The sequence below is a fragment of the Klebsiella sp. X13 genome, from assembly GCF_003323835.1.
Lineage (GTDB): Bacteria > Pseudomonadota > Gammaproteobacteria > Enterobacterales > Enterobacteriaceae > Klebsiella > Klebsiella ornithinolytica.
Genome location: NZ_CP030874.1, coordinates 910,244 through 966,099 on the forward strand (window position 1 = coordinate 910,244; position 55,856 = coordinate 966,099).

General features: G+C 54.6%; 57 protein-coding genes (2 of these 57 running past the window's edge). 21 read left to right on the plus strand and 36 right to left on the minus strand.

Features of this window, described 5'->3' with window-relative positions; all coding sequences use genetic code 11:
- The 6 genes from DSD31_RS04495 to DSD31_RS04525 form a co-directional block, all read right to left on the minus strand.
- On the minus strand, positions 1–558 hold the 5' portion of the coding sequence (locus DSD31_RS04495; RefSeq protein WP_103073061.1) for a fimbria/pilus periplasmic chaperone. 183 nt of this gene lie to the left of the window's left edge; the window shows 558 of its 741 coding nt (coding positions 1–558); it begins with the start codon at positions 556–558; its stop codon lies off the left edge, out of view.
- Between the two features lie 20 nt (positions 559–578).
- The gene (gene fimI / locus DSD31_RS04500; protein WP_032718216.1) at positions 579–1,118 is read right to left on the minus strand and encodes a type 1 fimbrial minor subunit FimI; all 540 of its coding nucleotides are present in this window, start codon (positions 1,116–1,118) and stop codon (positions 579–581) included.
- Between the two features lie 72 nt (positions 1,119–1,190).
- A complete protein-coding gene (gene fimA / locus DSD31_RS04505; RefSeq protein WP_004867288.1) occupies positions 1,191–1,739 on the minus strand; it encodes a type 1 fimbrial major subunit FimA in 549 nt (182 codons plus the stop codon).
- 495 nt (positions 1,740–2,234) lie between these two features.
- On the minus strand, positions 2,235–2,831 hold the full coding sequence (gene fimE / locus DSD31_RS04510) for a type 1 fimbria switch DNA invertase FimE (RefSeq protein ID WP_004867283.1): 597 nt from the start codon (positions 2,829–2,831) through the stop codon (positions 2,235–2,237).
- Between the two features lie 538 nt (positions 2,832–3,369).
- On the minus strand, positions 3,370–3,975 hold the full coding sequence (locus tag DSD31_RS04515) for a tyrosine-type DNA invertase (protein ID WP_015585808.1): 606 nt from the start codon (positions 3,973–3,975) through the stop codon (positions 3,370–3,372).
- A 1,063-nt stretch (positions 3,976–5,038) separates the two neighbouring features.
- Positions 5,039–5,650, minus strand: coding sequence for a LysE family translocator (locus DSD31_RS04525; protein ID WP_032690846.1), 612 nt, complete (start codon positions 5,648–5,650; stop codon positions 5,039–5,041).
- 151 nt (positions 5,651–5,801) lie between these two features.
- Between DSD31_RS04525 and DSD31_RS04530 the strand changes: the two genes are divergently transcribed.
- Positions 5,802–6,275, plus strand: a complete 474-nt coding sequence (locus tag DSD31_RS04530; protein ID WP_004867276.1) for an Lrp/AsnC family transcriptional regulator — start codon at positions 5,802–5,804, stop codon at positions 6,273–6,275.
- A 110-nt stretch (positions 6,276–6,385) separates the two neighbouring features.
- Here DSD31_RS04530 and DSD31_RS04535 read toward each other — a convergent pair whose 3' ends face one another.
- The 12 genes from DSD31_RS04535 to DSD31_RS04590 form a co-directional block, all read right to left on the minus strand.
- The gene (locus DSD31_RS04535; RefSeq protein WP_004867273.1) at positions 6,386–6,631 is read right to left on the minus strand and encodes a hypothetical protein; all 246 of its coding nucleotides are present in this window, start codon (positions 6,629–6,631) and stop codon (positions 6,386–6,388) included.
- Positions 6,632–6,849: 218 nt separating this feature from the next.
- A complete protein-coding gene (locus DSD31_RS04540) occupies positions 6,850–8,124 on the minus strand; it encodes an MFS transporter (protein ID WP_015585811.1) in 1,275 nt (424 codons plus the stop codon).
- A gap of 159 nt (positions 8,125–8,283) precedes the next feature.
- Entirely contained in the window at positions 8,284–8,778 is a 495-nt protein-coding gene (locus DSD31_RS04545; protein ID WP_032690848.1) for a flavin reductase, read from the minus strand.
- A gap of 11 nt (positions 8,779–8,789) precedes the next feature.
- Entirely contained in the window at positions 8,790–9,758 is a 969-nt protein-coding gene (locus tag DSD31_RS04550; protein ID WP_064359182.1) for a PDR/VanB family oxidoreductase, read from the minus strand.
- A gap of 24 nt (positions 9,759–9,782) precedes the next feature.
- Positions 9,783–10,523: an SDR family NAD(P)-dependent oxidoreductase gene (locus DSD31_RS04555; RefSeq protein ID WP_004867264.1), complete on the minus strand. Its 741-nt coding sequence runs from the start codon at positions 10,521–10,523 to the stop codon at positions 9,783–9,785.
- A 7-nt stretch (positions 10,524–10,530) separates the two neighbouring features.
- The gene (locus tag DSD31_RS04560) at positions 10,531–11,010 is read right to left on the minus strand and encodes an aromatic-ring-hydroxylating dioxygenase subunit beta (protein WP_004867261.1); all 480 of its coding nucleotides are present in this window, start codon (positions 11,008–11,010) and stop codon (positions 10,531–10,533) included.
- Positions 11,007–12,314: an aromatic ring-hydroxylating oxygenase subunit alpha gene (locus tag DSD31_RS04565; protein WP_113990852.1), complete on the minus strand. Its 1,308-nt coding sequence runs from the start codon at positions 12,312–12,314 to the stop codon at positions 11,007–11,009. The genes DSD31_RS04560 and DSD31_RS04565 overlap by 4 nt, the downstream gene beginning before the upstream one ends.
- A gap of 61 nt (positions 12,315–12,375) precedes the next feature.
- Positions 12,376–12,903 carry a nuclear transport factor 2 family protein gene (locus DSD31_RS04570; protein WP_004867256.1) on the minus strand — a complete coding sequence of 176 codons (528 nt, stop codon included), beginning with the start codon at positions 12,901–12,903 and terminating at the stop codon, positions 12,376–12,378.
- 3 nt (positions 12,904–12,906) lie between these two features.
- Entirely contained in the window at positions 12,907–13,251 is a 345-nt protein-coding gene (locus tag DSD31_RS04575) for a hypothetical protein (RefSeq protein WP_004867255.1), read from the minus strand.
- Positions 13,252–13,270: 19 nt separating this feature from the next.
- Positions 13,271–14,437 (minus strand): acyl-CoA dehydrogenase family protein, encoded by a 1,167-nt coding sequence (locus DSD31_RS04580; protein WP_004867253.1) that lies wholly within the window; start codon positions 14,435–14,437, stop codon positions 13,271–13,273.
- A 141-nt stretch (positions 14,438–14,578) separates the two neighbouring features.
- Positions 14,579–15,751 carry an amidase gene (locus DSD31_RS04585; RefSeq protein WP_113990853.1) on the minus strand — a complete coding sequence of 391 codons (1,173 nt, stop codon included), beginning with the start codon at positions 15,749–15,751 and terminating at the stop codon, positions 14,579–14,581.
- A gap of 360 nt (positions 15,752–16,111) precedes the next feature.
- Positions 16,112–16,582, minus strand: a complete 471-nt coding sequence (locus DSD31_RS04590) for a MarR family winged helix-turn-helix transcriptional regulator (RefSeq protein ID WP_015585819.1) — start codon at positions 16,580–16,582, stop codon at positions 16,112–16,114.
- 154 nt (positions 16,583–16,736) lie between these two features.
- On the opposite strand from DSD31_RS04590, the gene DSD31_RS04595 reads away from it, so the two are divergent.
- Complete coding sequence (locus tag DSD31_RS04595; RefSeq protein WP_113991378.1) at positions 16,737–17,690, plus strand: nickel/cobalt transporter; 954 nt, start codon at positions 16,737–16,739, stop codon at positions 17,688–17,690.
- On the opposite strand, the gene DSD31_RS04600 is transcribed toward DSD31_RS04595, so the two are convergent.
- The gene (locus DSD31_RS04600) at positions 17,687–18,193 is read right to left on the minus strand and encodes a MarR family winged helix-turn-helix transcriptional regulator (protein WP_004867242.1); all 507 of its coding nucleotides are present in this window, start codon (positions 18,191–18,193) and stop codon (positions 17,687–17,689) included. The two genes, DSD31_RS04595 and DSD31_RS04600, sit on opposite strands and share 4 nt — an antisense overlap.
- Positions 18,194–18,274: 81 nt before the next feature.
- Between DSD31_RS04600 and DSD31_RS04605 the strand changes: the two genes are divergently transcribed.
- Positions 18,275–19,147, plus strand: a complete 873-nt coding sequence (locus tag DSD31_RS04605) for an EamA family transporter (RefSeq protein WP_032718199.1) — start codon at positions 18,275–18,277, stop codon at positions 19,145–19,147.
- Between the two features lie 95 nt (positions 19,148–19,242).
- Here DSD31_RS04605 and DSD31_RS04610 read toward each other — a convergent pair whose 3' ends face one another.
- The gene (locus tag DSD31_RS04610) at positions 19,243–19,455 is read right to left on the minus strand and encodes a YdgH/BhsA/McbA-like domain containing protein (RefSeq protein ID WP_015585822.1); all 213 of its coding nucleotides are present in this window, start codon (positions 19,453–19,455) and stop codon (positions 19,243–19,245) included.
- Between the two features lie 384 nt (positions 19,456–19,839).
- Between DSD31_RS04610 and DSD31_RS04615 the strand changes: the two genes are divergently transcribed.
- From DSD31_RS04615 to DSD31_RS04650, 8 genes are all read left to right on the plus strand, one after another.
- Positions 19,840–20,166, plus strand: coding sequence for an antibiotic biosynthesis monooxygenase family protein (locus DSD31_RS04615; protein WP_015585823.1), 327 nt, complete (start codon positions 19,840–19,842; stop codon positions 20,164–20,166).
- The gene (locus DSD31_RS04620; RefSeq protein ID WP_113990854.1) at positions 20,159–20,548 is read left to right on the plus strand and encodes an amino acid-binding protein; all 390 of its coding nucleotides are present in this window, start codon (positions 20,159–20,161) and stop codon (positions 20,546–20,548) included. The genes DSD31_RS04615 and DSD31_RS04620 overlap by 8 nt, the downstream gene beginning before the upstream one ends.
- 6 nt (positions 20,549–20,554) lie before the next feature.
- A complete protein-coding gene (locus DSD31_RS04625) occupies positions 20,555–21,256 on the plus strand; it encodes an ArsR/SmtB family transcription factor (protein WP_004867232.1) in 702 nt (233 codons plus the stop codon).
- 487 nt (positions 21,257–21,743) lie between these two features.
- Positions 21,744–22,352 (plus strand): fimbrial protein, encoded by a 609-nt coding sequence (locus tag DSD31_RS04630; protein WP_004867230.1) that lies wholly within the window; start codon positions 21,744–21,746, stop codon positions 22,350–22,352.
- A 95-nt stretch (positions 22,353–22,447) separates the two neighbouring features.
- Positions 22,448–23,149 carry a fimbrial biogenesis chaperone gene (locus DSD31_RS04635; RefSeq protein WP_004867227.1) on the plus strand — a complete coding sequence of 234 codons (702 nt, stop codon included), beginning with the start codon at positions 22,448–22,450 and terminating at the stop codon, positions 23,147–23,149.
- 11 nt (positions 23,150–23,160) lie between these two features.
- A complete protein-coding gene (locus DSD31_RS04640) occupies positions 23,161–25,647 on the plus strand; it encodes a fimbria/pilus outer membrane usher protein (RefSeq protein ID WP_113990855.1) in 2,487 nt (828 codons plus the stop codon).
- A complete protein-coding gene (locus DSD31_RS04645) occupies positions 25,638–26,633 on the plus strand; it encodes a fimbrial protein (RefSeq protein ID WP_113990856.1) in 996 nt (331 codons plus the stop codon). Before DSD31_RS04640 ends, DSD31_RS04645 begins: the two co-directional genes overlap by 10 nt.
- 77 nt (positions 26,634–26,710) lie before the next feature.
- Positions 26,711–27,298 (plus strand): fimbrial protein, encoded by a 588-nt coding sequence (locus tag DSD31_RS04650; RefSeq protein ID WP_077266776.1) that lies wholly within the window; start codon positions 26,711–26,713, stop codon positions 27,296–27,298.
- A gap of 46 nt (positions 27,299–27,344) precedes the next feature.
- Here DSD31_RS04650 and mrkJ read toward each other — a convergent pair whose 3' ends face one another.
- From mrkJ to DSD31_RS04680, 6 genes are all read right to left on the minus strand, one after another.
- Entirely contained in the window at positions 27,345–28,061 is a 717-nt protein-coding gene (gene mrkJ / locus DSD31_RS04655; protein ID WP_015585827.1) for a cyclic-di-GMP phosphodiesterase MrkJ, read from the minus strand.
- A gap of 136 nt (positions 28,062–28,197) precedes the next feature.
- Positions 28,198–28,773: a response regulator transcription factor gene (locus tag DSD31_RS04660; RefSeq protein ID WP_004867209.1), complete on the minus strand. Its 576-nt coding sequence runs from the start codon at positions 28,771–28,773 to the stop codon at positions 28,198–28,200.
- Between the two features lie 4 nt (positions 28,774–28,777).
- A complete protein-coding gene (locus tag DSD31_RS04665) occupies positions 28,778–29,473 on the minus strand; it encodes a flagellar brake protein (RefSeq protein ID WP_004867206.1) in 696 nt (231 codons plus the stop codon).
- 414 nt (positions 29,474–29,887) lie between these two features.
- Positions 29,888–30,754: an aldo/keto reductase family oxidoreductase gene (locus DSD31_RS04670; RefSeq protein ID WP_015585828.1), complete on the minus strand. Its 867-nt coding sequence runs from the start codon at positions 30,752–30,754 to the stop codon at positions 29,888–29,890.
- Between the two features lie 116 nt (positions 30,755–30,870).
- The gene (locus tag DSD31_RS04675) at positions 30,871–32,100 is read right to left on the minus strand and encodes an amino acid permease (protein WP_004867200.1); all 1,230 of its coding nucleotides are present in this window, start codon (positions 32,098–32,100) and stop codon (positions 30,871–30,873) included.
- 133 nt (positions 32,101–32,233) lie between these two features.
- Positions 32,234–32,695, minus strand: coding sequence for a multidrug/biocide efflux PACE transporter (locus DSD31_RS04680; protein WP_004867197.1), 462 nt, complete (start codon positions 32,693–32,695; stop codon positions 32,234–32,236).
- Between the two features lie 140 nt (positions 32,696–32,835).
- Here DSD31_RS04680 and DSD31_RS04685 point away from each other — a divergent pair, with 140 nt between their 5' ends.
- From DSD31_RS04685 to DSD31_RS04695, 3 genes are all read left to right on the plus strand, one after another.
- Positions 32,836–33,717, plus strand: a complete 882-nt coding sequence (locus DSD31_RS04685; RefSeq protein WP_004867195.1) for a LysR family transcriptional regulator — start codon at positions 32,836–32,838, stop codon at positions 33,715–33,717.
- A 105-nt stretch (positions 33,718–33,822) separates the two neighbouring features.
- Positions 33,823–35,001, plus strand: coding sequence for an acetyl-CoA C-acetyltransferase (locus DSD31_RS04690; RefSeq protein WP_113990857.1), 1,179 nt, complete (start codon positions 33,823–33,825; stop codon positions 34,999–35,001).
- Positions 35,002–35,254: 253 nt separating this feature from the next.
- Positions 35,255–35,950 carry a porin gene (locus DSD31_RS04695; RefSeq protein ID WP_004867190.1) on the plus strand — a complete coding sequence of 232 codons (696 nt, stop codon included), beginning with the start codon at positions 35,255–35,257 and terminating at the stop codon, positions 35,948–35,950.
- Between the two features lie 284 nt (positions 35,951–36,234).
- Here DSD31_RS04695 and DSD31_RS04700 read toward each other — a convergent pair whose 3' ends face one another.
- Positions 36,235–37,410: an oligogalacturonate lyase family protein gene (locus DSD31_RS04700; RefSeq protein WP_004867187.1), complete on the minus strand. Its 1,176-nt coding sequence runs from the start codon at positions 37,408–37,410 to the stop codon at positions 36,235–36,237.
- Between the two features lie 536 nt (positions 37,411–37,946).
- Between DSD31_RS04700 and kduD the strand changes: the two genes are divergently transcribed.
- Positions 37,947–38,708 (plus strand): 2-dehydro-3-deoxy-D-gluconate 5-dehydrogenase KduD, encoded by a 762-nt coding sequence (gene kduD / locus DSD31_RS04710; RefSeq protein WP_004867185.1) that lies wholly within the window; start codon positions 37,947–37,949, stop codon positions 38,706–38,708.
- Positions 38,709–39,084: 376 nt separating this feature from the next.
- A complete protein-coding gene (gene araE / locus DSD31_RS04715) occupies positions 39,085–40,503 on the plus strand; it encodes an arabinose-proton symporter AraE (RefSeq protein ID WP_004867182.1) in 1,419 nt (472 codons plus the stop codon).
- Here araE and DSD31_RS04720 read toward each other — a convergent pair whose 3' ends face one another.
- Positions 40,504–41,499 carry a LacI family DNA-binding transcriptional regulator gene (locus tag DSD31_RS04720; protein WP_004867180.1) on the minus strand — a complete coding sequence of 332 codons (996 nt, stop codon included), beginning with the start codon at positions 41,497–41,499 and terminating at the stop codon, positions 40,504–40,506. It abuts the gene before it with no gap.
- A gap of 245 nt (positions 41,500–41,744) precedes the next feature.
- Here DSD31_RS04720 and DSD31_RS04725 point away from each other — a divergent pair, with 245 nt between their 5' ends.
- From DSD31_RS04725 to DSD31_RS04735, 3 genes are all read left to right on the plus strand, one after another.
- Positions 41,745–42,986, plus strand: coding sequence for an MFS transporter (locus DSD31_RS04725; RefSeq protein ID WP_004867177.1), 1,242 nt, complete (start codon positions 41,745–41,747; stop codon positions 42,984–42,986).
- Between the two features lie 18 nt (positions 42,987–43,004).
- The gene (locus DSD31_RS04730; RefSeq protein ID WP_004867174.1) at positions 43,005–44,438 is read left to right on the plus strand and encodes a glycoside hydrolase family 32 protein; all 1,434 of its coding nucleotides are present in this window, start codon (positions 43,005–43,007) and stop codon (positions 44,436–44,438) included.
- 238 nt (positions 44,439–44,676) lie between these two features.
- The gene (locus DSD31_RS04735) at positions 44,677–46,020 is read left to right on the plus strand and encodes a carbohydrate porin (protein WP_054829046.1); all 1,344 of its coding nucleotides are present in this window, start codon (positions 44,677–44,679) and stop codon (positions 46,018–46,020) included.
- A 112-nt stretch (positions 46,021–46,132) separates the two neighbouring features.
- Here DSD31_RS04735 and DSD31_RS04740 read toward each other — a convergent pair whose 3' ends face one another.
- The 6 genes from DSD31_RS04740 to DSD31_RS04765 form a co-directional block, all read right to left on the minus strand.
- Positions 46,133–47,260: an oligogalacturonate lyase family protein gene (locus tag DSD31_RS04740; protein ID WP_113990859.1), complete on the minus strand. Its 1,128-nt coding sequence runs from the start codon at positions 47,258–47,260 to the stop codon at positions 46,133–46,135.
- Between the two features lie 64 nt (positions 47,261–47,324).
- Positions 47,325–48,611: an ABC transporter substrate-binding protein gene (locus DSD31_RS04745; RefSeq protein ID WP_015585833.1), complete on the minus strand. Its 1,287-nt coding sequence runs from the start codon at positions 48,609–48,611 to the stop codon at positions 47,325–47,327.
- A gap of 16 nt (positions 48,612–48,627) precedes the next feature.
- Positions 48,628–49,755, minus strand: coding sequence for an ABC transporter ATP-binding protein (locus DSD31_RS04750; RefSeq protein ID WP_015585834.1), 1,128 nt, complete (start codon positions 49,753–49,755; stop codon positions 48,628–48,630).
- A 12-nt stretch (positions 49,756–49,767) separates the two neighbouring features.
- Positions 49,768–50,670 (minus strand): carbohydrate ABC transporter permease, encoded by a 903-nt coding sequence (locus DSD31_RS04755; RefSeq protein WP_004867156.1) that lies wholly within the window; start codon positions 50,668–50,670, stop codon positions 49,768–49,770.
- Positions 50,663–51,553, minus strand: a complete 891-nt coding sequence (locus tag DSD31_RS04760; RefSeq protein WP_004115132.1) for a carbohydrate ABC transporter permease — start codon at positions 51,551–51,553, stop codon at positions 50,663–50,665. Before DSD31_RS04760 ends, DSD31_RS04755 begins: the two co-directional genes overlap by 8 nt.
- Before the next feature lie 496 nt (positions 51,554–52,049).
- Complete coding sequence (locus DSD31_RS04765) at positions 52,050–52,370, minus strand: cupin domain-containing protein (protein WP_004867153.1); 321 nt, start codon at positions 52,368–52,370, stop codon at positions 52,050–52,052.
- Positions 52,371–52,509: 139 nt separating this feature from the next.
- Here DSD31_RS04765 and DSD31_RS04770 point away from each other — a divergent pair, with 139 nt between their 5' ends.
- Complete coding sequence (locus tag DSD31_RS04770) at positions 52,510–53,202, plus strand: aspartate/glutamate racemase (protein WP_004867150.1); 693 nt, start codon at positions 52,510–52,512, stop codon at positions 53,200–53,202.
- Here the strand turns inward: DSD31_RS04770 and DSD31_RS04775 are convergent.
- Entirely contained in the window at positions 53,189–54,115 is a 927-nt protein-coding gene (locus DSD31_RS04775) for a LysR family transcriptional regulator (protein ID WP_004867147.1), read from the minus strand. The genes DSD31_RS04770 and DSD31_RS04775 overlap by 14 nt on opposite strands.
- A gap of 134 nt (positions 54,116–54,249) precedes the next feature.
- On the opposite strand from DSD31_RS04775, the gene lysA reads away from it, so the two are divergent.
- Entirely contained in the window at positions 54,250–55,512 is a 1,263-nt protein-coding gene (gene lysA, locus DSD31_RS04780) for a diaminopimelate decarboxylase (RefSeq protein WP_004867144.1), read from the plus strand.
- On the opposite strand, the gene DSD31_RS04785 is transcribed toward lysA, so the two are convergent.
- On the minus strand, positions 55,509–55,856 hold the end of the coding sequence (locus DSD31_RS04785; RefSeq protein ID WP_160873358.1) for a LacI family DNA-binding transcriptional regulator. It continues 651 nt past the right edge of the window; the window shows 348 of its 999 coding nt (coding positions 652–999); the start codon falls outside the window, past its right edge; it ends in the stop codon at positions 55,509–55,511. The two genes, lysA and DSD31_RS04785, sit on opposite strands and share 4 nt — an antisense overlap.

The following is a 55,856-nucleotide window of genomic DNA, read 5'->3' on the forward strand; positions in this document are numbered from 1 at the left end:
GGGATTGATCAGCGTCAACGTGTTGGCGCTACGGCGAAATGTCAGCTTCTCTGCCGCCTGATCCGGCGACAGCGCGAGTTTCCCCGGGCGGTAATAGAGCTTGATGCGGCTGATAATCGCCAGCTGCAGCGTGTTATCGCTAAGCTTTGATTTATCCATGGAGGGGATGGCTTTCACGTTCATCCAGAACAAACTTTCCCGATCCTGCGGCAGCTTGTCGTTGGTCGCATCGATTATGCGCAGCGTATTCTCTTTTTTGCCCTGCATAGCGAACAGCGGTGGGGTGATCACAAAGCGCCCGTCTTTTTGTCCGTCGGCGTTTTCGACCCACGACTGAATCAGATAGGTGCTGTTGTCGTCATTGTTGGTCACCGCCAGCTGAACCTGCTTTTGTCCGGCGGGATAAATAACGCGGGTGGCTCCCAGCGCCACGCCCGCTTCGGAACGCGCAGCAAAACCGGCGGTCGCTATCATCAATAAGCCCGCCAGTAAGCAGCGTGTCATCCCCAGTGTTTTTCTCACGTTTTCCCCTTTTATACTCGCCGTTATGTCCTGCATCCGGTATGCCTGCTGGTTAATTACTGATAGGTCAGAGAGAACCAGGCCTGAGCATTTGCGGCTCCGCCGGTAACCTGATGTCCGGTCGCCCGATATTTAGCGACAAAATGGAGCGTGGTGGGGCCGGTATACAGTCGTGACCAGGCGCCCGGTGGGCTGTTGAGCGGAATCAGGCGATCTTCTTTGTCGAACAGCGCGACGCCGATACCGGTTGCGATGCCGGGGCCTTCGCCAACCGAGAGCACGTCCGGATTTTTGCCATCAGCGACGCCATGAAAGGCGACACCAACCCGTTGACTGACGGCGGTGCTGCAATCCTGGAGATGAATATCGAAAGGAACAGGGTCAGTATCTTCCCCTGGCGAATGAAACCGATTGCTGCTGATCTGTCCCATGTTGACCGTCAACTGCTGGTCTCCTGCTTCAACGCGGCAGGATTCGGCAATAATGACGCCCTGAAAGCGCATATTTCCGCCGGGTAACGTCACATTCCACTGGTTTCCGGCCAGCGCGAGCGGCGACAGTAAAAAAAACAGCAGGCCAGATTTCATTCCTTGCATCGTTATCACCCCAGTCCTGTTGTGGATAACGGGCCATCCTGGCCCGAGCAGCGTCCTTGCGTGATGAGTGAATTATTCGTACTGCACTTTGAAGGTTGCGTCGGCGTTAGCAGTACCTGCGGTTGCCGCGCCAGTCGCGTAGTAGCGAGCCTGGAAAGGAATGATGTTGGTGCCGTCGTTCAGCGTGGTTGCTGCACCGAAGGTTGCGCCGTCCAGCGCCAGCGGAGTACCGGTGCTGTCGAGGATCTGTACGCCAACGTTCGTCGCGCCACCGGCTGCAGAGTTCTGCAGTGCCAGAACGGTGGTGTTGCTGCTGTCTACGGCAGTACCGGAGAATGCAACGGAAGCTTTGGTTGCGACGGTAGTATCGCAATCATCCAGCTGGATGTTAAAACCGACCGCAGAGCTGGTGCTGCCTGCAGTAGCGAGTTTGGCTGAACGAACCTGGCCCAGTTGAACGGTCTGATCGATAGAGCCAGCATCAACGGCACAGGCCGCGTTGACCACTTCCCCTTTAAAATGCACTGTGCCGCCATTAACCGTGGTGGTGTCAGCCAGGGCCGCCGCGGAACTCAGAGACAGGGCTGACAGAACAACGATAGCCAGTGTTTTGATTTTCATGCTGTTTTCCTTTAAACAATGTCGATATTACGAACCGAAATTGGCAGTCGTCGTGCCTTCCAGGCATTCCATGTATCAGCCGAATGGTTCGACTGCCGGCTCTGCGCAGTTTTCGCCCAACTGATGAGTCAATTGGGGCCATTTTGACTCATTGAGATAAACGCCTTGTTTTTTGGTTTTTTTAGATTGTTGTTAGGTTATTATTCTTTTTATTTATTGTTTATTGGTTTTATTTTCTGTTTTTTTGTTTTGAAGAAGGTCGGTCATCGGGCGAGGTCAGGGCGGATGAGATGACGGGTAAGCGGAAAGGATGAAGAGATAAGTAAAGTTTCTTAAGGGTAAAATATGATAGTAATCAATCGGATGAATTTAATTCGTGAGAATATATGTACTTGCCAGTTGCAAAAGATTGCAAAACATTTTTATGATATAAACAGTTTGGCCCCAATTGACTTGTTCATTTTTAAATTTATCCTTATTTATCAAATGAATAAATCATTTCTTCGAACCATGAGAATTTTCTTCAAGCAGATTATTTCTTTCCCATAATCCTGCGAAACGCGCGGCATTGCTGGCGGTATAACGCACTGTATGTCGAATATTGCGATGACCCAGATAATCCTGAATTAAACGGGTATCTGTCCCTCTTTCCGCAAGTTCATAGCCGCAGGCATGGCGCAGCATATGCGGGTGAGTGTGGGTAGCGGTTCCGGCCTCTTCGCCGGCGCTACGAATAATCCGATAGGCCTGCTGGCGGGAAAGCTGAGTGCCGCGGCGGGAAATAAAAATCGCATTGGTTTTTTGTGCCGCTTTCCAGCCGGCGCGAACCTGGGTCCAGCGCGCAATAGCTTCCAGCTCGTCGAATCGCAGCGGGTGGATGGTCGAAAATCCATTCTTCAACCGACGGACGTTGATGCGGCCCTCATTGAGGTCAAGATCGCGATAGTGCAGATCGAGCAGTTCGCTGATGCGCATCCCGTGACGAAAGGCCAGCAGGATAAGGCAATAATCCCGCTCTCCGGTTGGACCCTGCCGTGCCGCCTGCATCATTGCCTGAACTTCTTTGGCGGTAAGAAAACGACGTCGATTCACAATACAATGCTCCTGAAATTAATTTGCACGAAGACAGCGTCCTGAAGCAATTATCAGGACGGTTAAAAAATAATCCGCAGTGTTAAAGGCGTATTATATAAAGGTACATATACAGTTCATTCTTCACGTTGCCATGATGTTGAAGCTGTAAAAATAGATGGTCACATTACATTCACACATCGTTAAAATATAGCTACACGACAATTCTTATTTTTATAGATTTTATGGCATATCACAATAGTGACAGCAAGGCTTCTTGCCAGGTACATCAAATTACGAGGAAAAAAAGTGAATGAGAAGCTGGCTTTGGACGGAAAATATAATGCTGAATGGTTTAACCTGACAATAAATAACGAATTGAAATCCTGAGTATTTACAAGGGTTTCAGCAGGAACCGTATTATGTATGAAATAAGAACTTGCGGGAACAATAATCGTAATTAACGCATGGTTAATATTTATTAATGTTTTCAGCGATCGTTGTTCATTTTAACGCCATCGAGAGTATCAGGCGTCAACTCCTTTTGACGCCCGGACCGTCATTGCAAAATGCTGTTACGCTGCTTCTCTTTTACATTGTCCCAGATGCCGTAAAAACGCCCGGCGTTGCTCGCGGTGTACCAGACGGTATGGCGGATATTTCGGTGGCCAAGGTAGTCCTGAATAAGGCGGGTATCGATACCCATATTCGCCAGCGCAAATCCGCATGAATGGCGAAGCATATGGGGATGAATTTCAATCGTTAATCCGGCGGTGCCTCCGGAGGAGGATATTATCTGGTAAAACTGCTGGCGGGAAAGCGGATTGCCTTTACGCGATAAAAACAGCCATTCACTGTCGGCATGCGGATAGGTTTTTCGAATATCCAGCCAGTTTTTCAGTGCCTGAATTTCTTTATTGAGTAAAGGATGGGTAGTGGAAAATCCTTTTTTAAGACGATGGATATAAATACACTTAGAGCGCAAGTCAATATCGGATATTTGCAGGCGGCAAATTTCACTGGCGCGAAACCCATGAATAAAACAGAGTAATGTCAGGCAATAGTTTCGGGCAGCATGTGCTCCGGTGTTCGCCGCTTTAAGAAGCGATTCAATCTCATTCTGAGTAAGGAAGTTCCTTTTTTTGATATCGGCATTATTCTTCATTATATTCCCTTTTAATTGCAGGCGTATATTACGAACTATTCGTTGTCGTCAGGCCAGCTTTGTTGTCCGATTGAACATTTTTTCGCTTATATTTCGCCATCGCGCCAGGCACTTTTAAAACGTGTCACGTACTCCAGCTTGTATCAAGCTGAACCGGGTCATCAGAAGGCGGGTATTTAGTTGAATCATGAAGTATCTCCATGCTCTGGAACGAATGACTTCATGGAATACAATGGATTAAATCTTTTTGGGTTAAACAATGACGCTGTTCCTGGGGGGGAGCATGTCCCGATCATCCTTCATTCCTCCTGGTTGCACACGCCGGTGATACAGGGGCGCAGGGCATCGCTCTGGCGCTAGCCCAACGAATATCGACATCCTGATACATGCCGCTCTGCCATGAGATATCACGACTGGCGGATCTCTTTGTGGACGGGGATGGATAAATCATCTCCGGGTTCTCCCTTGTCGCCTCGGCGCAGGTTGAAGGATTTTTGTGTCTGGTCTGCTAATAATTAAATGCCCGTTAACCTGCCGCCATTCCTTACAAAAGTGAATCCGGCTCTGGCCTGGTGAATATTCCACGAAGCGCTTCGCAGAACGCGAAGAACGATATACTCGCCTGGGTAGCATTCACTGCATCACTACAACAATGATTAAACCATACTGCAAAATTATGTTCGAGAATAGTAATAATAAGCCCGGCGGCACAAGCCTCCTCTCAGCGCGGGACTTAATTTCGGCTAAGGGCCGGAGGGCGATTTCGTATGCGTAGCGCGCGAAAATGGTGGCGGTCAGAGGGGGGACTGGAGTTATTTGACGCTTTTCGCTTGAGGGTTCTGGCTATCCTGTTGTTTGTTAAGATGCAGTTTTGGAATTTTATGAAGATTACTGGAGTTATCTGGAGTCTTTCCCCGGTATCACAGAGAAAGGGGGTTTTTCACGGCGAATAGATTCAAACCCTTGCCGCGAAATATGCAGACAGGGCGATGGCCCCCTGTCGAGAGGGCACAAATAACTTAAACCGGTGTGAATCTATTTTGTTCATCCCGCGTCTGCAGCGTTATTTCAGCTGGCTGTAGAATAGCAGGATGGCTATCGCCACCATCATCGCTCCGGAGGTCATGCTGACTCTTCTTGCCACCTCCGGCCGGTGGGTTAATAGCCTTTTTGACCCGTAGCCAACCAGAAAATAGATCAGCGTGCAGGTCAACAGATGAATGCTTCCCAGGGCCGACATTTGCAGTGCAACCGGCCAGCGTCCTTCAGGATCGGTAAATTGTGGCAGCAGGGCGAGGAATAAGAGAAAGACTTTTGGATTCAGCCCGCTAATACATAACCCTTTTAGCGCCCAACGGTTCCAGCTTCCGGCCTGCTGCGTTGCGGCGTCAGGCGTGGTGGGGTGACGCAAAATCGCGATCCCCAGCCACAGCAGATAGGCTGCGCCCAGCAGCGTGATCAGCGATAGCACCAGCGGGTGACCGGTAACGGCCACGCCGATCCCGGCGATCACGATAATGGCCGCCAGCAGATGCCCGGACATCAGTCCGATCACCGCGGGAAGCACCCGTTGTCCGTGGATGCCGGCGCTAATGGTATAGGCCCAGTCGGCACCGGGTGTGATGATCAGCAGGAAAGAGACAACCCAGAACCCGGCGATAAAACTCATCTCCATGACCGGCTCTCTCCACCGTGTTTCAAGGTATTGCGCATAACGATCCCCCGTCGGTATCCGTATTCTGTAGAGGAAAAGAATATCGGGATTTACGGGAAATAAGTTTTCAATGTTATGCTGAAAACCCCCTGTTTAAGAGAAAATCTTCCAAATGGATAGCATAGATCGAAAAATTATTGCTGAGCTGCAATCCGATGGTCGTCTGTCGATTACCGAGCTGGCTGAACGGGTCAATTTGAGCCTCTCTCCCTGTCATCGACGGCTGCGGGCTTTAGAGCAGGAAGGGGTTATCACCGGCTATCGGGCCAACCTCGATCCCCTGAAAATGGGCTTTAATTTCCTGGCCATCGTGTTTGCGACCTTAAAAGAGGGTGATAAAAAAGCGGTGAGCGCGTTTGAAGAGGCGGTTGAAGAGATCCCTCAGATCGTGCTGGCCCAGCGGCTGTTTGGCGATCCGGACTACCTGATGCACGTGGTCACCCGGGATCTCCCGGCGTTTCAAAAACTCTATGATGACAAGCTCTCGGCGATGCCCGGGGTGCAGCATTTGCGCTCGACGCTGGTGATGAAAACCGTGGTGCAGGATCGTCCCTTTCCGTTGGAAAGCTTAAACCTGACGCGCTGATTCGCCCCGAGGCAGGCCGGCATTTCTGATAACAGGGGAGGCGTTGTGCTGAATCTCAAGGCGCGGGGGAAGGCGGGCGCGGTAGCCACGCCTGCCCGTGCGCGCTTAACTTACCATTTTTCGTCGCGCGCATCCTGGCGGCCATCGCGACGGTTATCGCGTTTATCCTGGCGGCAGCTGGCGTTGCTTTGATTATTGTCTCTGACGCACTGCTGTTTGGCATCGCGTCCGCCCTGGCGTGAATCCTGGCGGGTATCGCGTGCGTCCTGGCGGTTATCACTGCGGTAAGTCGCGTTAGCCGAGAGGCTCGGCAGCAACAGCGCTGCGGTAACCAAAGCGAGAAGGAGTTTTTTCATAAATATTGCCTTTCTGATAAACCAAACATACTGATATATGAATAATAATTAAGCGTTATTGTGGCGTGGAAATATTTTTTATTTCTCGGCAATAAGTGCCTGTTTATTCATTGTTTTGTTTAAAATTAAATTTATCAGAGCGGCGGCAGGCAATCGCCTCAGCCGGTGGTTCTGGTTGCCGGAGCGGCGCGCATCCCTGCGGACCGATCCGAAGGGATTTACAGCGCCGGCTGCTGCTGGCGCGGCGTCGCGGGATGACGAATGCTGAACAGCGCCACCAGGGCCAGCAGTGCAAAGGCCAGCAGCATCAGCGCCACCGGGACGTAGCTGTCCCATTTCATTAAAAATGCGACCGCCAGCATCGGGCTTATCCCGCCGGAGATAACGGCGCCAATCTCGTGGCCCAGCGCCAGACCGGTATAGCGCACTTCAACTGGAAACAGCTCCACCATCATGCACGGCTGGGCGGCGATCATCGCCCCGTGACATACCGGCAGCGCCAGCAGCATCGCCAGCAGAATCGCCGGGAAGCTATGCATTTGTAGCAGCCAGAAGAACGGGAAGGCGACCAGCGCCATGCCGGTCACGCCAATATAGTAGAGCGTTTTCCTGCCGATACGGTCCGACAGCCAGCCCCAGCCGAGAATCGTGGCGATCTCCACCGTCATGGCAAGGGTCACGGCGGCAATCACCTGGCTGGTCTCAATGCCGATATGTTTGCAATAGACTACGGAAAAGGTGAAAAAGATGTAGACCGCGCCGTTTTCCGCCAGCCGCAGACCAATGGCCTGCAAGATCGCTTTCGGGTGATGTTTAAAGGCGCTGAGCACCGGCAGCTGCACCTCCCTCTCCCCGGAGGCATGTTTTCGGGCGACAAACTCGGCATTTTCCTCAATGTTGCGCCGGATATAGACGCCGACCAGAAAGATAAACAGGCTCAGCAGGAAAGGGATGCGCCACGCCCAGGCCAGCACATCTTCCTGCGGCAGCAGCTGCACCAGATAAAAAGCCAGCGAAGAGAGTACAAATCCGCCGGAGACCCCCACCTGGCTCCAGGCGGTGTAGTAGCCTTTTTGTTGCGCCGGGGCATTCTCACTCAGCATCAGGACGCCGCCGCCCCATTCGCCGCCGGAGGCGACGCCCTGGATAAAACGCAGGGTTATCAGGGCGACTGGCGCCAGAATACCGATGTGTTCATAGGTTGGCAGCAGACCAATCAGAAAGGTACTGGCGCCCATTAACGTCAGGGTGATAATCAGGGTCATTTTACGGCTGTATTTATCCCCGAGATGACCAAAGGCAATGCCGCCCAGCGGCCTGGCGATAAAGCCGATGGCAAAACCGGAAAAGGCCAGAAAGGCCCCGAGCAGCGGATCATCGGTTGCCGGAAAGAACAGGGGGCCGAAGACCAGCGCCGCCGCCGTACCGTAAAGAAAAAAGTCATACCATTCCAGGGAGTTACCCAGAAAAGAGCCGATAATCAATTTGCGCATTGATTGGGGAGTGCTAACCGGCGTATCGCTTGCAGTTCCAGACATCACATCTACTCCAGTACAGGTGAAAAGAGGGCGCCGAAGAGCTGACGCCATGATGCAACCCGAAGCGTATGAGGGCGGCATTATGCGATAGGGTATTTTTCGTTAGGGTGAACCTTAGCGGTACGGCTGCGCGCTAAGGGTATGGAACTGGCGGTTGAACCACACCAGCCCGTCGCCGGCCTGGTGATGACGAATCTGTCTGACCTCGCAATAAAACACGCTGTGACTGCCCACTTCATGGCTGGTAGAAATGGTGCAGTCGACGTTGGCGACGGCCGTCGCCAGCACCGGTGAGCCGGTTTCCAGCGTCAGCCACTGGTCGTGTAAAAAACGCTCTTCCGAACGCAGCTGGCTATTGGCAAAGATGGCGGACAGGTTTTGATGCTGACCGGAGAGCACGTTCACGCACAGCACGCCGTTCTCTTTAAATTTGCCATGGGCGAAAGAAGAACGGTTCATACAGACCAGCAGCGTGGGGGGCGAATCGGTGACGCTGCATACGGCGGAGGCGGTAAAGCCAAAGCGGCCTGCCGGACCATCGGTGGTGATGATCGTGATAGCGCTGCCCAGTTGTGCCATGGCGTTACGGAAATCAGATGTCAGGTTCATAGCGGTATCCGTTATTTCAGTTTGACGTATTCGAAGCTTTCGATAACCAACCGGGGCGTTTTGGCCCGCGAACAGCACAGCAGGATCTGGTCGTTATCTTCGCGTTCTTCATCGGTTAAATACTCATCGCGGTGATCCGGCACGCCGCTGCACACATTGGCGAGGCAGGTTCCGCAGACCCCCTGTTCGCAGGAGACTTTGACCTTGATCCCCGCATTTTTCAGCGCGGCGACAATGGTTTCGTTCTCCCCGACGGCAACGGTGAGGCCCAGCTCGGGGACCTCGACGGTAAAGCTGGCGCCGCCGGTTTCCACTTCCCGGTTAAAAAACTCCTGATGCAGTTGTTCGGGCGGATAACCGCAGCCGCGCGCCGCATCGGCTATCCCGTCCATAAACCCTTCCGGGCCGCAGACGTAGACGTGAGCGGCGGCGCGGTGCGGGGCCAGCACTTCGTGAGGGCGGATTTTTTCTCCTTCCTCGCTGATGTGCAGATGGACGCGGTCGCTAAAAGGGCAATCCGCCAGCTCGTGCAAAAAGGCCATCCCGTCGCGGCGCCGCCCGCAATAATGGATAGCGAAAGATTTTCCGGCGCGGAACAGCGTATCCGCCATCGCCAGCATCGGCGTAATCCCGATCCCGCCGCCAATCAGCAGGCTGTGGCTGGCATCCATCTCAAGCGCAAACAGATTGCGCGGCGTGCCGATCGTCACCGTGGCGCCGACCTGGAGCCGATGCGCCGACAGCGATCCTCCGCGCGATGTCCGATCCTTGAGAATGCCCAGGCGATACTGCTGCGGATGATGAGGGCTGCCGCACAGTGAATACTGGCGAACGATCCCCTCCTCGAGATAGAGATCGATATGCGCCCCGGCGCTAAACGGCGGCAGGGGAGCGCCGTCCAGCGAAGCCAGGGTCAGGACCACCACATCGGCGCCCTGGATTTCGCGTTCTGCGACGCGTACGGTCAGTGTTTCAGCCATCTTTCTTCTCCACCCTGACAGGGCTTAACGCATATAGATGCCGCCGTTGATATCCCAGGTCGCCCCGGTGATAAAGGTGGCGGACGGGTCGGCCAGCAGCTCTACCGCGCGGGCGACCAGCAGCGGATCGCCCAGGCGTTTCATCGGGATCATCTCCAGCAGCGCCGGCATTTTTTCTTCCGCTACCGCCGCATGAACGGACGGTAAATCGAGCGGGCCGGGGGCTATGGCGTTGACGCTGACTCCGGCGGCGCTCAACGCGCGGGCAAACACTTTCGTCAGCGTCAGAATGCCGCCTTTCGAGGCTGCATAATGGGCGCCGGAGGCGGTGCCGCCGTTTTGTCCCGCCAGCGAGGCGAGATTGATAATGTTGCCCTGTCGGCGTTGACTAAAATAACGGCCAACAATCTGACAGCCGAGAAAGGTGCCCCGCAGGTTGGTGCTGGTGACGCGATCGAACTCCTCAACGGAGATCTCCATGATCGGCGTGGTCAGCGTGAGCGCCGCGTTGTTCACCAGCACATCCAGCCCGCCAAATCGTTCGTCGATCTGCGCCAGCGCAGCGTGAAAGTGTTCGGGTTCGCGGATATCCAGCGCCAGGGGCAGCAGCCGCCGTCGATCGGCATCGATCTGCCGGGCCCCCTCGCACGCGATGTCGATGGCGATATCCGCCATCGCCACCTGATAACCCAGCTGCCACAGATGGCGGCTAATCGTCAGCCCGAGGCCGCTGCCGGCGCCGGTTACGAGTACGGTTCTTGTCATTGCAGCCTCACAGGATGTAGCCAATGCTATGCAGATAATCGTCGGCGTTAATCAGCCGGACGACCTTCTGCGCGATAAGAAAGCGCTCGCCCTGCGGCACCAGGGTGTAGCTCAGGTCGGCGACGTAATGGTGTTCTTTGCCTTTGCGGTACTCATACAGAAACTGGGCGCAGCGGATCTCGACACGCTGGTCGCTGGCCTCGATCAGGCGGTGGCGGCCGATCATGCGGATGGTGCGTGCGCGCGGCGTCGTCGAGATCGACTCGCCGCTGTACAGACGATGGACGCGCTTCTCGCGCATGGCCTGGTTGTCATAGGCGTAATTCAGCGCGTTGGCGAAATCGGTCGTCTGCCGATCGACAGGAATGATGTACATCCCCTGCGGCTGCCACAGCGTCAGCCACTCGTGGAATTCGCCCTGGTCGAGCAGGTCCGCCTCTTGATTAATAAAGTGAATGGCGGCGGTTAAAGTCTGTTGTGCGCTCATTTTTGCCCCCGGTTTTCTGCGGTCATGTACTTTTTCCACTGCTGATAGGCGGCACGCATGCCGGTTTCGGCGCTGACGTCGCTGCGCAGTCCATCGGCGGTGCGCGTCTCTCCCGGCAGGCCGCGATTGAGCATGATCCACAGATCGTTGCCCGCGCCGCCGCCGCGCTGGACGCGCTCCCAGGCTTCAGAATCATCCGGCGTGCCAAAGCCCATCGGGCCCTGGAAGTGTTCATGCATCCGCAGACGCGCCTGGTTGGCAATCGCCGGGCCATCTTTCATCGTCAGCACCACGTGGTGGATTTCGGTCTCCTGCACTGAGACGGGTTGCAGCACGCGGAAGAACGCCATCGAGCAGGCAACGTTGGGGAACAGGTTCAGGTTGAAGCCGCTGCCGCCCACGGCGCGGACGATGCGGCGCACCTGCTGCTCTTCGTGGCCCTCTTCTCGCAGCGCCTGAGCCAGTTCAAGGAAGCGATCCGGCACCGGCGCATCGAGATTCTCTTCAAGGTCAATCAGTTCCGGGATCATCACCATCACGCTGTGGCCGTTTCCGAGATCTTCGACAAAACCTTTGCCGTCAACGAAGTTGAGCATCTCTTCCGTTTGCTTATCGACGGAGCTCAGAAAGGACTTATGTACGATGGGAAAGTGATAGCCATCGGTGGTATTTTCCAGCTGAATCTTCCAGTTGCCGGGGAAGCGGAAGCGGTGGGCGGTGGTCGCCTGCAGCGGGTAGCCCGCCCCCTGTTTCATAAACAGATCCATCCATTTCATGGCCGGTCCGAGGAAGTCGGTCAGCGGTTCCATCTGCTGGTTGAAGGTGGCGAAAATCATTCCCGCGTAGCTTTCGCTGCGCAGACGCACCATGCCGAGCTGCGCTTTATCCAGGGTATCGCCGTAGCTTTCCGGATGCGGTACGCCGCGCAGGGCGCCGTCGAGGCCGTAACCCCAGCCGTGATAGGGGCAGACAAAGCTGTTGGTTTTGCCGCTGCGGTGTTCGCAAACGGTGGCGGCGCGGTGGCGACAGCGGTTCAGCAGGACGTTGATGTTGCCTTTGCGATCGCGTACCACGATGACCGGCTGCGTTCCGACCATAGAGGACTTAAAGCTGCCCGCGTCCGGGATTTCACTTTCGTGTCCGACCCAGACCCAGGTCTGGTTAAAAATCTTCTCGATCTCAAGGGCGAAAATGTCGCCGGAGGTGTACAGCGAGGTATGAACCCGGTCGGACTGTACCAGGGCGCCCAGCGTGGCGGCGTCGTAGCCGCTCTCAATATTTTTTACCGGAATACATTCAGACATTGCTTAATCTCCTGAGTCTCGGTGATGTTTCTGCGGGCAGAGGCATCGGCTGCCCGCGGAATCATTCCGGGGACCGCGTAGTGTCGGGTACGGGTAAATCCACCGGCGAGTGCCAGTAATCCACCGGACGACTCAATAAGTTACGGGTGGTGAAATGGTCTATGAGCCAGCGCTCGCCTGCTTTTTTAAAGCGAATCACCAGTTCTGCGCTGTTGAGATGCGACCCTCCGGCGCGAAAGGTGGAAACCTGTAACATTTTCCAGCGCCCGATAGCCTCATTCTCTGCGCCAATATCAATATATTCGGACGTTAAATAATGAACGTTGATGGCAAAGTGTGCGGGCTCGCTAATATAACGGGCCATCATTTGGGCAATGTTTTTTCGCCCGGAATAACGTCCCAGTTTGTTTTGGTATAAACTGCCGAGACCTTCCCAGATAGCATCTTCACAAAATAAGTCAGCAATTTCCTGCGCGATATCCGGATAAGATAAATCGTCACATAAATGCATATATTGACTCATCAGGTTGCGAATCTGATTGGCCGCTTCGAGTTTATCCAGACGCTGCAGACACTTTTCCAGATTCATAAGTTACGCCTGAATAATTAATTCGCGCCCGGTACGAGCTTCAACTTTGCAATATTTCCACAGCCGGTCTGGTCCCGGGCCGACCTGAATGCTGCGGAACAGATTGCAGGCGGCGGTGACGGCGTCAAAATCATGCGCATCGGCGAGGACGTAGGTGGTCCACGGCCAGCCGGTAGAAGGCCCGACCATTACCCGATCGTCATCCATATTGCCGATAACCTGAATGCCGTCAGTGCGTTCGATACCTTTCATCATCTCGCCAAACGCGGCCCAGACCTGTTTGCCGACCTCCGGGGGGGCATCGAAAAAGTTTTGATTTACGCCAATACAAAACAGAACGCGGATCATCGTCATACTCCTTAAAGGGTTATAAATAGCCGGGCAGCGGCGGGTGGCCGAAGAACATATTTCCGGCGTTGATATAGGTCAGCTCGCCCATAAAGGCGTGCTGAGTGATGACCATCGTGTCGCGGGCGTAGCGCTGGAGCGGGCTGCGCATGGTAATACCGGGCATTCCGGCCAGCCTGAGCGCGCGGGTGGTCACCGATGAAGAGACGCGGGTAACGTGCGTCGATGACAGACGCAGGGCGTTGATCATCCCGGCATCGGGTTCATCGCCGCGTAAAATGACCTGCCAGACATCGTCGATGGCATCGTAAAACCAGCAGCGGGCCGAGCGCAGCTCCGCTTCACAATGGGCAATATCCATCTGCGCAAACTGGCGATCGGCCAGACAGGGGGCGCCGGTGACCGAACTCTGGCGTTCGGCGATGGCATAGATTTCGGCCAGCGCGGCGCGGGCGATGCCCAGCGCCACCACTGAGAGCACCTGCGTCGCCAGCGACAGCACCGGGTAGCGGTAGAGCGCGCCCTCGAGACTGAGTTCGCCGCCGCGGATAAAGGTCCACTCCTGGGGGACAAACGCCTCCTTGAGCACCACGTCATGACTGCCGGTCCCCGCCAGACCCACGGTATTCCACACCGGATCGATGGTGAAGCGATCGGCGGGGAGCACCGCGATACGCGGCAGCGGACGAGCGGAGCCGTCGTCCGGCAGAATACCGACGCCAATCAGTTCGGCTCCGGTACAGCCGCTGGCGAAGCTCCAGCGCCCGCTGACCTGAAAACCGCCGTCCTGAGCGATGGCTTTCTGCGGGGGAAAAATACCGCCGGCAAACACCACGTCCGGGCCGTGGCGATAGATCTCATCCAGCGTACTGAGTGGCAGGCCGCCGAGGTAGAAGGGATTCATGCCAAAGCTGGCGACCCATCCGGCGGAACCGTCGGCGGTGGCGATGGTCTCAATCAGCTGACAGAATTCGGCTGGCGAGATTTCATCGCCGCCATATTGCGTGGGCACCAGCGCACGATAAACACCAGCCTGTTTAAAACGCGAAATAATATCGTCAGAGATATAGCGTTGTTGTTCGAACTCCTCGCTGCGCTTTTTTAATTCGTCGAGCAATTCGCTGAATTCACTATTACTGGCGTACGGGGTCTTTTCCGCACGCAGCGTTGCAGATGGGTTTAACATACGACTGAGCCTCTTCCAGTTAAATAGAATAAATATTTATGTCCGTCATGTTTCTGATTATCGGTGCGCTGGCGATATTTATTTCGCTTAGCCACTGAGTGGCCGCGGCACGATAAAGCAGATTATTCAGGATGTATTATTTTATTTGCTCTGCGAGTCTGACGGGTATTGCAGTTTTGCCATTAGCGATTCAGCAAAACAGAGTAATTCATAGTCTTTATTTTTCCCCGCAACAATTTGCAGGGCGACCGGCCGCTGGTTTATCTCGCCAACGGGAAGCGTCAGCGCCGGATGACCGCTTAAATTGAACGGGCGCACCAGCCGGGTCAGGTTCACCACATTGAGTGGATTCGCCGCCTCTTCCAGCGTCGGCGGGCAGGCCGGCAGCGTCGGCAGTAAAATAAACGGCGTGCGGGCGAGTTGCGCATCGACAGCTTCGGTAAAGGTCTGGCGAATGCGCTCTGCCGCCTGGCGCTGGTGCGGGCTGATTTCCGCGCCGGCGCGCAGGCGCACGGCGACATCCTCGGCCAGTTCAGGCTCCTCCGCGAGAGATTGAAACGCCTGCCAGTTCTCCTGGGAGATGACCGTCAGCCCTGCCTGATGCGCCTCGGCAAATGCCGGCAGCGTCGCGTCTGCGGGAAACATTCCCGCCTGCGTCAGACGGGCGCGAATCAGCTGTTCAATGTCCGTCGTGGCATGGCCGAAGAGAAAGGCCGTGGCCGCCTGGTGGGCGCTGACGGCTGGGGCGATTTCGCCTGGGATTCGCGCCAACACCTGACGTAACGTGGCGACATCGCGACTGAAAAATCCCACGCAGTCCAGCGAACTGTCGGCCGGCATCACCCCTTGACGGCTCACCCGCCCCCAGGTCGGCTTCAGGCCGACGATGCCACAGCAGGCGGCAGGCATCCGCACGGAACCCCCGGTATCGGTGCCAATCGCAAAATCGACCTCTCCGGCGGCCACCACGGTTGCCGAACCGCTCGACGAACCGCCGGGAATCAGCGCCGGGTAGCGCGGGTTGAGCGGCGTTCCGCTCCAGGCATTGATCCCGGTCACGCCAAAGGCCAGCTCATGAAGCGTCGTTTTCCCCTGCAGCTGACAACCACCGCTATCGAGCAGCTGTTGAATCACCGTCGCATGCGCTGTCGCCTCCGGGGCATTTTGTAACACCGGGCTGCCGGCACGAGTGGGATAACCGGCGATATCGAGAGTATCTTTGGCGGCAAACGTCAGCGCGCCGGTACCCAGCGTAAAGCGCGAGATAAACCCGGAATGGGCGGATGTCATGCCTGTACGATGTTCATTAGCCATGGTTCACTTTTCCGTTTAACGATAACGAGTGAAGGACGAATGTATAAAAAACAGACTGAATTGAATCTGAGATAATCTTGTCATTAAAACTTGAAACTTCAAGTAATTTGTAACGTATTTTTCACATCATCCTGGGCTATAAGAACATTTTATAAACAAATAAAAATTTTTAATTAATTGATTTATATGTTTATTTTTTGATAGTTATATTTTAATCTCTTGAGGGAGCTCACAAAATAAACCGCAAAATATAAGTTAAAAAAATGATAAAAAAGCGTGCGAAAAACGAAGGGTAGGGCGAGAAAACGACAATAGCCTTTTCTTTACAAAGGTTATTGTCGCGACTGTGGAAGAGGGAGATCAGTCATTGAGGTTGTGCAGCAGCAGGGACAGCACGTGGTTCATTTTCTTCTCTTGGGCAGGGGTAATGCCCTTAAATGCCCGGGCGAACACTTTTTGACTCAGTACTTTGGCCTCGGCGACCTTTGCCTGGCCTGCGGGGGTGAGTTCCGCTTCGGTGACCCGACCATCGCTGGCGCTGACGTGGGTAGTCAGCAGCCCGTCGTCACGCAGGCGCCCTACGATTTTGGTGACGGTGGGCATTTTACTGACGGCGTATTCGGTGATGCGGGAGATACTGGCTCTGTGGTACTGATGGACCAGCATCAATACCCGGAATCGGGAAAGGTCGATGTCGATTTTTTTTAATTCGATTTCCATCAGCTGCGTATACTTTGCATAAACGTTGACCACCCAGAAGAAGGGAAACTCTTCTTTATGAAAGCGGCTCTCGTGGCTGTCTGGTTGCGCTGATGCGTTATTATGTTCCACAAGCCTCTCCTTGCCCGACGACGGTAGAATGGGCAGATGGTATGCGTATTTGACGGGCATTGCAAAATGCAATCTACAGGCAATATCGCGGGCTGGCGGCGACGCTCACCGCTACCGCCGGGCGGATATTCAGATTCACGTAATGGTAAAAATGATGACAACTCGCATGCTAACCCGTGACTGGCGTCTGCTGTCGCTGGGGTTACCACTCCTGGCGCTGCTGTGGGCCGGGCTGACGCTGTATGCGCACTGGGGGGCTTTTTTACAGTGGTGTCTGGCAACGCAAATTATGCTCCATCGCTACCTGGTGATGTATCTTTTGCAGCTCAATAACCATCAGTATAGCGGCGGGATGTGGCTGCTGGGCGGCGCATTCCTTTACGGTGTGCTGCATGCCGTTGGCCCCGGACACGGTAAATTTATCGTCACCACCTATCTCAGCACCAACAAAGAGAGCCTGCTGGCGGCGCGGGTAGTGCCGTTTCTTGGCAGCCTGATGCAGGGGGTGAGCGCTATCCTGTTTGTATTTATTCTGGCCGTAGGGCTGAACCTTGCGTCCGGCGATCTCAGTACCAGCCGCTGGTACGTAGAGAAAATCAGCGCCCTGATGGTGGGGGCGTTTGGCGCATATGTGATATATCAAGCGCTCAAAAGCCTGCGGCCGCGAAAAATGACGATCGCGACCTTGACTCCGCTGCATGAACATAGCGAAACGTGCGGCTGCGGAGCTCACGGCGTTGGCCGCGAGCTGGGAGCTGACTGGCAAACCCGGCTTGGCGTGGTCCTGGCTATCGGCGCCAGGCCCTGCAGCGGGGCGATAATGATCCTGCTGTTTTCCAATGCGCTGGGGATCATCAGCTGGGGAATTGCCGCGGTCATGACGATGTCACTGGGGACGGCAATATCAATTCTCGGCCTCTCGCTGGCGGTACGCTACGCGCGTGAACGGGCGATCGGCCTGTTTGCCTGGGATGACGGTCGCCTGAAATGGCTGCTGCCGGCGGTAAAAATTGCCGGCGGCGTCCTTCTGATTCTCTTTGCCTGCGTGCTGTTTCTGACCGTGATCCCGATGAGCGCCAACGGCGATTATATTGCTGCCGGTTGCTAGGGCTCTTCCAGCAGGCGCATAAAGACCTTCAGCGCCCGATCCAGCTGCTGGCGCTGCTCCGTGGAGAGTCCGGCCAGCAGCTGGCGTTCGTTTTCCACGTGGCTTTCCACAGCCTCATCGATCCGCTCGCGCCCCGCCTCGGTCAGGGCGACCAGCAGACTCCGCGCATCGTCAGGATCCGGCAAACGGGTAATAAAACCCCTTTTTTCCAGCGCCTTAAGCCGATGCGTCATGGTGCCAGAGGTGATCATCAGCGTAGAGAAAAGCTGAGTCGGGGAGAGGATAAACGGCGAGCCTGCCCGACGAAGGGTGGCCAGCATGTCAAACTCCCAGCGCACCAGATCGTGGCGGATAAAGGCGGACTCTACGCGCGGCTCCAGCAGCAGAGCGCAGCGCTTCAGGCGCCCGATGGGGCCCATCGGGCTGCAATCCAGATCCGGGCGCTCCCGTTTCCACTGTTCAAGAATGCGATCTACGGCGTCAGCCTGAGATGATTTGTCCAATTGTGCCTACTTATCTTGATATCAAGATATCTGTCGATACATACTTTAACGACTAATTTACCTTGATGTGAAGATAAAATCATGACCTTTTTCTCACGCTCTCCCGTTATTGATTTGCTGTTGACCGCCCTGGCTCCGGCCATCTGGGGGACGACCTACATTGTCACCTCCCAGTTTTTACCCCCGGACAGACCTTTTATTGCGGCGCTGCTACGGGTGCTGCCCGCAGGGATTGCGCTGCTTATCTGGTGCCGCCGTTTTCCTCTGCGCAATGAGTGGTGGAAGCTTATTGTTACCGGGATCCTCAATATCGGCGCTTTTCAGGCGCTGCTGTTTATTGCCGCTTACCGGTTACCCGGCGGGCTGGCTGCAGTGATTGGGGCAATTCAGCCGCTGCTGGTCATGATGCTGGCGTGGGGTGTCGACAGGCAGCGCTCGCCGTGGGTGGCGGTGCTCTCGGCAGTGACTGGCATTATCGGCATGGCGCTGCTGCTGCTGTCGCCGCATACGGTGCTGGATCCGCTGGGGATCATGGCGGCATTTTCAGGTGCGGTCAGCATGGCGCTGGGGACCTGGCTGTCTCGCCGCTGGGCGATTTCGCTACCGGTGGTGGCGCTGACCGGCTGGCAATTGTTGATTGGCGGCGTGGTACTGGCTCCCGTTGCATGGCTGGTGGATCCGCCGCTGCAGGGGGTGACGTGGACCCAGGCGGCCGGCTATCTGTGGCTCTGCGTGGCCGGCGCGATGCTGGCCTATGGGCTGTGGTTCCGCGGGATTAGCCGTCTCCCATCGGTCGCTGTCTCAGCACTCAGTCTGCTGAGTCCGGTGACGGCAGTGCTTCTGGGCTGGATCTGTCTTGGACAGAAGATTGAAGGGGTGGCGCTGGTGGGGCTAATCGTGGTGTTGCTGAGCGTGCTGTCGATACAGCGCGCATTAACAAAAAAAGCCCCATAAAGGGGCCCGACATTGCTGCGTGGTTATCGTGAAGCGGGAGCGAAACGAGCCGCCGTAAGGCGGCCTGTCCGGCAGCTCCCTCTGCAACCATTCTCTTATTTGGACAGCTCAGCGGTCATATGAACCTGGTTACCGGTATAGGCTTCGGTAATGTGGTAAGACGCGCCTTGATCTTTAGCGATGGTCGCAATTTTAGCTTCTGCGCTATCCAGGGTATCAGCCGTTACGCTGACCGGGTGCTGAGCGAAGCTGGCGAAAGAAACCAGAGAGAGCATACCGGCAGCGGCAAGTAATTTTACGTTTTTCATGGTGTTTTTCCTTTTAACTTTTCAGGTGGAAAGCGTTGTGCTTTCGATGGGTTTATAATAAGCCTGCTAACTATAACCAGCGTTGCAAAAAGTGCGATTTAGATCACACTTTCATGTTGGTAAGATGACGGGAATTTGAAGGTATTTTTATTTTTTAATTAAAAAACAATGCATTGAACGCGACTCCCGCTACCCTTATGCATTAAAAAAATATTGCTATCACCATGTGTTTTTTTGAAAACCGCCGCCATGGATGGCCTGAGTGGATGCGCGGGCGGGATTTTCCCGTGTTTTTGGGCAGGTCATACTTCGTCTGGCGGCGAAGTATCGGGCTTTATGGATACGATAAAGTGGCGTCACTGTTGATTGAGGAAGGACGACACGATGATTGCGGTACTCTTTGAAGCCGATGTCACCCCGGCAAAACAGGCCCGTTACCTGGCGCTGGCGGCGGAGCTCAGGCCGTTGCTTGATACGCTTGACGGCTTTATTAGCATTGAACGTTTTCAAAGTCTGACTACGCCGGGCAAGATCCTGTCTCTGTCCTGGTGGCGCGATGAAGAGGCGGTGCGGGCCTGGAAAAACAATCTCTGCCATCAGGCGGCCCAGGAGGAGGGCAAAGCGACTATTTTTGCCTCTTACCAGATTCGCATTGTGCAGGTCATTCGCGGCTGGGGTTCAGAAATGCAGGAGGGGCGCGGCGATGTATGATATTCATGTCATTCTGCCAAATCGTCCTGGTCAGCTGGCGCTGTTAGGCCAAGCGCTGGGGAAACATGGCGTGGGGCTTGAAGGTGGCGGGTTTTTCACCGTCGACAATCAATGCCACGCCCATTTTCTGGTCGCGGAAGGGGAGCGGGCCAGAACGGTGCTGGAGCAGGCGGGGATCCCGGTAGCGGGCGTCTACCTGCCGCTTATTCGCAGATTAAAACAGGAACAGCCCGGCGAGCTGGGCGCGATAGCTCACGCGCTGGCCGAACGCGGGGTGAATATCCTGACCCAGTACAGCGATCATGCGAACCGCCTGATTCTGGTGACCGATAACTTTCCACTGGCACAGGAAGTCACGCGTTCCTGGGCCACCACCTTGTGAGGCGTTATGCTAAAACCAGCCCATGTTATTGAAGATGATGAGTCGTTGGCCGTGGCCATCACCGCGCTGGCGTCCGCCATGGCCGATGCTTCACGGGTGAAAATGCTCTGTGCATTAATGGATGGGCGCGCGTGGACCGCGACGGAGCTGGCGACGGTGGCCGAAGTCTCGGCCTCAACCGCCAGCGCCCATCTCAGCCGTCTGGTCAGCACCCATTTGCTGGTTTGTCTGGCGCAGGGACGGCATCGCTATTACCGGCTGGCGAGTGCCGATGTCGCCGGACTGCTGGAGAATATGATGGCGATGGCCGGGAAAAGTGCCATTGTGCTGACCACCCGGACCCCGGTGAATCTGCGTACGGCGCGAACCTGCTACGATCATCTTGCTGGTGAAGTGGCGGTGGCGATTTATGATTTTCTCTTGCGCGAGGCGTGGATTGTGCCGGACGGGAGCGCGCTGACGCCGGTCGGCGAGGCGCAGTTTGCCCGTTCAGGCATCACTTTGCCGGCCGGGAACCGGCGCAGGGTATGCTGCGCATGTCTGGACTGGAGCGAGCGGCGTTTCCATCCCGGTGGCGCCGTCGGGGCTGCATTGTTGCAGCATGGTCAGCGAAAAGGCTGGTTCACCCTGACGCCGGGATTTCGCGAAGTGAGTATCACCCCGACAGGCAGGCTCGCGCTGAGGCAGCACTTCCATCTGCCGCTGTAGCGGGCAGCTAAACGCCAGGTTGCAGGAGGTGAATATTTTTTTTTAACCGTTTTTATGCTATTTCAGCAAGCCACCTCTCAGTATTATTCAGAATGTTCGCTATAGTCATGGGATCGTATTATTTGCCATGATAATCCCTCTGCGAAATATATCACCCGCGCCTTATTCCCTCTGATGTAAATAACTTTGTATTTGTTTTTGTCTATTGTTTTTCGATTATCAATAGCTGAAATCTATCTCTAACCCGATGTAACAAGTTTTAAGCAAATGTATATTTGTTGGCGAAAAATAGCATTCTTTGACGCCGACAGCATTAACGAATTCTTTAAACGGAGTTCGCGTCCTGACGCCTTAAATATTGCGGCTTCCGGTCAGTCGAAGTTTCTATTCACAGTTGCACAAGTGAGCATCGCATAACGCTTCTGACTTTTGTGCAGGTTTACTGTTGGTTTATTGATATAAAACTCACTCTGACAAGGAAATGGCAATGAAAAAGGTTCTTCTCTCTGCAGCTATGGCAACAGCATTTTTCGGTATGACTGCAGCGAACGCAGCTGATACGAATGTTGGCGGTGGCCAGGTTAATTTCTTCGGTAAAGTTACCGATGTCTCCTGTACTGTTTCCGTTAACGGCCAGGGCAGCGATGCTAACGTTTACCTGTCACCGGTTACCCTGACCGAAGTTAAAGCAGCGGCGGCTAATACCTACCTGAAGCCTAAATCTTTCACCATTGACGTCTCTGATTGCCAGGCTGCAAACGGCGACAAACAAGACGACGTGAGCAAACTGGGTGTGAACTGGACCGGCGGTAACCTGCTGGCTGGCGCAACGACTGAGCAGCAGGGCTACCTGGCAAACACCGAAGCCTCTGGCGCGAAAGATATTCAGCTGGTTCTGTCCACCGATAGCGCGACTGCGCTGACCAACAAAATCATCCCGGGCGTGAGCACTCAGCCGAAAGCGAAAGGCGACGCAACCGCCGTTCAGGATGGCGCACGCTTCACTTACTACGTTGGTTATGCAACCAACACCCCGGCTTCTGTTACCACCGGTGTGGTTAACAGCTACGCGACCTACGAAATTACTTACCAGTAATTATCGCCAGAAAATAAAACCGCCTTTCTCGAGGCGGTTTAAAACAATGATAAAGCGGCAGTTGCTGCCGCTTATTTTTTTATTCTGAGGTCAGCATGAAGCATATTGCCCTTTTTTTCTGTTTCATTTTTAGTGTTGCGGCCAATGCCAACAATATTATCGTCAACGGCACCCGCTTTATTTATCCTGGAAATGAAAAAGAAATAACGGTACAGCTTTCTAATACCGCAGACCGTCCGGCGCTGGCGCAAGCCTGGCTGGATAACGGCAATGCCGATGCTACGCCGGATACCATTACCACGCCGTTTATTATTACGCCCCCGATTTCGCGCGTTGATGCAAAGAGCGGACAGACTTTACGTATTAAATTGGGTAGCGCCGCCGGACTGGCACAAAATAAAGAGACGCTGTGGTGGCTGAATCTTCTGGAAATCCCGCCGGTGGTGGCCAACCAGAAAAATGAAGGGCAAAACGTCCTCCAGCTGGCGATCCGTTCGCGCTTTAAGTTTATTTACCGTCCTGTCGGACTGGGTAACCGCGACGCGGCGCCGGAGAAATTAGCGCTTTCAGCCAGCGGTAGCAGCCTGTCTATCAGCAACCCTACGCCATTTTATCTCACCGTCAGCCGTATTTCCCGCGATGGCGGTAAAGCCCTGAACAGCAAAACGGTGATGCTGGCTCCGCAGTCCAGTCAGACCGTGGCCCTCTCTTCTTCTGTGAGCCGAGGCGAGACCCTGACGATTAATAATATCAATGACTATGGCGCAGATGTGGCAGTGAAAGTAGCCGTTAAATAAGGGACACGATCATGAAGCAGAGGTCTATCTGCCCGGGAAGATTAAGTACAGCGATCGCGATGGCGCTGTTCTGTTTTCCGCCAGTTTCCAGCGGACAGGAAAGCCCGGGAACGGTATACCAGTTTAATGATGGTTTTATCGTTGGCAGCCGGGAAAAGGTCGATCTGTCTCGCTTCTCCGCCAGTGCTATCACGGAAGGGACCTATTCGCTCGATGTGTATACCAACAATGAGTGGAAAGGGCGCTATGAACTGAACGTCACCCGCGATAAAGACGGCAACATGGGGATCTGCTACACCCGTGAAATGCTTGAGCGCTACGGGATTGCGGCAGAAAAACTCAATCCTCAGCTGAGTCAGCAGGCAGGTTACTGTGGACGGCTGAAGGAGTGGCGTAACGAAGAAAACGTTAAAGATAACCTGATACAGTCCTCGCTGCGGCTGGAAGTTTCTGTACCGCAAATCTACGAAGATCAGCGCCTGAAAAATTTTGTCAGCCCGGAATTCTGGGATAAAGGCATTGCGGCGCTGAATCTTGGCTGGATGGCGAACACCTGGACCAGCCATACCTCTGCCGCCAACGGCTCCGACAACAGCAGCGCCTATCTCGGCGTTAACGCCGGCTTCTCCTGGGACGGTTGGCTACTCAAGCACATCGGTAACCTGAACTGGCAGCAGCAGCAGGGGAAGGCGCACTGGAACAGTAACCAGACCTATCTTCAGCGGCCGATCCCGCAAATCAACTCGATTGTCAGCGGCGGGCAGATATTTACCAACGGCGAATTCTTCGACACCATCGGTCTGCGTGGGGTCAACCTGGCGACCGACGACAATATGTTCCCGGACGGAATGCGCTCCTACGCGCCGGAAATTCGCGGCGTGGCGCAGAGCAATGCTCTGGTGACGGTGCGTCAGGGCAACAATATTATCTATCAGACCTCGGTACCGCCGGGGCCGTTTACTTTGCAGGATGTTTACCCGTCCGGGTACGGTAACGACCTTGAGGTGTCGGTAAAAGAGGCCGATGGATCGGTGCAGGTCTTCAGCGTGCCGTATGCGTCGGTGGCACAGCTGCTGCGTCCGGGTATGACTCGCTATGCGCTGTCGGCCGGTAAAGTCGATGATAATTCGCTGCGCAATAAGCCCATGCTCTACCAGGCTACCTGGCAGCGTGGCCTGAGCAACATGTTTACCGGCTATACCGGCGTGACCGGTTTTGATGATTATCAGGCGTTTCTGCTGGGGGCCGGGATGAATACCGGTATTGGCGCGCTGTCATTTGACATTACCCAGTCGCGACTGAAGAGCGATACCCTGGATGAAAAAGGGCAGAGCTATCGCGCCACCTTTAACCGGATGTTTACCGATACCCAGACCAGCATCGTGCTGGCGGCGTATCGCTACTCCACGAAAGGCTACTATAACCTGAACGATGCGCTGTACGCCGTCGATCAGGAGAAGAACCACAATAACAACTATACGCTGTGGCGACAGAAAAACGGCATGACCTTCACCGTTAACCAGAACCTGCCGGACGGCTGGGGCGGTTTTTATCTGAGTGGCCAGATTTCAGATTACTGGAACCGTTCGGGTACCGAGAAGCAATACCAGCTTAGCTACAACAATATGTTCGGCCGTCTCTCATGGTCAGCCAGCGCGCAGCGCGTGTATACGCCGGATAACTCCGGCCATCGTCGTGACGATCGCATCTCGCTGAATTTCAGCTATCCGCTGTGGTTTGGTGAGAACCGTACCGCCAACCTGACGTCGAACACCACCTTCAACAATTCGCATTTCGGCAGCTCGCAGATTGGGGTTAACGGTTCGCTGGATAGTGAGAACAACCTCAACTACGGCATTTCAACGACCGCAGCGACCGGTGGTCAGCATGATGTCGCCTTAAACGGCAGCTACCGTACGCCGTGGACCACGCTTAACGGCAGCTATAGCCAGGGTGAAGGTTACCGGCAGAGCGGGCTGGGTGCCAGCGGGACGCTGATCGCCCATCGTCATGGCGTGGTGTTCTCACCGGAGAGCGGCAATACCCTGGCGCTGATTGAAGCCAAAGATGCGGCGGGCGCCATGTTGCCGGGTTCACCTGGGACGCGCGTCGACAGTAACGGCTATGCCATCCTGCCCTATCTGCGACCTTACCGGATCAACGCCGTCGAGATCGATCCGAAAGGCAGCCAGGAGGATATCGCCTTTGAGCGTACGGTGGCTCAGGTCGTTCCGTGGGAAGGCAGCGTGGTGAAAGTCTCGTTTGATACCACGGTACAGAATACCCTCACGCTTCAGGCGCGCCAGGCCAATGGCCAACCGCTGCCGTTTGCCGCCACCATTCTGGATCCGTCCGGTAAGGATATTGGGGTTGTTGGTCAGGGCAGCATGATGTTTATCAGCGACGCCGGGGTTAAGCAGGCGATCGTCAAGTGGAGCAGCGGACAATGTACGGTGGATCTGGGCCAGGCAAAATTAAAGGAAACGGTATGTCGCTGAGTAAACAACTGACGCTTTTTATTGGCTTAATGGCGCTGGGGACCACCTCCGCCTGGGCTGCCTGTACGCGCCTTTCGCAGCCTACGGTGAACCTGGATATGGTCGTTGGCAGGGTTGTGGTTCCCCCCGATCTGCCGGTGGGCTCGGTGATTGTCTCCCGGGACTGGACGATGAATGCGCCGGGCGGGGCCAGCTACAGCTGTACCGCCGGTACTAACCGCTTTGCGGCGAAGATTGTTTCTACAGGCTCCACCGATCTGGGGAATAAGATCTACTCCACCAACGTGCCCGGTATCGGCATGCGCTTTAGTCGCGGCGGCGCGACGGTGAACATCATCTATCCCGACGTTTTCTCCTCCACCATCAACCGGACCACCAACTACTCGCTGGAAGGTTCCCGCTTTACGCTGGAGATTATTAAAACGTCGTCGTCGACCGGCAGCGGTACGCTGGCGGCGGGGAAATATACCTCCTATGACTGGGAAAGGGGGAATAACCCGATTCTGGAAACCTACCTGAGCGCCAATGCGATCACCATTGTCTCACCTTCCTGTACGGTCCTGAGCGGGAAGAATATGAACGTTGATGTGGGCACCATTAAGCGTAGCGATCTGAAAGGGGTCGGCACAACGGCGGGCGGTCGGGATTTTAATATCGAGCTGCAGTGCAGCGGCGGGTTAAGCGAGTCGGGATATGCCAATATCCAGACCTCTTTTTCCGGAACTCTGGCAACCAGCACCACGCTCAAACAAGGGGCGTTGCTCAATGAAAAAACCGGGAGTTCCGCCGCCAAAGGGGTCGGGATTCAGGTACTGAAGGATGGCGTACCGCTGGAATTTAACAAGAAGTACAGCGTAGGCACGTTGCGTTCTCAGGAGACGCGTTACTTTACGCAACCTTATCATGCGCGATTTTACCAATACCTGCCGACAACCAGTACCGGCGAGGTGGAATCGCACATGATCTTTAACCTGACGTACGATTAATTCAGGAGGCGGGCATGAAGCAATATGGATGTGGCACATATGGCCGACAATGCATCAGGCTGGCCGTCGCTGGCGCGATGCTTGCCGCCTCGTCGGCCTACGGTTTTATGACCAATTACGATAACGGACGCGTTGATTTTGTCGGCCGGGTGACGGATATCTCCTGTAGCGTGGCGCTTAACGGCGCGAATAATGCCGGCAGCGGCAATGTCTGGCTGGCGCCGGTGAGCCTGGCGGAAGTCCACGGCCGCGGGGCCGGCGCATTTATGAAGCCGCAGCCTTTCACTCTTGAGTTGTCGAATTGTCAGCTCCGCCATGATGGCGGCGCGGCGGATAAAAATGAGATTCGTGCGGTGAATGTGCGCTGGATTGATGGATTTATGGTCGATGCCGTCGCGAATGAAAATGCGGGCTATCTGGCGAACACGTTAGCGGATGGGGCGCGCAATATCTATCTGGCGCTGTCCACCAATGATAATAATACGCTGGATAAGAGTAATAAAATTGTCCCCGCCGACCCGCAGCAAAATCGGGTGCCGATTGTTGAAAAATCGGTTAATGGCGGTGTATTTACTTATTATATCGGCTATGTCACACCGTCCCCGGAAAAAGCGACAACCGGTCCATTGACCAGCTGGGCAACCTGGGAACTTGTGTATAATTAAGCGTGTGATATTTAGCGCATAAAAATACCGCAATCATGCGGTATTTTTATGCGCTAACTCTTTCCTGAACCAGTTGTTCAATACTGACTTCTTTCCAGTAATGGCCCTGAATAGCAAACCACTCCATTCCCTTAAGCCAGTTTTTATGTGCTTCGCTCTCGACACCTTCAATAATGACATTGTGGTTATTACGTGACAGGAATGTCACCAGCGCATCCATCAGCGGTCGCCCGGACTCTTTCTGCATGAGATGCCAGAAAAAATCTTTGTCAATTTTGACATAATCAAAATGGTATCCGCGAATAGCATTAATGCCGGCATAACCAGAACCAAAATCATCGAGCCACAGTGTGGACGTCTGGGGACTTTTCCAGCTGGCTAATGCATTATTCAGCAGGCTATTGGCATTTTCCGTAACCTCAAAATGTACACACTTCAGATGGTTAATGTAGGTTTCGATTTGCGGCTGGCGCAAAATTCCGAGAATATGATCGTCAACATTGATTGTGGCTGAAATACCATTGTCAATAAACCATGTCCGGTGCTTTTCAATCAATGCCAGTTGCTCCATGAAAATACTTTCACGGAGTGCCGCATTAGCATGGCGAAAGAAAAATTCCGGGGCCACAGGAATAGAATCGAAGCGGCTTAAACACTCCACGGCCACGAGAGTGTCCTGCGGTGAGAACATTTTTTGAAAAACATAACGAACAGAGATATCGCCACGGGATAAGTTATAATCGGAAAATATGTTAGCGTTCATTTTCTCGTGTCAGGCACTTTACAAAACATCGCTGCAGGGTGAAATTATTATAAGTGACCTTTCTGCAGTTTGGAATGTTTATTAAAAGTAACTTTTCAATTAATTATCTGGTTTTGATTGGGGAGACGGTTTTTTTCTAGCATTGATACATGTCGACAATTTTATTGTGCATCGCCCGCGAGTTATGCATGCCAAGTTTTTGCATGATATGAATCCTGTGACTGTGTACGGTTTTATGGTCAATATTCAGCAGAGTGGCAATTCTTTTGTTGTTGTGGCAGGTCATGGTCAGCTCCAGCACCTGGCGCTCTCTGGCAGAAAGCTTCTTCGGTACGGAAAACTCGCTGCCGACTGCGGGAGTACTGACGGCGCGATAAAAATCATGCAATGGTGTTTTTTCTGTAAGAATCATGGTGTTATCTATGTTTATTAGTTCCCTGAACAGGTTGGCAATATCGCTTCTGACCACCAGGATTAGCCGGGTACAGTGCAGAAGACACCAGCGCATATCGTTGAGCAATAACATCGTGTCGGCAGCAGAAAAGTCCTTATGAATAACGTTGAAAATAACGATCCCAGACAGGGGGGCGATTGCCCCCTGAGTGATATCCTGATAACGGAAGGTGGTGACATTTTTATTGTTATCAACCATATACCAATGAATTGATTGACCGATTAAATTATCATCGGTATACAGAAATATCCTGTCCAAGGGGTCAGACTCTCTTTTTTCGCTTAGCTTCCAGAATCAAATCGAGCAGCATTTTCTCTATTCTGGTCTTATCTTCGCGGTGGCGGAATTTAAACTGACAGGAAACCTGGTGATAGCTTTCACTGTCTTCATCAAGTGTCACTTCAACAACATTTTTTATCGCTAAATCAATGGTGATTTCACCATACTCAGCCAGCGACAGAACTGAATTCTTGAGGATTGAACTATGCGTGAGAAATTTCAGGTTCGGACTTTTCGCGATCAGCGCACAGCCGCCATCTGAAATGTCTTTAATATCGAAAAGATAGTTTTCGCCATTTCTGTGTCGACCGCGACAAAAAAAGTCATACCGGTGATGCAAACGAAAGCGGGGGTCGCGACGTCGTTGTACCACATGAATGCATTCGGGTAAGGCAAATGAGACTTTATTACCGCGTTCGGCATCGCTGTTATAACTTTTCTTTAACGATGAACAGAACTCAATCTTTCCTGAATCACTATGCAAAATGAATTTGTATTTATGCCCTGGGGGGATTTTGCTCTGGGTGACGATATGGAACTCAGCAAAGTCTACCCGGGTAAGTTGGGTCATGATGTTTTTGTTATTAAAGAAAACTTCTATCTCGGAGTGTTTCCTGAGTTCCTCCCTGAAAATAGCAATGATTTCATACCGGCTGGTCTTTATTGTTCCCTCTGTCATGTAAAGTCCTTGTTGATTTTTTATTGTGTTAGTTAAATTTTTCTTATGGCAATGCCAACATTCTGATTGCATTAACCAGATGTTTTTATGAGCGTTTGATGTTATTAGCTATCTTTGTCGCTAAATTGATTTGTATAAACGTCGAATCAGATGTTGTTTTTCCTGTAATCAAGAGTTGTAAAAATTTTTGGGGAAGGCAAAAACGACAGAAGTCCCCAATAAGGAGACTTGTCAAAATAGTATAAATCAATGCTGTATATAGGGTTGTTTAGCGCAGGTTAGTGCAAGCATATACCCATTTGTAGGATATATAGTGCCAGCAGCGTTGGGCTAATTCCAGCCAAATAATAGGAGGGAAAATGGCGCCCGGCAAGGACCTGTGCGGAAGGACACGCACAGGTGTGGCGAAGGCCGTTAGTTCTGCAGTGCCGCTAATGTTGCGATGGCTTCCGGCGGCAGGGTTAACGCGCCAGCGGCCAGGTTTTCCTGCAGGTGCTGGAGCGAAGAGGTTCCCGGAATCAGCAGAATATTAGGCGAACGCTGTAGTAGCCAGGCCAGCGCAACCTGCATCGGTGTCGCCTCCAGCGCGGCGGCAACATCGTTAAGTTCCTGTGCCTGTAGCGGAGTAAACCCCCCAAGCGGGAAGAAAGGGACGTAGGCAATATTTTGTGCGGCAAGCTCATCAATCAGCGCATCGTCTCCTCGATTGGCAACGTTGTACTGGTTTTGCACGCAAACAACGGGCGTCAGCTTTTGCGCATCGGCCACCTGCTTCGCCGTGACGTTACTGAGGCCGATGTGGCGAATAAGCCCACGCTCTTTAAGCTCAAGCAGCGTGGTCAGCGGCGCTTCCAGTGAGCCTTCTACCGGGCCGTGGGTGCCGAGCATGCTGCGCAGATTCACGATCTCCAGGACATCGAGCCCCAGATTACGCAAATTGTCTTCCACCGCCTGCGTGAGCTCTTCGGGCGACATCGCCGGCAGCCAGTTGCCCTTTTCATCACGGCGAGCGCTGACTTTCGTCACGATGCAGAGATCGTCTGCGTAAGGATGGAGCGCTTTGCGAATCAGCTGGTTAGTAATATGCGGGCCGTAAAAATCAGAGGTATCAATATGATTGACTCCCGCCGCTACCGCCGCGCGCAGGACACGAATAGCGGCGTCCGGATCGGCAGGCGGACCAAATACGCCGGGGCCGGCTAACTGCATAGCGCCGTAACCCAGACGATAAACCTGGCGATGACCTAATGTTCCGCTTCCGGATAGTTTTACGCTGGACATGGCGATTCCCCACTGGTGTGCAAACCCTAAGTGTAAACCTGGCGAGGAAGTCCGGATGGCAGAAATATTGGCAGAACGTGCGGCGGCGGTGATAACCGCCGCCGCAGAGGGGAAGATTAGCTAAAGAACATGACCGAAACGCACAGCAGGCCGACCACCAGGGTGATGAAATTACCCACTGAACGGTAGGGTTTGAGTGCGGGAATGATGTAGGTCGACAGCGTCGGCATGATGAACAGGATCATGGCGATCAGCGGGCCGCTGATGGCGTAGATCATGGAAATGGCGTTCGGATTGATGAAGCAAACTATGAACGTCAGCGTCGAGACCAGCAGAATCGACATCGCGCGGTTAAAGGCGCGGCTTTTGCGAATCCCGACCTGATTCAGCGACGTTTTCACGATTTCGCTGGCGCCTTCAATCACGCCAAAATAGGTGCCGAGGAATGACTTCGACATGGCCACTACGGCGACCACGATGCCTGTTACCGCCAGCCACGCCGGAGAACCAGGCATCATCGACAGCGCGGAGAGAATGGTCACTCCTTCGTTGCGGGCGTTTTCAATATAGGAGACCGGTATCGCCAGCAGGCAGCTGAAGACAAAAAACAGCACGCTGGCGCAGATGATGGTATAGGCCACCTTCATGATTTTTTTGCATTTACCCATAGCCAGATCACCATATTTCTCCTGCTGATCGATAGCAAAAGTTGAAATGATGGGCGTATGGCTAAAAGCGAAAACCATCACAGGGATTGAGATCCAGACCTGGTGGAACGTATGAGAAGTCAGCTGCAGCTGGCTGGTGAGGTGCTCAGGCTGCCAGTCGCCGATTAAATAGATCGACAAGAACAGGAAGCAGGCAATCAGCGGGAACACCAAAAAACCCATCACCTTAATCGTGATATGGCGGCCCATTAAAAAGATCAGGTTCAACACCATGACCACGGCCAGACTCAGCATGGCGCGAACGGCGGGTGTAATCGGCATATGCCTTGCCAGCTGCTCGGCGAGTGAGTTGGTGATTGCCACGGCGTAAATCAGGACGACCACGAAAAAGGCGAGGAAATAGAGGGCGGTGATCAGATTCCCCACTTTCTTGCCGTAGTAATGGTTAACCGCCCCGGTGATCCCGACGCCGGGCGCAACTTTCGCGGAGAGAATGAACTGACTCAGTGCTTTGTGCGGCCAGTAGGTTAACGGCCAGGCGACTAGCGCGGTGATGAACAGAACAATGGCGCCAGCAGACCCCAGCTGGATCGGCAAAAACAGAGTGCCGGCGCCTACGGCAGTGCCATATAAGGCAAAACTCCAAAGAGTTTCTTCTTTAGACCAAATTTTAGACATTGTGTGAATTTATCAACCGTAAGACCAAAAAAAAGGAGTGTAATTTACCACAACAACGAATGAGCCGTTGCGATACTTTCGGATGACAAACAGGGCAAGGGATCGCCGGGCATCCCCCGGCGATGAAGAGCAGTTAGCTGCGTGCCAGGATCCGCTGCTGGCGATATTTCAGTACGCGTTCGCGCAGAGTATCCCATACCCAGTTAAACAGCATGGTGTAGGGCAGGAAGAACAGCATAAAGCCGATTTCGAGCATAAACGCCTGGATCAACGAGACCCCGAGAATCAGTGCCACGGCGGTGACCCCGATAAGAATAAACCCGGATTCAAAGCCGATAGCGTGCAGCGCGCGGACTTTGAGAGTTCGCACCACGCGAGATACCGGCCAGAGGCGGTCAAAAGCGGCGTTATAAATCAGGTTCCATACCATGGCCAGCGTCGCGAGCAGCACGCTCAGCCCCCCCATTTCAAGAACCGAACGCTGCATCAGCCAGGCGGCGGTCGGGGCGAGAATTAACGTGGCGAGTCCTTCAAAACTGACCGCATGGATAACGCGCTCCGTCAGCGTTTTACGCTGAAATGTGTTCTGTTGCATGGCTTGCTACCTCCGAAAAGCCGTGGTTCTGACCGGTTCCTCTGCAGTTAAGGAGGGAACAGATTCTGAGAAATTACTCCGCATTTTATGGATAAATATGATAAACAAAAGATAGATTCCATCGATAAAGTAGATAGTTCATGCGCTATTCTCCCGAAGCTCTGACTGCATTTGTTGAAGCCGTGGCCTGCGGGTCGTTTTCTGCCGCCGCCCGTCGGCTGCGCAAAAGCCAGTCCACCATCAGCACCGCCATTTCAAACCTTGAAGCCGATCTGGGCGTCGCACTGTTTGACCGCGCGACTCGCCATCCCACGCTGACGCCACAGGGGGAACAGGTGCTGAGCTACGTCAAAGCGATTCTGGCGGCCAGCAATCGGCTGGATGAGCTGGCTATTTCACTGTCTGATGAAACGGAAGCGCGCCTCACGTTTGTACTCTCCGACACGCTGCATCCGGATGTGCTGGAGGATCTGCTGCAGCAGTTCGATCGTCGTTTTCCCCACACCGAGTTTGAGTGCCTGATAGGGGAAGATGAGGATGTTATTGACCTGCTGCAGAAGGAGCGCGCGCAGGTGGGGCTGATTGAGGCCAGGGATAGCTATCCGACGGAGATTGGCAGTACCCGGCTGCCGTTACAAACGGCGATGGCCATTTACGTCGCTCCCGCGCATCCGCTGGCGGCGCAGGGACGGGTCACCTGGGATGAGCTGCATAGCTGGCGAGAACTGCGCCTGAGCACTTTTCTGGCCAGCTCGCTGGAGCCTGCGAAAGGACAGGTCTGGTCGGCGCCGAACTATTTACTGCTGCTCAGCATGACGGTGCAGGGGCTGGGATGGTGCATTTTACCTTGTGCGCTGGTTGACGAGTTTGCCGGGTCAGGCACGCTGGTGGCGCTGAACATTCCCGGCTGGCCGCGGGCGATTTCCGTTGATTTATTGTGGAATAAGAAGGCACCGCCGGGGAAAGCCGGGAGCTGGCTGCGTCAGCATTTACAGCGCCAGGAACCCGCAACGCGGGGCTAATCTTTGTGATTCGCCTCACTTTTTTTAAACAATTGCGAAATTTTTTGATAACAATTCTCTACTATGTTGCTGTTTCTTTGCGCAGAGGCAGGGCAGAGGTAGAGGATGAAAGATGTCGTGATCGTGGGTGCGTTGCGCACTCCGATAGGGTGTTTTCAGGGAACGTTGTCGCGTCACTCCGCGGTAGAGTTGGGGAGTCTTGTGGTCAAGGCTCTGGTGGAGCGTACCGGTATCGACCCGCAAAGTGTTGATGAGGTGATCCTCGGGCAGGTTCTGACTGCGGGGACCGGGCAAAATCCGGCACGTCAATCGGCGATCCGCGGCGGCCTGCCGAATACCGTTTCTGCCATTACGATTAACGACGTGTGTGGCTCCGGACTGAAGGCGCTGCATCTGGCGACGCAGGCAATCCAGTGCGGAGAAGCTGACGTGGTGATTGCCGGCGGTCAGGAAAATATGAGCCGGGCGCCGCACGTTCTCACCGATAGCCGCACCGGCGCTCAGCTGGGCAACAGCCAGCTGATTGACAGCCTGGTCCACGATGGTTTGTGGGATGCCTTCAACGACTATCACATGGGAGTTACGGCGGAAAACCTGGCTCGTGAATATGGTATTAGCCGGGAGCTGCAGGATGCCTGGGCGCTGAGTTCGCAGCAAAAGGCCCGGCGGGCGATTGATTCAGGGCGCTTTCGTGATGAGATTGTGCCGGTAACCACCGAGCTGAACGGGGCGTCGCGCACCGTTGACACCGATGAGCAGCCGCGGGTTGATGCCAGCGCCGAAGGGCTGGCCAGCCTGCTACCCACCTTCGATCGGCTGGGTTCAGTGACCGCGGGCAACGCTTCCAGCATCAATGACGGCGCGGCGGCGGTAATGATGATGAGCGAATCGAAAGCGCAGGAGCTCGGTCTGCCGATCCTGGCGCGGATCCGCGCTTTTGCCAGCGTCGGCGTCGATCCGGCCCTGATGGGGATCGCGCCGGTACACGCGACGCGCCGCTGTCTGGAAAGAGCGGGCTGGCGGCTGGATGAGGTCGAGCTTATCGAGGCCAATGAGGCATTTGCCGCCCAGGCGATTTCTGTCGGCAGAGTGCTGGAATGGGATGAGCGGCGGGTCAATGTTAACGGCGGGGCGATTGCGCTGGGCCACCCCATTGGGGCATCAGGCTGTCGAATTCTGGTTTCTCTGGTGCACGAGATGATTAAACGCGATGCCCGTAAAGGGTTGGCAACGCTTTGTATCGGCGGCGGTCAGGGGGTTGCGCTGGCGGTAGAACGCGCATAGTCCCGCTTTACTTTACCTGCTTCTCAAGCCTCCTTACGGAGGCTTTTTTATTGGATTTTCTTCCCGCAGATCCTGGAAAAATTCAGCGAAAAGGGGGCGATAAAGCCCTTTTTTGTTGAGCTTTGTCACGTCCTGCTGTGCCATGTTTTTTGAAACAAATAATTACGATCTCGATCACTAAAACATATGTCCTTAAAAAATAAAATGCAGTTTCATAAAATAGAAACATAATTTTAATTTTGAGGGGTACCCTATGTTTGCAAGATCTCTGGCCCTTGCTACTCTCTGCGCCGCAGCGTTTTCCGCTTCCGCTGTCACGGTTGATTTGCGTCATGAATTCATTGATGGAGGTAAGACAGATAAAACCAATGCCGACCGTGTCTCGGTCTCCCATCGCTTTGCCAACGGATTCGGCTTCTCCGTAGAGGCAAAGTGGAAGTCAGGCGGCGATAATACCTCCCAACCGTATTCAGATTTTGTCGGCAACGGCCACGAAGAGACCATTAGCTGGCAGTGGAAGGCGAATCAGAATTTCTCCGTGACGCCGGGGTTTAATATTGAGAGCAACGATAGCCGCTCAATTTACAAACCCAATCTGCGCGTGCAATACAGCTTCGATAATGGTTTCTACGTGGCCGCCCGCTATCGCTACGACTATACCCGCTACCCGGCGAGCGCCGGCAAAGAAGACGATAAAGTGAACCGTGGCGATGCGTGGGCCGGTTTTGTGATGGGCAACTGGCGTACCGAGCTGAACTATGTTTATGCCCGCAGCTCCGAGGGAGTAAACCGCAACGACAACAAGCCTTACTCCCAGGAGTACAACGTGAAGCTGGCCTATAAGCTCGACAAAAACTGGGCGCCGTATGGTGAAGTGGGCAACGTGGGTGTGAATGACCGCAGCGATCGCCAGACCCGTTTCCGCGTCGGGGTTGCTTACAGCTTCTGATAAAACCCTCTTCCGTCATGACCCCGGAGCCGTCAGCCGGGGTTTTCTGTTTCTGTCGTCCGGATGCGGTTCCCGTTAGCGCTGATTATGGCGCAAGCAGACTTGGCCGCTCGCGCAGTCGAAAGGGGCTGCGGAAGGTTTCACCAGCACGGGTTCAACAGAAGGTGAGGAAAAACGGCCTGTGCCGGCCTCAACGACTCCGCCGGGCGGTAACGAAACAAAAAAGCCCTCCGCGAAGGAGGGCAAGGCCAGTTACAGAAACACACTCAAAAACAATACGGATATTACGCCTGCAGCATCTCCGGATGCGCCGGCAGTTTCGCGATGTAGATAGCCGGTTTCCCGTCTTTGTCCGAGCTGAACAAAATCGCCCGATCGTCGGGGGTAAACGAAGGATGCGGATGGGTGACCTGACGGCTATTGGCGACCGTCGCCCAGGAGGTATCATGCCGGGCAACGCGGAAGTAAGCCTGTTTCGCGACATCAAAGACGTAGAGATAAGGATCGTTATCAATGGTGTAACCGCTGGTATCTTTCACATCTACCGGCGTACCAGAGCCATCCCCAACCAACAGCGTGCCGTCGAAGTTGCTCATCAGATGCGAGCAGGCGGGCATCTGCATCAGCGCGGTATTGATGCCGGTATCCGGATCGAAGCGATAAATCGTCCGTCCCTGCTGACCTTTCAGATAAGAGACATAAATCAGCGCGGAACCGTTCGGGACCCAGAATTCGTGCGTACAGCTTTCGCCCTCGGCATGCTCTTTGACTTTCCGCACGTGACTGCCGTCTTCGTTGACCATCCACATCCGGGCATCGACCAGATCGTGCGGCCCTTCATGGCAGAAGGCGACGGTGTTGTCGTCGAACGGACGGTAGATGGGATGACCCAGCCATTTTTTCTCTTCATGAATAACGCGGCTCTCCCCGCTTTGCAGGTCGACGCGCAGCAGACGGCAGTGCGGACCTTTATGGAAGAAGTCGTGGAAAATCTGCCAGTCGTTGAGCGGTGTCCAGTCGCTTTTCGCAATCTCAATGCCGACCAGTTTGCTGCAGTCGCTGTTGGCGACCCAGGTACCGTATCCGACCCACTCATCCGGGACGCGGTAGACCTGGCGCTCCTGGAGGGTTGAAAGATTGACTTCCAGCAGCGTGCGGTCATTTTTAACGTAATAGAGCGCGGAATCATCCGGTGAGAGAAAGCCGCCGAAGGTATTATCGCCGGCGCCTTCGGTCAGCTGAACGGCCTCGGCTGTCGCGATATTTAGCAGATAGTAGTTCCAGTGGCCGTCAAATTCACCGGCGAACAGCAGGTGGCTGCCATCATTAAAAAAACACTTCTGATAGAAATAGTTACGATGACAGGTTACTTCCGGAGGGGTTAAGCGGGTGATCTCCGCGCCGGTATCCGGATCGCGACTGACTTCATAATTCAATTTTACCCGCATGCCTTTAGCCATGATGTACTCCTTTTCCTTCCCGCGATGTCGCCTGTCTGCAGGGGACGTGTAGCCAGGTGAGGTTGATTTAAAAGATAGGTGTTAATTTATCAAAACATCGTTTCATTATTTGTGATGGTGAGCGCAATTCACTATAAAATGTTGCGCTGGATCGCGGTTTTTCTGCTCTTTCAGCTGGCTTCTCGGGGCGATCTTGTTTTCATGCCCGCTTTTTACGTTTTACTGTCATTTTTCAAAGTTGAATTAACTCATTGTATTTTATTGTTTTTATATCTTTTTTTTTGCATCGCTTCGTGATCGGTTCTGCATTTCTGATAAATAGAACGCGAAAATATGAAACATCGTTTTAATAAAAATTGAAAACAGATTTCCTCAGGGGTAAGATGTCGACACTAGTAAAACGAAACTGTGTTTTATTTTTAAGGTGGGTAATACCCAGAGCGTTTTCCCTGGCGTAAGCAACCGTGAGGGATGCGGATCGGACAAATAGAACCTTGCCTGTGTTGTACGGGCTCTGAAAGACTAAGGAACAAAGTATGATACTCGATGCATTCTCTTTACAGGGTAAAGTGGCTGTTGTCACCGGCTGTGATACCGGGCTGGGTCAGGGTATGGCGCTCGGTCTGGCCGAAGCGGGCTGCGATATTGTCGGCATTAATATTGTTGAGCCGGTGGAAACGATTGAGCGTGTTACCGCGCTGGGACGTCGTTTCCTGAGCCTGACCGCCGATTTGCGCCAGATTGACGGTATTCCTCAACTGCTTGAGCGTGCGGTTGCCGAATTCGGTCATATCGATATTCTGGTCAACAACGCCGGTTTGATTCGTCGTCAGGATGCCCTTGAATTCAGCGAGAAAGACTGGGATGACGTGATGGATCTGAACATCAAGACCGTGTTCTTTATGTCCCAGGCGGCGGCGAAGCATTTTATTGCCCAGGGTAACGGCGGCAAGATTATCAACATCGCGTCGATGCTCTCTTTCCAGGGCGGTATTCGCGTACCGTCCTACACCGCATCAAAAAGTGGTGTGATGGGGGTGACCCGTCTGCTGGCGAACGAGTGGGCGAAGTACAACATCAACGTCAACGCGATTGCGCCGGGCTATATGGCGACCAACAACACCCAGCAGCTGCGTTCCGATGAACAGCGCAGCGCGGAAATTCTTGACCGCATTCCTGCCGGACGCTGGGGCTTACCGGACGATCTGAAAGGGCCGGTGGTCTTCCTCTCCTCCAGCGCATCGGATTACATTAACGGCTACACCGTGGCGGTCGATGGCGGCTGGCTGGCGCGCTAAGCTCGCGTGGCGACAGGCGATAAACCCTGCTTTGATGGCAGGGTTTTTTTATGCCTGGCGGTAGACCATGTCACTTCACCATCCGGCAATCGGCGCAACAGTGATGAAAGATGAACATTAATTATCCATATTGATATGGCGCTGAATTTGAAGATCGTCCATATCATTTCGTCGCGATTTCCCGCTGTTAGCCAATGGATAAAAGGAATGAATAAAAGGATATTGATGAAACGGCAATAATAGAAAGTTGAATGTCCATCACAAAACAAGTCCTGCCAGCAATTTAATCCATATCTTTGACGTCTCCTCCCTGACACTTTATCGCGCCGATCGCGTACTTTCACTGCACGTTTTACTTTGCTCAGGCAGGAAAAAAATGACCTCAATCAGTGACGGCACGACGGTCCTGGCGCGTAGCCAGCGTGATACCCGACGCATGAACCAGTTTGTCTCTATTGCCGCTGCGGTGGCTGGATTGCTTTTTGGCCTCGATATTGGGGTGATTGCCGGGGCGCTGCCCTTTATTACCGACCACTTTGTCTTATCCAGCCGGCTGCAGGAGTGGGTGGTCAGCAGCATGATGCTGGGGGCGGCGGTTGGCGCGCTGTTCAACGGCTGGCTCTCCTTCCGACTGGGACGTAAATACAGTCTGATGGTGGGGGCGGTATTGTTTGTGGCCGGATCGGTCGGATCGGCGTTTGCCGCGAGCGTCGAAATGCTGCTGGCGGCAAGGATCATTCTCGGTATCGCCGTGGGGATCGCCTCGTATACCGCGCCGCTGTATCTTTCTGAAATGGCGAGTGAAAACGTGCGCGGCAAGATGATCAGTATGTATCAGCTGATGGTGACGCTGGGGATCGTCATGGCGTTCCTGTCCGATACCGCGTTCAGCTACAGCGGCAACTGGCGGGCGATGCTGGGCGTGCTGGCGCTGCCGGCGCTTCTGCTGATCGTTCTGGTGATTTTCCTGCCAAACAGCCCGCGCTGGTTGGCTGAAAAGGGGCGCCACGTTGAAGCGGAAGAGGTGCTGCGTATGCTGCGCGATACCTCGGAAAAAGCCCGTGATGAGCTCAATGAAATCCGCGAAAGCCTGAAGCTTAAGCAAGGCGGCTGGGCGCTGTTTAAGATCAATCGTAACGTCCGCCGCGCGGTATTCCTTGGCATGCTGTTGCAGGCGATGCAGCAATTTACCGGGATGAATATCATCATGTACTACGCGCCGCGTATTTTTAAAATGGCCGGTTTCACCACCACCGAGCAGCAGATGATTGCCACGCTGGTGGTCGGCCTGACCTTTATGTTTGCGACCTTTATCGCGGTCTTTACCGTCGATAAAGCGGGGCGTAAACCGGCGCTGAAAATCGGCTTTAGCGTGATGGCTATCGGAACGCTGGTGCTGGGCTACTGCCTGATGCAGTTTGATAACGGCACCGCCTCCAGCGGCCTGTCCTGGCTTTCCGTCGGCATGACCATGATGTGCATTGCAGGCTATGCGATGAGCGCCGCGCCGGTGGTGTGGATCCTGTGTTCGGAAATTCAGCCGCTGAAATGCCGCGACTTTGGCATCACCTGTTCAACCACCACCAACTGGGTGTCAAACATGATTATCGGCGCCACCTTCCTGACGCTGCTGGATACGATTGGCGCGGCGGGGACCTTCTGGCTCTATACCGCGCTGAACGTGGCGTTTATCGGCGTGACGTTCTGGCTGATTCCGGAAACCAAAAACGTCACGCTCGAACACATCGAGCGCCGACTGATGTCCGGCGAAAAGCTGCGCAATATCGGTAATTAATCACAGGGATGCCCTTGGCAGCCACGGACTGGCTACGCGTACCGTTTCCCGATGGCTATCGCCGTGAATAATATGCAGGGCGCTCAGGCGCCCGATATCATAGTGCGGCAGCTGCACCGTCGACAGCGGCGGTAAAAACAGATCGCCAATGCCGACCATATTATCGTAGCCCACCACCGCAACGTCCTGCGGAATCCGCAATCCCTGCGCCAGCAGCGTCTGATAGACCATAAAGGCGATACGATCGTTGCCGCAGATAACCGAATCGAACGACGGTTTTCCCTGACGGAGATGGGCCTGCACCACGGCGGGAATATCATGGTAGTGCTTATCGCCGTAGGCCATATAGCTGTGCACCAACGTATCCGGGTCGATATCGGCTTCGCGGCAGGCGCGCTCCAGCCCCTGGCGGCGGCGTACGGTGGCGAGATGGTTGGCCGGGAGATGCAAACAGAGCGGGTTACGATAGCCTGCGGCGAGCAGCGCTTTGACCGCAGCGTACTGACCCTGCTCATCATCAGGAATATAGCTGGCGACCGGGTCGTTAAGACTTTCGCAGTTGGCAAGGACGCAGGGTAGCGTCAGCAGCTTGGCGGGAACGGGTACCTGGCGCAGCCCCATGGTGGTGTAGATGATACCGTCAGGACGGTGGGAAAGCAGCAGGTCGACGATGGTTTCCGGGCTATCATCGGAAAACATATTCACCACGAAGCTGTTCCAGCCGTGCGCGCGGGCGGTCTCTTCAATAGACAACGCGATCTCAACCGAAAACGGCGTGGTGACGGTATCCAGCGCCAGTACGCCAATGGTATTCGGCGTGGCGCGCGCGCCGCGTATTTTCTTGGCAGACAGGTCAGGGACGTAGTTGGTCTGCTCAATCGCAGACTGAACGCGAGCCAGCGTTTCGGGTTTCAGACGTTCCGGGTTGTTCAGCGCCCGTGAAACCGTCATCAGAGATACGTTTGCCAGTTTTGCCACATCTTTCAAAGATGCCATATTTCACACTCCACCGTTGCCGCCATGCAACAGGCTATACAACTAAGTTGCTGATGTAAAAGGATCATACGATATTCTATCGTATGCCGTGTTGTCTCAGTGGGCCGGATTATTTGATCGCGATCTCACCCTCGTTATGTTAACGTTAACTTTTGTGATTAACATCATGTATCTCGGCAAAACGGCATGATTTATGTTTTTTGTTAACGTTACCATTGCGTGCATTACCCCTACACGAGAATGTCATGATGAAAGCCCATCACTCTCACAGCTATCCGTTACTCAGCGCCTTACTGTTTTTCTTTTTTGTCACCTGGTCCTCTTCCGGCTCATTGCTCTCTATCTGGTTGCACCAGGAAGTCGGGCTCAAGGCGGGGGATACCGGGATCATCTATGCCGTGCTTTCCGTATCAGCGCTGTTTGCCCAGGTGTGCTACGGCTTTATTCAGGACAAGCTTGGGCTGCGTAAAAACCTGCTCTGGTATATCACCGTGCTACTGATTCTCTCCGGGCCGGCCTACCTGCTGTTTGGCTATTTGCTGAAAATAAACGTACTGCTCGGCAGTATCTTTGGCGGGATCTATATCGGCTTAACCTTTAACGGCGGCATCGGAGTACTCGAATCCTATACCGAACGCGTCGCGCGCCAGAGCCAGTTTGAGTTTGGTCGGGCGCGTATGTGGGGATCGCTGGGTTGGGCGGTGGCGACCTTTTTTGCCGGACTGCTGTTTAACATCAATCCGAAACTTAACTTTGCGGTCGCCAGCTGTTCCGGCCTGGTGTTCTTTGTTCTGCTGGCGCGACTGCGGGTCTCCTCCGCACCGCAGGCTATGCAGGAGGCCATCTCCGGCGGCAAAGTGACGCTGGAGGATGCGCTGCGTCTGCTGACCCTGCCGCGCTTCTGGGCGCTGGTCTTTTTTGTCGTCGGGACCTGCATTTACGGCGTCTACGACCAACAGTTCCCGGTCTACTTTTCCTCGCAGTTCGCCACCCTGCAGGAAGGGAACGCGATGTACGGCTACCTGAATTCTTTCCAGGTGTTCCTCGAAGCGGCCGGGATGTTCTGCGCGCCGTGGCTGGTTAACCGTATTGGCGCGAAAAACGGCCTGATTTTCGCCGGGATGGTCATGGCATTACGTATGGTGGCCTCCGGGCTGGTGGAAGGGCCGCTGCTGATTTCCATCACCAAACTGCTCCATGCGGTGGAGCTGCCGGTACTGCTGGTCGCCATCTTTAAATACAACAGCCTGAACTTTGATAAACGTCTCTCTTCCACGCTGTACCTGGTGGGCTTTGCCTGCACCAGCTCGGTGATTGCCACGGTGCTGTCGCCGCTGGCGGGCTACAGCTACGAGAAATACGGCTTCGCCCAGTCCTATCTGATTATGGGACTGCTGGTGTTCTGCACCACCTTTATCTCCATTTTCTTGTTGCGATCCAGTCGCTCATCTTCGGATCCGATGATGTCGCAACCCTCCGCTATCTGAATGAAAAGAGTGAAGAATATGATGTACACCGTTGCTAACGCTGAACAGGAACTGCAGGCGAAACGCGAGACGTTAAACCTGCGCTGGTACCCACGCTACCATCTCGCCGCTCGTGCGGGCTGGATCAACGATCCCAATGGTCTGGTCTGGTTTGACGGCTGGTATCACGCCTTTTATCAGCACCATCCTTACTCCACGCAGTGGGGGCCGATGCACTGGGGTCATGCGCGCAGCAAGGATTTAGTCCATTGGGAACACCTGCCGGTGGCGCTGGCGCCGGAAGGGCCGGAGGATAAAGATGGCTGCTTCTCCGGCTCGGCCGTGGTGGACGGCGATACGCTGGCACTGATCTATACCGGGCATAAATTCCACGGCGATCCCAGCGACGAAGAGAACCTCTATCAGGTGCAGTGTCTGGCCACCAGTCGCGACGGCATTCATTTTGAACGCCAGGGCATGGTGCTGGATACCCCGCCGGGCCTGCACCACTTCCGCGACCCGAAAGTGTGGCGCGAAGGGGATAGCTGGTACATGATCGTCGGTGCCCGCGTCGGTGATACCGGCCAGGTGCGGCTGTATCGTTCCGCCGATCTGCGCCAGTGGCATGACGAAGGGATCCTTGATGAAGCCGAAGATAAGATGGGCTACATGTGGGAATGCCCCGACTTCTTCACGCTCGGCGGCAAGCGAGTACTGATGTTTTCACCGCAGGGGATGGCGGCACAGGGCTATCAGAACCGCAATTTATTCCAGAGCGGCTATCTGCTCGGCGACTGGCAGCCCGGGCAGCCGTTTGTCCGGGAAGGTGAATTTGTTGAGATGGACCATGGCCATGATTTTTATGCCCCGCAGAGTTTCCTGACGCCCGACGGTCGCCGCATCGTTATCGGCTGGCTGGACATGTGGGAGTCACCGCTGCCGGAACAGCAGGACGGCTGGGCTGGCATGCTCTCTCTGCCGCGTGAGCTGACGCTGAGCGCCGATAATCGTCTGCAGATGCGTCCGGCGAAAGAGGTGGAGTGCCTGCGCAGAGCCTGGTTCCCGTGGCCGGTCAGCACGCTGAAAAACCAACGGTCGCTGATGGCGGAAAACGGTGAGGCGATGGAGGTGATCCTGCACTGGGACTGCGCAGGCAGTACGGCAGAACAGTATGGACTGAGCTTCGGCGAGGGGCTGCGGGTCTACGTTGATGCGCAGATGCAACGCCTGGTGCTGGAGCGGAACTACCCGCAGTACGGTCTGTGCGGCACGCGCAGCGTACCGTTGCACGAGGGGGCCGATCTGAAACTGCGGGTATTCTTCGATAGCTCTTCCGTTGAAGTGTTTGTTAATGACGGAGAGGCCTGTCTTAGTAGCCGTATATATCCGGATGCCGCTCGCCGTGAATTATCTTTATTTGCCTGGAACGGTTTGGCGTCTTTAACTGAAGCAGGAGCCTGGCAGCTGGAATAAATTTTATTGCATGGTCGTTAATAACCCGTCTTCGACGATGGGCGGGTTATTATTGTCATTATCGTCGTGCTTTGCCCATAAATAAAAATACCCGTCATACTTCAAGTTACATGTGCGTTGGCTTTCCTCGCGCCCCCGTCACTTACGCGAGTAAGCGCCAGGGGACTCACTGCATCGCCGCCTGCCTGTCACTCGAATTATTGAGGGTAAAAACTTCATTTTAATAAAGGGTTTTCCGATGAATAAAATCTGGGTCGGGTGTGTTCTGACGTCTTTATTTACCCCTCTGGCTAATGCACAGGCGCCGTTATCCCTTGAGGAGCGGCTGGCGCAAATGGAGCAACGACTAAAGGCGACCGAACAGCGGGCGGCCAGCGCGGAGGCGGAAATCCGGGCGCTGAAAGGCCAGGAAACGCCAGCGACGGTGGTCAGCGCCGCACCGGCTAAACCGACTTTACAGCTTAATGATTATGGCGAATTAAAATTCTATGGCGACGTTGAGTTTAATATGGACGGTGCCAGCCGTACCGGTAGCCTGACGTCGGTGAAAACCAGCGCGAATAAAAACTGGGCGCCGGGAGATAAAGAACGCTGGGATATTAACGGGCGCATTCTTCTGGGCTTTGATGGATTACGTAAGGGGGCTAACGGAAAATATGCCGGGTTCAGCGTGCAGCCGCTGGCGGATATGAATGGAAAAATGAATCTCGATGATGCGGCCTTTTTCTTTGGACAGGAGCATGACTGGAAAATTAAAATCGGCCGCTTTGAGGCCTACGATATGTTCCCGCTGAATCAGGATACCTTTATTGAATATTCCGGTAATACGGCCAACGATCTGTATAGCGACGGCTACGGCTATATCTATATGATGAAAGAGGGACGCGGGCGCAGCAGCAGCGGCGGCAGCTTCCTGCTCAGTAAAAATATCGATAACTGGTATTTTGAGGTGAATACGCTGGTGGAGGACGGCAGCTCGCTGTTTGTCGATCGGAACTATCACGGCAACGCGCTGGATAACCGTAAAAACGTGGTGTACGTGCGTCCGGTCGCGGCCTGGCAGTCCGGCGCCTGGTCGGTGGCGGCGGCAATGGAGAGCAACCTCGTTAATAACGCTTACGGCTATGAAAAAACGGGGGGAGGCTGGGTCGACCAGTCAAATCGTACCGGTTACGGGATGACCATGAGCTGGAACACGCTGAAAACCGATGCCGAAAATGGGGCCGCGGTGAATCTGAGTACCGCCTATCTTGATGCGGCGGATGAGAAAGATTTCAGCGCCGGTATCAACGCATTATGGCATCGTGTAGAGCTGGGCTATATCTATGCGCATAACAAAATCGACAAGTTCAATATGTCCGGCGTGAGCGCGGAGTGCGATGGCGACTGCGCGATTCTGACGCCGGGTCGCTATGATATCCACACCATTCATACGTCATGGCAACTGCCGAATATTATGGATATGCCGAACTTTAATATTTATCTCGGCGCGTATGCGTCATGGCTGGATTCATCGGCGGCGAAAAGCGGCAATACCGATGAACGCTACGGCGCGCGGGTACGGTTTAAATATTTCTTCTGACAGGTTTCCCCGGGGGGGCGCAAACGCCTTCCCCGGGGCTACCGGACCGCAGACGGCTGTGAACCTGGCGCCCGGCCAGGCACCGCGCGAGCCGGGGGAGGTTGCCGAATGACTACACCTCCGCCAGGTACAGCGCCGGCATCCCTTCTTTATCGGAGGTAAACAGCACCCAGCGGTCATCCGGCGAAAATGACGGATGGGGGTGGGTGACCTGACGATCGCCGTCGAGCACTTTCCAGCTGGAGTCGTGGCGACAAATGGCCCGCTGCGTACCGGACTGCACGTCAAATACCCAGATAAACGGATCGTTCAGCTGAATATCGCCGGTATGATGCGGCGCGCCATCGCCGACGACCAGCGAACCATCGTAGTTACTCATCAGGTGCGAGCAGGGAGGAATGGTCAGCAGCTGACGATTATCCAGGGTGGTGGGGTCGGCACGGTAGAGATAGCGATGCGGATCGTTTTCCCGGTGGGCGACGTAATAGAGCGCAGAGCCATCCGGCACCCAGAACTCATGGGTGAAACTCTCTCCCGGCTGGTGCTGGCGAACGTTGCGCATATTGCTGCCGTCAGCGTTGATAAGCCACATCCTGGCGTCGATAGCATCACGCGGTCCTTCGTGGCAGAACGCGATGGTCTGGTCATCAAACGGCCGGTAAATCGGATGGCCCAGCCAGCGTTTCTCCTGCAGGACAACGCGGCGCTCGCCGCTATGCAGGTCGATATTGATCAGGCGGCATTCGGGTTGGGTAAAATAAAAGGCGCGGAATTTACTCCAGTCGGTCAGCGGCCGCCAGTCGCTTTTTTTTATCTCGATGCCGACCAGTTTGCTGCAATCGCTGTTTGCCACCCAGGTACCATAGGCGACCCAGTCGTCATCCACTGTGTAAACCACCTGCTCTTCCCGCGTCGCCAGATCCACGCGGCGCAGCTGCCGATTGTTTTTCACATACCACAGCGTGCGGTCGTCGTCGGATAGAAAACCGCCGAAGGTATTATCGCCCGGCCCGTCGGTCAGCTGTATGGCCTGCTGCGTGGCCAGATCGAGTAAATAGTAGTTCCAGTGGCCCTCGAATCCGCCGCCGAAAATAAGTTTGCTGCCATCCCGGGTAAAGCACTTTTGATAGAAGTAGTTACGGTGGCAGATAACGTGCGGGGGCGTCATCCGGATCACCTGGCGGCCGGTTACGCTGTCTTCCGTGGTACGGAAATTCAGCGGGATGATTTTGCCTTTCATGACTCGCTCCTGACGAAAAAATGCCCCGCAGCCGAGGCTGCAGGGCAGAGAGAATGATCGACCGTTAGCGCATGGCGCGTTTCAGAATACGATCGGACTGGCGCTGGAAGTCGGCGGCCGTCTCTTCTACGCTTTTCTGTCCGTAGTCGATGTACTGCAGCGACGTGCCAAACTGGGCAACAATCTGCGGGTCATCAAAGTAAGGCGATACCGAGAGTTTTGTCGGCAGCGACTGCGCCAGCTTCAGCCCGGATACTGCCGGATCGTCGGTTTTGATCGTGCCGTCTTCGGTCAGGTATTTCACCGCCACTTTGCTTAACGGCACGCCGCGCTCAAGGCCCAGCGTATCCACGCCCTCTTTGCTGTTCAGCAGGAAGTTAATCACTTTCGCCGCCGCTTCCGGATTTTTCGTCGATTTGCCAATGGAGAGCATCTGCGCCGGTTTAAAGAACAGGCCGGCATCGGTGGCGCCCGGTAGCATCGGGTAGTCGCCCAGCGCCAGCTTCGCCGGCGGCTTCAGGTTGTCGGAGTATTTGTTGATGGTGGAGTTCCACATATATGTCCCCGCCCATTCGCCCTGAATCCACGGCTTCATCTCATACATGTTGCTCTTGCCGAACGAGGCATAGTATTTGGTGTCCGGCATCACGTGGCTGTCGATGAGCTTTTTGTACATCTGGAAGAATTCGACCCACTGTTCTTTGCTGTAGGAGAATTTCTTCGTTTTCTCGTCGATAGCCGGCTGGTTGTACTTCTGAATCATGTAAGAGTTCAGCAGCGCCAGGGTGTCCTGATGCTCCAGCACCACCGGGTAATACTGCTTACCCAGCTTGCTCTCAAAGGTTTTGCCCGCCGCCATCAGCTCATCCCAGGTTTTCGGGAAGGTGACGCCGGCTTTTTTCCAGGTTTCGTCGTTAAAGTAGAACACCCTGGCGGTAACGGAAATCGGGATACCGTTGAGTTTGCCATTGACCGTGGTGGACTGCAGCTCTTTGGCATCGAACTGGCTGAGGTCGATGACATCCTTCATTTTGTTCAGATCGTAGAAACCCTCACCGTTCTTCGAGAAGATCGGCAGCCAGTTCCAGTTTGTCTGCATCACGTCCGGCTCGGTTCCCCCGGCGATTTGGGTGGTCAGGCGCGAAAGATGGCCGTCCCAGCCGGTATATTCGGCTTTAACGTTGATGTCCGGATTCTGTTTATGAAACTCCTCCAGCGCTTTCAGGGTGACCTGATGGCGGCCGTTGCCGCCCCACCATGACATACGCAGATCGACATCCTTTGCCAGAGACGGTAACGCGGTAAGGCCCAGAGTGGCGGAGATTGCGGCGCTTAAAAGCACTTTTTTCATTTTAATACTCCAGTGATTACAGAGAGATATTCTGTTCGGTGGCGGCATCAAAGAGATGGCACTTATTCATGTCGAATTTGAACCACACCTTGCGATGCAACCCTTTTTCAATCATCGGCTTCGCTTGGTCAGAAGGGACGCGGGCGGTCAGTTCATAGTCGGCGACTTTCAGGTAGACGAAAAACTCGTGCCCCATGTTCTCGACCCGCACCATTTCGCCCGAGCAGCCGCCTTCGGCGAACGGTTCATCGGCGATGGCGACAAACTCCGGGCGGACGCCGTAGAACAGCGGCTGGTTTTTATGGCTGGCGACTTTATCCTGCAGGGCTGCGCTTAACGGCAGCAGCTCATCGCCGATAGTCAGGTGCAGGCGCCCGGCCTGTTCAACCAGTTTGCTGGGGCGAATATTCATCTCCGGGGCGCCGATAAAGCCGGCCACGAACATGTTTTTCGGTTTGTGATACAGGTTGTCCGGAGTATCGACCTGCATGATATGCCCGAGCTTCATGACGCAGATCCGGTCGCCCATGGTCATCGCTTCGGTCTGGTCGTGGGTGACGTACACGGTGGTCGCCGGCTTGCCGGATTTCTTCAACTGCTTGTGCAGATCGGAAATGCGGATACGCATCGAGGCGCGCAGCTTGGCATCAAGGTTAGAGAGCGGTTCATCAAACAGGAACACATCCGGTTTTTTGACAATCGCGCGGCCAACCGCCACGCGCTGGGCCTGACCGCCGGAAAGCTGGCGCGGCAGACGGTCGAGCAGCTCTTCCAGCTCGAGGATTTTGGCCGCTTCGTTAACCTGGGCATCAATCTGATCTTTCGGCAGCTTGCTCAGCTTGAGACCAAAAGCCAGATTCTCACGCACCGTCATGTGTGGGTAGAGCGCATAGTTCTGGAACACCATCGCAATACCGCGTGATTTTGGCGCGAGGTTGTTGACGATCTTCTCGCCGATACGCACTTCGCCGCCGCTGATGGTTTCCAGTCCCGCCAGCATACGCAGGGTGGTGGATTTCGCACAGCCGGATGGCCCGACGATCACCATAAACTCGCCGTCCGCGATTTTCAGGTCGATAGCATGTACCGCTTTGAAGCCGTTGGAGTAAACTTTTTCCAGTTTGTTGAAAATAACTTCAGCCATGATATTTCCCTCTTAACCTTTGATTCCGCTGCTGGTCACGCCCTGTACGAAGTAGCGTTGTGCCAGGAAGAACACGATGATGGATGGCAGAATGGAGATACTCGCCATTGCCAGAATTTCGTTCCACGGAGCGCCTTCCGTGACGTCGATGGACATTTTCAGCGCCAGTGCGATCGGATATTTATCCACGCTGTAGACGTAAATCAGCGGGCCGATAAAGTCGTTCATTGACCACATAAACTGGAACAGCGCCACCGAGATAATCGCCGGTTTCAGGATCGGCACCACCACGTACCACAGCACCTGAATAGAGTTACAGCCGTCGATCTGCGCCGCCTCTTCCATATCGCGCGGTACGCCGCGCAGGAACTGGATCAGCATGAAGACGAAGAATCCCTGGGTGGCGAAAGCCAGCGGCAGATACAGCGGCAGATAGCTGTTCAGCATGCCCATTTCACGGAACATCAGGTACTGCGGGATAAGCAGGACGGTGCTCGGCAGCAGCATGGTGGTGATGAGCGTGGCGAACCAGAATTTCTTCCACGGGATTTCGAAGCGGGCAAAGCCGTAGGCCACGATAGTGGAGGAGATAATGGTCAGCAGGACTTTCGGGATCACATACTTAAAGGTGTTCAGCATGTAGTGCCCGAAGTTGTACTCGGTGCCGGTTTTCCAGCCGTTAATAAAGCCGTCCCAGGTCGCGTGGGCCGGCCACAGGCTCAGGGTGGTGAAAATCTCATGGTTCGGTTTGAACGACGCCGAGAACATCCACACCAGCGGGTAAAGCATCAGCAGGCCGACGAACAGCAGGATGACATAACGGATTGTCCGGCTGACTTTTTCGCGGCGCAGGGTGCGGGCAACTTCGCGCTCCGCAATTTCCATTGCCGGGGTGATTTGTTGAATATCAGCCATTTTTGCCTCCTTTATCGGCGGAGTAGAACACCCAATATTTCGATGACTTAAAGGCGATGGCGGCAAAGACCGCAACCACCAGGAACAGCACCCACGCCAGCGCCGCGCCGTACCCCATATCGAAGTACTTAAAGGCGGTGTCGTAGATATAGAGCGAGAACAGATAGGTGGAGTAGGTTGGGCCGCCGCCGGTGATGACGTACGGACCGGTAAACTCCTGGAACGCCTGGGTGGTCTGCATAATAAAGTTGAAGAAGATGACCGGCGTAATCAGCGGCACGGTGACCTTCATAAACATCTGCCACTTCGAGGCGCCGTCGATCATCGCCGCTTCATACTGTGACTGCGGGACGTTTTGCAACGCGGCGAGGAAGATGACCATCGCCGAACCAAACTGCCAGACGCGCAGCAGAGTGACGGACATCAGCGCCAGCGACGGCTCGCCGAGCCAGTTCACCGGGTCGAATCCCAGCACGCCGATAAAGCTGTTCAGCAGGCCGTCGATAGCAAACAGCGCGCGCCACAGGACGGCAATCGCGACCGAGCTACCGAGAATCGACGGAATGTAATAAGCGGTGCGGAAAAAGCCGATACCGCGCAGCTTAAAGTTGAGGACAAATGCAATACCCAGTGCGAAAGCCAGTTTTAACGGAATCGTTAAAAAGACGTAGGCAAAGGTCACGCCCATGGATTTCCAGAAGAGGCCATCTTCGGTCAACATGTAGCGATAGTTTTCAATGCCGTTAAACACCGGCGGGCTCATCAAATCGTACTCAGTGAAACTGAGAAAGAAAGATGAAACAAAGGGAAAAGCGGTAAAGACTATCAGCCCGATGATATAGGGCGATATCCATGCCAATCCCAACATCTTGTTTTCATTCATACATACCTACCTGGCTTACGAGTTTGTAAAACGGATTCGGTGTCGTGGTTTTCTGCGCCCGGTCGCGGCCAGAAAGTGAATCGGTATCGGGTGTATCAGCTGGCGTTGGCTTCCTTTTTTAACTTTGTGTTTGTTATGGGCTTTTGCTCGCAGCGTCCCTGCTGAGCCTGAATGTTTCGGTTTTTACTTGTCCGGTGATTCAGTTTTATAAAACGCCGTTTTAATTTTATTTTATTGCGATTTATTACAGAGTCATTCGATTCATAGCGGAAGTGTGATCGAAGTCGAAACGATGTTTCAAAAAATGAGATGGTGAGCGTTCTGCAGAGCTGACAGGTGTCTGGAGATAGTGCCGAAGAAGGGATCTTGTGCAGGGATGAGCAAGATAAGTGGCAGGCTAATCATTTTGCTGTTACATATTTTTTAACAAATTATTCTGGCGGAAAGGAAGGGTGGGGAAAGGGGGCATCACGAATATGCCCCTGGGAAGCGTGGTTTACAGGAAATCCTCACGAACGGGAGTAAAGGTATCCAGCAGGGTGCCAGGCTTCAGACAGATGCAGCCGTGCATAATATGCGGTTTTTTGTAGAGCGTATCTCCGGCGCGCACCACGCGTTTCTCTTCTCCGATGGTGAACTCAAATTCGCCGGATAGCACATAGGTCAACTGTTCGTGAGGGTGATTATGCATTGGACCGATGGCTCCGGCGTCGAAATTGACCTCTACGGCCATCATGTTGCCACCGTGCGCAAGAATACGACGGGTCACGCCATTGCCCAGATCTTCAAGGGTGGTCTCGTTATGAAAAATAAACATCCGGCAGTCCTGTAGTTAAGTGAAACAATGTTTCATTTAATTTATCGCAGAATCGTCGGGAAAGAAACGATCGACAAGAGAAGTGGAAAGTTGATCACAAGTTTGTTTCACTGGAGCAAAGCATAACCAGGAGCGGATGATGAAAACGATTGGCCTGTTGGGCGGCATGAGCTGGGAATCCACCATTCCCTATTACCGTTTGATCAACGAAGGTATCAAAGCACATTTAGGCGGCCTGCATTCGGCGAGTCTGCTGCTGCACAGCGTCGATTTCCATGAGATCGAAGCCTGCCAGTCCGCAGGAGACTGGGATCGCGCCGGCGAGATGCTGGCGCAGGCGGCAGTTGGCCTGCAGCAGGCGGGGGCGGAAGGGATTGTTCTGTGTACCAACACGATGCATAAAGTGGCGCAGGCCATCGAAACGCGCTGTGAGGTGCCGTTCCTGCATATCGCCGATGCCACCGGGCGGGCGATTACCGCCAAAGGCCAAAAGCGGGTTGCCCTGCTTGGAACGCGCTATACCATGGAGCAGGATTTTTATCGTGGGCGCCTGCAGGCGCAGTTTGCTATTGAGACGCTGATTCCGGAAGCTGACGATCGCGAACGCATTAACCGGATTATTTTTGATGAGCTGTGCCTGGGCGCGTTTAATGACGACTCCCGCGATTATTACCTGCAGGTGATTGACGCGCTGGCGGAGCAGGGCGCAGAAGGGGTCATTTTCGGCTGTACCGAGATTGGCCTGCTGGTGCCGGTGGAGAGCAGTCCGCTGCCGGTGTTCGATACCGCCGCGATTCACGCCGCGGACGCGGTGACGTTTATGCTCTCTTAAGCATCGCGTCCAGCGGACCCTGAATCCGCGGCAGGCTCCCCTGCAGGTGCTGAATAAATGTCTCGACCAGCGCCGAGCCCGGGCGGTGCAGCGGGCGGATCAGGCTGACGGTGAACGGTACGTCGACGCTAAAGCGGCGCACCGCCACGCCGCTTTCGCCATAGTCGAGGGCGGTCAGCGGGTTGACGACTGAGATCCCGACGCCTGCCCGCACCATCGCACAAACAGAGGCCGCGCTGTGGGTCTCCACCACCATCCGGCGCTTCACCTGATGCTCGGCAAACAGGGCATCAAGCAGCTGACGATAGCTGTCGGTGCGCGACAGGCTGATATAGTTTTCACCGTGGAAATCGGCCGGAGTCAGCTCCTGCTTGCTGGCAAGCGGGTGGCTCTGCGGCAGCACGCAGACCTCGTTGAGCGTTAACAGCGGCGTGCGTTCGGTCCCGGCGGGCGTGTGCAGGGTTTCCGTCAGGCCGAGATCGTGACGTTGGGCGGAGAGCCACTCCTCCAGCAGGGGGGACTCTTGCGGCACAATCTGCAGGCTGACCTCGGGATAGCGCGCCAGAAAGGGCTGCAGCAGCAGCGGCAAAAACGACTGAGAAAACACCGGCAGGCAGGCGACAGACAGTTCGCCCTGACGGAACTCTCGCAGGCTCTCGGCGGCGCTGACGATACGGTCCAGTCCGTACCAGGAGCGCTGAACCTCTTCAAACAGCCGCAACCCCTGCACCGTCGGCTGCAAACGCCCGCGGGTGCGTTCAAACAGCTTCAGCCCGATCACCTTTTCAAAGCGCGCCAGCTCGCGACTGACGGTCGGCTGAGAGGTATTCAGCAGACGCGCCGCCTCGGTGAGGTTGCCGGTGGTCATCACCGCATGGAAGATTTCAATATGGCGTAAATTGACGGCAGGCATGGCGGCTCTCGGCGGATGGACGGTATCCATATCATTTTTGCATAGAGTTACGATAAAACGATATTTTTTATTCTCTTCAGGCTATGGCGTAATCATAAAAAAACGCGCACAACACAATAACGCCGGAGTTCACTATGCCACGCTCGCTTTACGCTACCGATACCGACCTGACTGCCGAGAACCTGCTCCGTCTGCCTGCCGAGTTTGGCTGCCCGGTGTGGGTCTATGACGCGCAGATTATCCGCCGCCAGATAGCCCAGCTCAGCCAGTTCGACGTGGTGCGTTTTGCCCAGAAGGCCTGCTCCAATATCCATATTTTGCGTCTGATGCGTGAGCAGGGCGTTAAGGTGGACTCCGTCTCCCTCGGGGAGATTGAACGTGCGCTGGCGGCGGGGTATGACCCGCAGCAGCACCCGGAAGATATCGTTTTTACCGCCGACCTGATTGACGAGGCGACGCTGGAGCGCGTCAAGGCCCTGCAGATTCCGGTTAATGCCGGTTCAGTCGATATGCTGAGCCAGCTGGGGGAAGTCTCTCCAGGCCATCGCGTCTGGCTGCGCGTCAACCCGGGATTTGGTCACGGCCACAGCCAAAAAACCAACACCGGCGGCGAAAACAGCAAACACGGGATCTGGTACAGCCATCTGCCGGCGGCGCTGGAAGTGATGCGTCGCTATCAGCTCCAGCTGGTGGGGATCCACATGCATATTGGCTCCGGGGTTGATTATGGCCACCTGGAACAGGTTTGCGGCGCGATGGTGCGTCAGGTGGTTGAGTTTGGGCAGGATCTGCAGGCGATCTCCGCCGGCGGCGGACTGTCGATCCCTTATCACGAAGGTGAAGAGGCGATCGATACCGATCACTACTACGGCTTGTGGAACGCCGCGCGCGAGCAGATCGCCCGACATCTCGGCCATCCGGTGAAACTGGAAATCGAACCGGGTCGCTTCCTGGTGGCCGAATCCGGGGTGCTGGTCTCTCAGGTACGTAGCGTCAAAGAGATGGGAAGCCGCCACTTTGTCCTGATTGATGCCGGTTTTAACGATCTGATGCGTCCGTCAATGTACGGCAGCTATCACCATATTACCGCTCTGGCGGCGGATGGCCGCAACCTGAGCGCCGCACCGCTTATCGACACCGTCGTGGCCGGGCCGCTGTGCGAATCGGGCGACGTCTTTACTCAGCAGGAAGGGGGCAAGGTGGAGACGCGTTTGCTGCCTGAAGTCGCGCCGGGAGATTATCTGGTGCTGCATGATACGGGGGCTTATGGCGCGTCAATGTCCTCAAACTACAATAGCCGTCCGCTGCTGCCGGAAGTGCTGTTCGACAACGGCAGCGCACGGCTGATCCGTCGTCGGCAGACGATTCAGGAGCTGCTGGCCTTAGAGCTGTTCTAAAAATATGGCCCCGTCGTTACCGACTCACGCAATACCAGCGTACCGGTGAACGGCGGGATCGTTTCGATCGGCTGGTCGTTGGCGAGCTTGATCGCCTGATCGATCGCGGTGGTGATCATATTATCGATCGGCAGATAGACCGTCGACAGGCCGGGTTCCAGCCATTTTGCGCTCGGGGCATCGTCGAAGCCGAACAGCGAAACGTCCTGCGGGATCCGCAGCCCCGCCTGATGCAGCGCTTTTGAGGCGCCCAGCGCCATATCATCGTTACATGAAAACAGCGCGCTGAACGTTGTTTTCTCATCAAGCAGCTCGCGGCACAGCTCATAGCCGCGGGTCATCGT

What these genes read in the sequence shown, in the direction of transcription:
- fimI (WP_032718216.1), bottom strand. Translation starts at nt 1,118, where the DNA reads ATGCAAGGAATGAAATCTGGCCTGCTGTTTTTTTTACTGTCGCCGCTC.
- fimA (WP_004867288.1), bottom strand. Translation starts at nt 1,739, where the DNA reads ATGAAAATCAAAACACTGGCTATCGTTGTTCTGTCAGCCCTGTCTCTG.
- DSD31_RS04515 (WP_015585808.1), bottom strand. Translation starts at nt 3,975, where the DNA reads ATGAAGAATAATGCCGATATCAAAAAAAGGAACTTCCTTACTCAGAAT.
- DSD31_RS04525 (WP_032690846.1), bottom strand. Translation starts at nt 5,650, where the DNA reads ATGGAGATGAGTTTTATCGCCGGGTTCTGGGTTGTCTCTTTCCTGCTG.
- DSD31_RS04530 (WP_004867276.1), top strand. Translation starts at nt 5,802, where the DNA reads ATGGATAGCATAGATCGAAAAATTATTGCTGAGCTGCAATCCGATGGT.
- DSD31_RS04535 (WP_004867273.1), bottom strand. Translation starts at nt 6,631, where the DNA reads ATGAAAAAACTCCTTCTCGCTTTGGTTACCGCAGCGCTGTTGCTGCCG.
- DSD31_RS04540 (WP_015585811.1), bottom strand. Translation starts at nt 8,124, where the DNA reads ATGCGCAAATTGATTATCGGCTCTTTTCTGGGTAACTCCCTGGAATGG.
- DSD31_RS04545 (WP_032690848.1), bottom strand. Translation starts at nt 8,778, where the DNA reads ATGAACCTGACATCTGATTTCCGTAACGCCATGGCACAACTGGGCAGC.
- DSD31_RS04550 (WP_064359182.1), bottom strand. Translation starts at nt 9,758, where the DNA reads ATGGCTGAAACACTGACCGTACGCGTCGCAGAACGCGAAATCCAGGGC.
- DSD31_RS04555 (WP_004867264.1), bottom strand. Translation starts at nt 10,523, where the DNA reads ATGACAAGAACCGTACTCGTAACCGGCGCCGGCAGCGGCCTCGGGCTG.
- DSD31_RS04560 (WP_004867261.1), bottom strand. Translation starts at nt 11,010, where the DNA reads ATGAGCGCACAACAGACTTTAACCGCCGCCATTCACTTTATTAATCAA.
- DSD31_RS04565 (WP_113990852.1), bottom strand. Translation starts at nt 12,314, where the DNA reads ATGTCTGAATGTATTCCGGTAAAAAATATTGAGAGCGGCTACGACGCC.
- DSD31_RS04570 (WP_004867256.1), bottom strand. Translation starts at nt 12,903, where the DNA reads ATGAATCTGGAAAAGTGTCTGCAGCGTCTGGATAAACTCGAAGCGGCC.
- DSD31_RS04575 (WP_004867255.1), bottom strand. Translation starts at nt 13,251, where the DNA reads ATGATCCGCGTTCTGTTTTGTATTGGCGTAAATCAAAACTTTTTCGAT.
- DSD31_RS04580 (WP_004867253.1), bottom strand. Translation starts at nt 14,437, where the DNA reads ATGTTAAACCCATCTGCAACGCTGCGTGCGGAAAAGACCCCGTACGCC.
- DSD31_RS04585 (WP_113990853.1), bottom strand. Translation starts at nt 15,751, where the DNA reads ATGGCTAATGAACATCGTACAGGCATGACATCCGCCCATTCCGGGTTT.
- DSD31_RS04595 (WP_113991378.1), top strand. Translation starts at nt 16,737, where the DNA reads ATGACAACTCGCATGCTAACCCGTGACTGGCGTCTGCTGTCGCTGGGG.
- DSD31_RS04605 (WP_032718199.1), top strand. Translation starts at nt 18,275, where the DNA reads ATGACCTTTTTCTCACGCTCTCCCGTTATTGATTTGCTGTTGACCGCC.
- DSD31_RS04610 (WP_015585822.1), bottom strand. Translation starts at nt 19,455, where the DNA reads ATGAAAAACGTAAAATTACTTGCCGCTGCCGGTATGCTCTCTCTGGTT.
- DSD31_RS04615 (WP_015585823.1), top strand. Translation starts at nt 19,840, where the DNA reads ATGATTGCGGTACTCTTTGAAGCCGATGTCACCCCGGCAAAACAGGCC.
- DSD31_RS04620 (WP_113990854.1), top strand. Translation starts at nt 20,159, where the DNA reads ATGTATGATATTCATGTCATTCTGCCAAATCGTCCTGGTCAGCTGGCG.
- DSD31_RS04625 (WP_004867232.1), top strand. Translation starts at nt 20,555, where the DNA reads ATGCTAAAACCAGCCCATGTTATTGAAGATGATGAGTCGTTGGCCGTG.
- DSD31_RS04630 (WP_004867230.1), top strand. Translation starts at nt 21,744, where the DNA reads ATGAAAAAGGTTCTTCTCTCTGCAGCTATGGCAACAGCATTTTTCGGT.
- DSD31_RS04635 (WP_004867227.1), top strand. Translation starts at nt 22,448, where the DNA reads ATGAAGCATATTGCCCTTTTTTTCTGTTTCATTTTTAGTGTTGCGGCC.
- DSD31_RS04640 (WP_113990855.1), top strand. Translation starts at nt 23,161, where the DNA reads ATGAAGCAGAGGTCTATCTGCCCGGGAAGATTAAGTACAGCGATCGCG.
- DSD31_RS04645 (WP_113990856.1), top strand. Translation starts at nt 25,638, where the DNA reads ATGTCGCTGAGTAAACAACTGACGCTTTTTATTGGCTTAATGGCGCTG.
- DSD31_RS04650 (WP_077266776.1), top strand. Translation starts at nt 26,711, where the DNA reads ATGCTTGCCGCCTCGTCGGCCTACGGTTTTATGACCAATTACGATAAC.
- mrkJ (WP_015585827.1), bottom strand. Translation starts at nt 28,061, where the DNA reads ATGAACGCTAACATATTTTCCGATTATAACTTATCCCGTGGCGATATC.
- DSD31_RS04665 (WP_004867206.1), bottom strand. Translation starts at nt 29,473, where the DNA reads ATGACAGAGGGAACAATAAAGACCAGCCGGTATGAAATCATTGCTATT.
- DSD31_RS04670 (WP_015585828.1), bottom strand. Translation starts at nt 30,754, where the DNA reads ATGTCCAGCGTAAAACTATCCGGAAGCGGAACATTAGGTCATCGCCAG.
- DSD31_RS04675 (WP_004867200.1), bottom strand. Translation starts at nt 32,100, where the DNA reads ATGTCTAAAATTTGGTCTAAAGAAGAAACTCTTTGGAGTTTTGCCTTA.
- DSD31_RS04680 (WP_004867197.1), bottom strand. Translation starts at nt 32,695, where the DNA reads ATGCAACAGAACACATTTCAGCGTAAAACGCTGACGGAGCGCGTTATC.
- DSD31_RS04685 (WP_004867195.1), top strand. Translation starts at nt 32,836, where the DNA reads ATGCGCTATTCTCCCGAAGCTCTGACTGCATTTGTTGAAGCCGTGGCC.
- DSD31_RS04690 (WP_113990857.1), top strand. Translation starts at nt 33,823, where the DNA reads ATGAAAGATGTCGTGATCGTGGGTGCGTTGCGCACTCCGATAGGGTGT.
- DSD31_RS04695 (WP_004867190.1), top strand. Translation starts at nt 35,255, where the DNA reads ATGTTTGCAAGATCTCTGGCCCTTGCTACTCTCTGCGCCGCAGCGTTT.
- DSD31_RS04700 (WP_004867187.1), bottom strand. Translation starts at nt 37,410, where the DNA reads ATGGCTAAAGGCATGCGGGTAAAATTGAATTATGAAGTCAGTCGCGAT.
- kduD (WP_004867185.1), top strand. Translation starts at nt 37,947, where the DNA reads ATGATACTCGATGCATTCTCTTTACAGGGTAAAGTGGCTGTTGTCACC.
- araE (WP_004867182.1), top strand. Translation starts at nt 39,085, where the DNA reads ATGACCTCAATCAGTGACGGCACGACGGTCCTGGCGCGTAGCCAGCGT.
- DSD31_RS04720 (WP_004867180.1), bottom strand. Translation starts at nt 41,499, where the DNA reads ATGGCATCTTTGAAAGATGTGGCAAAACTGGCAAACGTATCTCTGATG.
- DSD31_RS04725 (WP_004867177.1), top strand. Translation starts at nt 41,745, where the DNA reads ATGATGAAAGCCCATCACTCTCACAGCTATCCGTTACTCAGCGCCTTA.
- DSD31_RS04730 (WP_004867174.1), top strand. Translation starts at nt 43,005, where the DNA reads ATGATGTACACCGTTGCTAACGCTGAACAGGAACTGCAGGCGAAACGC.
- DSD31_RS04735 (WP_054829046.1), top strand. Translation starts at nt 44,677, where the DNA reads ATGAATAAAATCTGGGTCGGGTGTGTTCTGACGTCTTTATTTACCCCT.
- DSD31_RS04740 (WP_113990859.1), bottom strand. Translation starts at nt 47,260, where the DNA reads ATGAAAGGCAAAATCATCCCGCTGAATTTCCGTACCACGGAAGACAGC.
- DSD31_RS04745 (WP_015585833.1), bottom strand. Translation starts at nt 48,611, where the DNA reads ATGAAAAAAGTGCTTTTAAGCGCCGCAATCTCCGCCACTCTGGGCCTT.
- DSD31_RS04750 (WP_015585834.1), bottom strand. Translation starts at nt 49,755, where the DNA reads ATGGCTGAAGTTATTTTCAACAAACTGGAAAAAGTTTACTCCAACGGC.
- DSD31_RS04755 (WP_004867156.1), bottom strand. Translation starts at nt 50,670, where the DNA reads ATGGCTGATATTCAACAAATCACCCCGGCAATGGAAATTGCGGAGCGC.
- DSD31_RS04760 (WP_004115132.1), bottom strand. Translation starts at nt 51,553, where the DNA reads ATGAATGAAAACAAGATGTTGGGATTGGCATGGATATCGCCCTATATC.
- DSD31_RS04765 (WP_004867153.1), bottom strand. Translation starts at nt 52,370, where the DNA reads ATGTTTATTTTTCATAACGAGACCACCCTTGAAGATCTGGGCAATGGC.
- DSD31_RS04770 (WP_004867150.1), top strand. Translation starts at nt 52,510, where the DNA reads ATGAAAACGATTGGCCTGTTGGGCGGCATGAGCTGGGAATCCACCATT.
- DSD31_RS04775 (WP_004867147.1), bottom strand. Translation starts at nt 54,115, where the DNA reads ATGCCTGCCGTCAATTTACGCCATATTGAAATCTTCCATGCGGTGATG.
- lysA (WP_004867144.1), top strand. Translation starts at nt 54,250, where the DNA reads ATGCCACGCTCGCTTTACGCTACCGATACCGACCTGACTGCCGAGAAC.